Raw genomic sequence first — 46,920 nt, 5'->3', positions numbered from 1 at the left:
GGTAATTAAGGTAGTATTATAAAGGAAAATTGCGGCGAAGATAATCCATCCGATGGGGAACAATCCACTCATTGCACCATAACCAAAAGCAGCTAAGGTAGCAGGAACAGGCATATTCATAACAAAGATAGCTACAAGAATAGCAACAACAGCAGCGGTAATTGCCGCATAGGGAGCAAAGATTCCAAGGTGTTTTGTCCCATGCTTATCCGTATGCGGATGTAAAGCGAGTAAATAAAGTAAAACAATAATCGGTAGAGCTGCTAAAAAGGTTGAAAGCCAGATATTACCCGTCGGGTTATAATTTTGAAAATACTCCATTAATTATTTACGCCTCCTTTTTTTCCCCTCTTCTAGCTAAGTTAGTATTGTCGTAAGACAAGGGGCTTTGGAAAAATAATATAAATTAGGACTTAGGGTTTAGTAATTAGGTATCAACTCTGTCTGCATCTATCCTATAGCATCCCCCCTCTCAAGTTTCAGAAGTATCGGTTTTCTTCCAATAATCTGAATTTTACGTTTTCTCTTATCATGTTATTCGACGGTTACTTTGCTATCCCTTCTTCGTGAAATAAATAATTTCTAAAAATTTTAACTCTTAACATAATTGCGTCGTTTTATTGATTTAAGGATTTATATAATTACTACGCAAAGAATTTACAGAATTGCCTACTAAGTCTAATAATTTTAAGACACTGACCAAAGTAATTCGACGGATTAATGACAAATCCTTCTCACTAGTTTAATTTTTCTAAATTATTTTCTATCTTGTCTATATGCGGAATATTACGACAATATTTTTAGACTGGCATAAGTGACAATAAAAAAAAGAGAACGACCCTTAGAAATCAAGGTAGTTCTCATAAGTAATAGAATTATTTTGGATTCGAAATTTCTAATTTCTTTAGTTAGTAATTCTATCGATTAAGCTTAGGAAATCTGGGAAAGAAACAGCTGCGGCTTCGATCCCAGTTAGGCTTACCCCTTCTTTAGATAGCAACCCGGCCACAGCCCAGGCCATTGCTAAGCGGTGATCTCCATGGCTAGATGCATAACCGCCCCGCAATTGGGAGATACCTGTAATCTGCATCCCATCCGAAAGCTCCTGAATTTCGGCCCCCAGAGATCTTAAGCCTTGGACAACTGTTTGGATTCGATCGGTCTCTTTAACCCTAAGCTCTGCTGCATCGCGGATAGTGGTTACACCTTTTGCCATACTAGCAGCGACTGCCAAGATAGGAACCTCGTCAATCAGTCGTGGAATCATCTCGCCTCCGATGTCAATTCCATGAAGTTGGGCAGGTCGTACCCGTAAATTGGCACGAGGTTCTCCACACTCTTCCTTTTCATTTTCCACTTGAATATCAGCACCCATCTGCCAAAGGGCATCGAGGATGCCTGTTCGTGTTGTATTCATTCCTACATTACGGATAAGGAGTTCTCCCTTTGAGGCTAAGCTACCTAAAACTAGAAAGAAAGCCGCCGAAGAAATATCTCCGGGTACCGATACCTCTTGGCTAGATAATTTGGCTCCACCCTCGATCTTCGCTGTATTTGCTTCACTGATGACAGGGACTCCAAATCCCCGCAGCATCCTTTCCGTATGGTCCCGGGAAAGAAAGGGCTCAGTAACCGTAGTTTCTCCTCGTGCTTTTAGTCCCGCCAGAAGAATGGCGGATTTCACCTGAGCGGAGGCTACTGGGGAATGAAAATCAATGCCCTGCAAAGAGTCACCCTGAATCGTCAAGGGAGCATATTTCCCAGCTTGGCGACCCAGAATTCGAGCACCCATCTCCTGTAAAGGAAGGGTAACTCGGCCCATAGGTCTGGAACGTATGGATGAATCTCCCGTTAACGTGACACTAAATGGGCAGCCTGCTAATACGCCTAAGAAGAGGCGCATTGTGGTCCCAGAATTCCCTACATCTAAAATATCTTGGGGCTCCTGCCACTGCTCAAAGCCTTCTCCTCTAATCCAGACCTCAGTATCTCTTCGTTCCCATTCCACTCCCAGCCTTTGCAAGCATTCCAGCGTGCTTAAGCAATCTTGACCAGGCAAAAAATTTGTAATATGGGTTTCACCTTTGGCCATCCCGCCAAATAACGCAGCCCTATGGGATATTGACTTATCCCCCGGAACTTGAATTTCACCTTGTACTTTCTGCACAGGATTAATTCGTATTCCTTTTAATACATCGTTATTATACATTTTGCTACCTCCGGTTTATCCGCTAACTACCAGCCGCAATATCCCTCAACTTCATCTGTAAACTTCATCGACAGCCAAGAATCACTTGAGCACACGACCCCTGGCTGATTGAGCCCGTTCAAACACTTTAATAATTTCTTCCTCATCAGTTCGTTCAATGGCCCCACGAATCTCTCTTAGTTTATCTTCCCAAATATCCAAAGCATATAGAATCGCTGAGGAATTGCGAAGGATGATGTCCCTCCACATCTCCGGAGAACTATCCACCAGACGGGTTATCTCTCGGAAGCTCCGACCAGCTAATTCTAAAGGTTTTCCTTCGGGAAAGCCCTCTGCAGCAGCTAGGGCCAAAGCAAGAGATAATAAATGGGGCACATGGCTAACTAAGGCTACCTGATGATCATGTTCCTCATATTCCCGATAGATTACCCTTGCCCCCAGGCTATCCAGCAATTCCGAAAAGCTCACGATCATTTCCTGTGGGCATAAAGGGTGGGGGGTAAGAACATAGGGATAACCCTCAAACAAATTGGGATTAGAGGCTTCAAATCCACGCTGTTCTGATCCCGCCATCGGATGACCGCCAATAAAGTAAACAGATTCTAGGTTTTCTGTAGTTTGACATATTTCCTTTTTAATACTACCGACATCCGTGATTAGGGAACCCACAGGAATCCGTCCCTTAATTTGGTTCAACAACTCGGTGAGTAGCGCTATGGGAGTGGCAAGAATGACTAGATCCACATCCAGGGCTTCAGGAATTACCTGCCAACCTTCGCGGATCCATCCCCGCGATTTTGCTGATGCCAAGCTATCTTCATTGCAGTCAACTGCAGATACAGACCAGCCTTGACCAGACAAAGCCCCCGCCCAGGAACCGCCAATAAGCCCTAAGCCGATAATGCAAGCACGAGGATTCCTTTCTCCTGTCCAGCCTTTGGATAAAACAGGTCTTTGCTTGTTCTCCATAATTAGCGAGCTCCCTTCACCGGTCTTCCCAGTGCAGTAGATAAGCTCTCCAACTCGTCCATCATGGTAGTAAAATTGGGGATGGTCAAGGATTGTTTACCATCGGACATGGCTTTTTCCGGATGGGGATGCACCTCGATAATGAGGCCATCTGCACCGGCTGCGACCGCTGCTTTGGCCATCGCTGGAACAAGATTCCATCGTCCGGTTCCATGACTGGGGTCGACAATGACCGGAAGATGAGATAGCGCATGCAAAGCCGGGACCATGCTTAGATCTAAAGTATTCCTTGTGTAGTTCTCAAAAGTACGAATTCCGCGTTCGCAGAATATAACTTGATTGTTGCCGCCGTCCAAGATGTATTCAGCGGCCATCATCCACTCTTCCAAAGTCGCCGAAGGTCCACGTTTGAGGAGAACCGGTTTATTCGTTTTGGCTACCTCCTTGAGTAAGATGAAATTCTGCATATTACGAGCGCCAATTTGCAGGATATCTGCATAATGGGCAACTAGTTCCACATCGCGAATATCGACTACTTCCGTAACAACCTGTAGGCCGGTTTCCTCCCTAGCTAGGGCCAAGAGTTTCAACCCTTCTTCCTCCAACCCTTGAAAGGCATAGGGTGATGTGCGTGGTTTGAAGGCTCCACCTCTTAAAAAGGTTGCCCCTGCTGCCTTAACTGCATGAGCAGTCTCGATAATTTGTGATCGGCTTTCAACACTACAAGGACCAGCCATAACATGGATTTTATTCCCGCCGATTTCATGTTCCCCAACCTTAATAACCGTGTTTTCCTTCTGGAATTCACGACTTACTAGCTTATATGGTGCAAGTATTGGTACCACCTTCTCTACCCAGGGTAATGCTTCTAGATCCAAAGATTCTAGCCTTGATCGATCCCCCACAGCCCCCACAATAATCTTCTCCACTCCTTGCGAGAGGTGGATCTTAAATCCCTCTTGGCTCAAACGTTCTGAGATTTCCTGAACTTGTTCTTCAGCTGTTCCTCTTTTTAATACAATAATCATTGTTTACACTCCTCACTACCGTCCTACGTTTCTGATTATTATTACTCACTTACAATGCGAGCAAAATCTACCATTCTACACAATTTACTTTTTTATTGAAACAAATCTTGGCGAAGATTGATTGCATCCCGTAAATATACAGGCTGGATTTCTGCCTGAGTTAGAGATGTCTCTATATGCAGCAGCACTCGAAGACATCGAGGAAGTGACCCCGGAACTGGAATTTCGTTAATACAGATCATGGGCACTCGGTCCCAGCCTAACTGGCGGGCAAAGGTTGCCGGAAATGCTGCGTCAAGATCCTGCGTAAGAGTAAATATTGCACTAATGATATCTTCTGGTGCAAGAGAATTTCGTCTTACTATTTCATTGATGAGTTCATGAGTTGCTTCTCGAATGTGTTCAGGATTATTTTCTTCTACTGTAATCGCACCACGCAGACCACGTACATTTGCCAATTCAGTCACCCCCTAATACTCTATCCCTTTATTTCTTTTGCAACTGCACGATGGCCAAGGCCAACCGCCACTTCATCGAGATGTAATAATCCTACTCCAAAGAAGATGGCAACCGATAAATGCTCATCTCTTCGAGCAATTCCTACTTTTCCGCCGATATTTAAGCCCATGGCCTTGGGCATAATCTGACTCAGCGCTTCGCGCGTAGCCCCAGCCACAGCTCCTTCATCTCCATGGCTCTCTTTTATAACCCCTTCACGCTTCGCTGCCACAATACTCCTCTCAATAATTTTCTTAATCGCAGTGAGGTATTCCCCACCATAATCCACTGCCACGGTGTGTATCCCATGCCGATTGAAGCCTTCTTTTAAATGCGCCTCTTCCTCCCGGCTTTCTGACATGGCCAAGCGTAGTGCTGCCATGGCTATCTTTTTACTTTCAGCTACCATTATTATTCATTCCTTTCCCTGAAGGGATTCCATTAATTAGCTTAACCCATCTACTATAGTACTACACTGTTGGCTTCTTGACACTATCCTTAAAGAAGCCAACAGAAAAGACACCTCACGGTGCCTAATGTCAAATTCACCGTCCTACCATCCTTCCCTATGCAATTGTAGCCTAAACCGAGACGCTCTTAAATCAATAAACTGTCCTACAAAATTATGCCCTACTCCAGATGTCGTATTACATGTTAACGTTCATTATATGATGCATCAGTACTAATTTCAAGCAAAAAACTTTGGTTAGTCACCAATTCTTAATTTTTAATTCTTAAGGTCTGAATATTATGTTCAATCATCACGGTCTGATTCAGGCGTGGCTCTATCAAATCCATGTCTTTATCCATTACTTGCACGCGGACAATGGCCGAAACATTGGTCCCATCGAGCTGCAGTACTCCGGCATGTACAGGAACTTCCAGTTCTCCGCGGGCTAGGCTACCTAGCACTTTGCCATTCTGAAGCACCCGCACCGGCGCAGCGGGAACAGCCTTAAGTAATATCTTTGATGTTTGTGGGGCAATGTCTTGGATAAGATTAGGTGTTACCGTGCTCGACACTGGGGTACTCTCTAAGGACGGCGCTTCCACATTTTGAGCCACAGATATGTAATAATCCACGGGATTTTTCGCTAACTCGAGCCCCATTTGCATGGTTACTAAGAGGACAGCGGATAGAATTACCGCTCGAATAATTATTTTTTCAAACATAGGCAAGCCTGCATTAGGTTCTTTTCTCTGATACCCTCCCCTAGGCTGAGCAGTCCATGAGCGTGAACTTGTCTTTCCCCGCTTGCTTGCTCCCATAAATAATCGAAAACGACGCATAAACCTCACCTCTTAACCAGTTTATGCGTCGTCTGGAAAACTAAGACTTGTTTTAGCACTAACTAGGGTCAGGCATGTTTCCTGCCGCTCGACCCGCTCGGTAACCCATGGCAAAGGCCGCCTGAAGATTATAGCCTCCTGTTACTCCATCTACATCCACCACTTCCCCAGCCCAGTAAAGGCCCTGAATCTTTTTTGAGGCCATGGTCTTGGGATCTATCTCTTTAACATCCACCCCTCCTGCGGTGACAATAGCTGCCGCTAATGGCAAGGTTTCCTTGATGGTGAGAGGAAGTTCTTGTAGTAGCTGTACCAAACGCTTCCTTTCTTCTCGGTTAATACTATTAACCACCCGGTCTGGTGCAATCTCGACTAATTGAATAATTACTGGAATTAAGCTCTTCGGGAGAATTTCTTCGAGAGAGTTCTTGAATTGCTTATTAATATATTTTTTGAAATCTCTTTGGATCCTTTGATCTAATTGTTCTGGAGATAAAGCAGGCTTAAGGTTGATTGTTAACTGTACCTTCTGTCCGTGTGCTAAGGCCTCTCCCGCCCATCTACTTAAAGTAAGAATGATCGGTCCGGATACACCGAAATGTGTAAAAAGCATCTCGCCAAATTCAGATTTTTGTTTTTTCCCTCCGCACCACAGACTGGCTTCCACATTCCGCAAAGAAAGTCCTTGAACTTCCTTCACCCAATCTTCGTAGGTTCTTAAAGGAACAAGGGAAGGACGGGGTTGGATTACTTTATGTCCTACCTTTTGTGCCATCCGATACCCATCTCCAGTAGAACCGGTGCCCGGATAGGACCCTCCCCCAGCGCAGACAATCACAGATTTTCCTTCCATGACCTGACCATTATTTAAGCGAACTCCACGAACGACCCCCTCTTTTATGAGAATCTCGTCCACTGTTCGCTCAGTTGCCAATTCGACACCGGCATCCATGATATATTTTAGCAGAGCTTCAACAACCTGCTCAGCGTCATCAGAAATAGGAAAAACCCTTCCTCCCCGCTCAACTTTGGTTTCGACCCCATAATAAGATAAAAATTCTCTGAGCTTAATATTATCAAATTCTCGTAAAATTCCGTGGAGGAAACGGCCATTGCCGGGATAATTTTGAATAAAATCCCCGACGTTCTCAGCATTGGTCAGATTGCAACGTCCCTTTCCCGAAATAGCTATTTTCCTTCCGGGACGTTCCTTTTTCTCTAATAGCAAAACCTCAGCACCGGCTAAAGCTGCTTGCCCGGCAGCCATGAGGCCTGCAGCCCCAGCTCCGATCACAATTACACGTTCTTTGCTCATTTTACATCCTTTCACAAATCGCAATGATCATATTTTAGCATAACCTTCGCCCGAATAGAAATCAACTCACCACACAACCCACTTATCCTTGCCGCAGAAATTCTGCAAAACTTTGAGATTGGAATGCTCTTATGTTATATTAGGTCTAGTTTAAGATTTAGGGGGAATCACCATGGAGCTCGATCAAAAAACAACATTATTGATAAAAATCTCAGCAGCTGCTGCAACCAATGCCTTAGCCAGTCTGCGCTCTGCTATTACGGATGCTAAAGCCCTAGGGGTAAGCAATGAAATACTGCGTCAAACTGTTGAGTTGGCTTTAGAAATCCAACAACAACCTCTTTCCCATACTCGGCATTTAACGGATCAACTCCTGAGAGAACCCGTAAAGAAAAAGGCCGCAAGCCATGATGGAGCTTCATCTCCCCTTCACGTTCATGGGCCAAGCTGTGGATGCGGTCATCACCATCATCATAAAAATTGATTCAAGATGTAGAAAAACACGGTTTAGCCGTGTTTTTCTGTTTTAGGAGAAATGATACTATCGCTATGAGAAGAAGCGCATGCAATGCACAAGGGCGGTTCAGTGTTATCAAATACCTGCTTCCCACAACGAACACAATGCTTAGGGCTACCCTTATGAAGAAGTATTTTCCCCGTAAAGTGACGATGAGATAATTTCTTTTTAGCAAAATCTAAAGCCTTTGGGTTGCAAATGTTGACGCAACGTCGACAGCGCACACATTTATATGGCTCGTAGATTATAGATAGCTCATCCCCATCCTCTTTTTTCGTAAGAGCAGCCTGTGGACAGATCGCCACACAAACCCCGCAGCTCGTACAAGCATCCTTCACTTGTAAAGCAGGCAAGGGAATTTTGTCCTGTGAACGCGCCGACATCTGCCTAACCAACAATTCCCTAGTCCGGGGGATGGAGTATGCTTCATCGGCAGTTAGCCCAGGCAAAATGTTCTCGAGTTTCTCCCAACCCTTTTTTCTCCAGCCCTTTTTTTCCGTTGCTTTAGTTTTAGAGAGGGATGCTTGCTTTACATTGGATGAGGTAGATGCGTCTCCTACCGGCTGGTCAGGGCTGACTTTGATCAAGATCGGAGGATGATCTGGCCAATCCTCGTGAACCTCTTTGAAAATTTTGACACTTAAGGCGCAAGCCTTCTTATCCGGGCATTCCACACATTTACCTGTATGAATTGTAATCTTTCTTTCCTTGGCCAACTGTATTAAAGTAAGCCACAAATCATGATCAATAATCCCTAGACAAGATATCTCAAATCCTAAGGATGAAGCTTCTGGACAATTTAAAATGATATCTCCATCCGTTTCCTCAATGTATTGGTGGAGTAAATCAGCATTTCGGTCCACCATGCCATCACTAGGACAGACAGCCATACAGACTCCACATTCTGTGCATCTTTTACCGTCGATTTCTCGATATTCGGATATGGCTTGATGAGGACAAGCATCAATACACAAACGGCAAGGCTTAGCATAGGGTCTTTTTGTATTTAAGCAGTTTTTATGGTGATACACCATTTGACATGTGTTTAACATAGCTTACACCTCTTTGAGCTGCATAATCTATTATCCAAAGCTTTATATCACAGACAATGTTTTAATTCCACTTTAGCTATCAATCTCTCTATCTATAAAGCTCATCTAATAAGACAGGCTTTATAATAAGTATAAGCTTTTTCATAAAGAAAAGAAAGGACAGAGCATAGATGCCCTGTCCTCATTCTTTTTTGGCCTAGCTAAAGTTGTCATATTCTATCGTGTTGATAATACTGTTACTCGACAACTGAATTATTGTGCTCATCGAATCCTTTTAGAATTTCTTGCTCGACTCCAGTGAGATGAGCAAGCATAAAGTCCTTTGCTTCTTGAGAATCCTTTTTCACGATGGCATCATAGATTTTTTTGTGTTCTTGAAAAAGCAGCGCAGGGGTATACTTTCCTTCATATAACTTAGAGCGACTTGTCTTGAGCACATACTTCATAAGATCAGAGATTGTATCCATGAGTCGAATCATTATCTTATTCTTTGTTGCTCTTGTAATAGCATAATGAAAGCGATGGTCTGCAGATCCATCTGAAGACGGCGAACTTAAATCAGCTCGTAACTCATCTAAAGCTGCAGACAGCTCTTTGACATCCTCTGCCTCGGCGCGTTCGGCGGCCATTTCTACGGCCTGAACCTCAAGAATCTTGCGAATTTCCAATAGTTCTATGACAGTTACCTTTTCCATTGTAAGCATCCAAGCTAAGGGGGCAACTACCGATTCTGACCGTAGCTTTCGAACAAATGTCCCTTCACCACTGCGTACCTCGAGCAATCCCATCAGCTCTAAAGCGCTAAGCGCCTCACGAATGGAAGCACGGCTGACTTGCAAACGCTCTACTAAATCCCGTTCCGAGGGCAATCGATCACCCGGCTTAAGATCTCCCCGAGCGACTAACTCTCTAATCTGCTCGACTATTTCTTCATATATTTTGCGTGTCTTGATTGGTTTAAGCTCCAATTTCAACTCCCCTAACAATTGTCCATCTCTTAATTAAGTTTATCACGAACAACTCCCTATTGAACAGAACTATTTCTGCTAGTTGAAATAAATCACTTAATATAATCAGAAACAGGCAAATAAAAACTGATCGCCTATAAGAAAGGGATCAGCTAAAAATCAGATGACTCTATACCTCATTACTAGAGTAATATCTCAACAAACGCTCTTCAACTCCAGCTAAGTGCTCGAGCATATAGCGACGGGCATCTTCATCATTTTGCTTGGTTATGGCTTCTAAAATAAACACATGTTCTTTATATAGTCTTTCAGGCGAAACATTCTCTTCATAAAGTCGTACCCTACTGGCTTTTAAGGACTGGTGCATAGTATCCGAAATAGCATTCATAAGACGGAGAAGAATTTTGTTTTTACTGGCACGAGCTACAGCATAGTGGAAACGCATATCAGCTTCTTCCCCCAACCGACCCATCTGCATATCATCTAGCATTGCCTTAAGTGCATCGGCTAATTCACGCAAATCTTCGGGAGCCGCCCTTTTCGCTGCTAAAGCTACGGTTTGCCCTTCCAGCATTTTACGCACTTCCAGCAATTCTATTAGTATATCTTTCTCCATACTCAAGACCCATGCTAACGGGGTTACCACAGAATCCAAATTAACCTCTTTGATAAAAGTCCCTTCACCGCTACGAATTTCTACGAGGCCCATCATTTCAAGGGCACTAAGTGCTTCACGCACGGAAGCGCGACTCACATTGAAACGAACAGCTAAATCTCGCTCGGAGGGCAAACGATCACCAGATTTCAGTTCTCCCTTAATCACGAGTATTCGTATCTGTTCAATGATCTCCTCATATATTTTCTTGGTTTTTATTGGCTTTAAATCCATGTCAACCTCCTTTCTATTCCTATAGAAAGAGATGGGAAGCAGATACCTACTTCCCATGATTTATTAAGACTATTGAATTTAAATATAGCGCATTCGAACAAAATTGTCTACTATATATGCACAATTCAATTATTGAAGAAATGCAGCTGCTTCAGCGATGGTTGGAACCATTCCGGGAACCACATATGCTTGTAGACAGATAATCGCAATTACAGCGACGAGCATTGCCAAAGAGTGCTTAACCGTAAATTTAAAGAGTTCGGACTCACGCCCAACCAAACCGGTAGCAGCAGCAGCCACTGCGATGGATTGTGGCGAGATCATCTTACCGACAACACCACCGGAACTGTTAGCTGCGACAGTGAGGACAGGGTTCATACCAATTTGCTCTGCAGTAACTTGTTGCAGTTTACCAAACAGGGCATTGGCGGAAGTATCAGAACCGGTGAGGAATACACCTAACCACCCTAACACTGGGGAAAGGACAGGGAACAATGCTCCGGTAGAAGCAAAGAAGAGTCCCAAAGTATAAGAAAGACCGGAGTAGTTAGCTAGGTAAGCAAAACCAAGAACTGCAGCGATATTGATGACTGGATAAATCAATTGCTTCAGGGTATCTTTGAAGACTTTAACAGCCTTTGCGGGTTTGATTCCTAGAACGAAACAGCTGATAATTGCAGCGATCAAGATTGCAGTACCGCCAGCAGATAAAAAGTCCCATTTAAAGACAGCATCATAGACCGTTGGTTTAGCAACGATAGGAGCTGCTTTGTAAATCATGCCATCGAGGCCTGGCCAGCTGAACTTAAGCACAAGATGGAGTTTATCAAGGATTAAGCTCTTAAAGCCAGGAAGTCCCCAAATAGTAACCATTGCAGTAAGAATGACGAAGGGAGACCATGCCTTAGCTATTTGTCCACCTGTATATTTCTTAGCAACAGGTTCTTCGACATCTCTCTCATGAGGGAAACGCCAGATTTTTTTAGGTTTCCAAAATCTCAGGAAGACGGTAGTACATACTAAAGAGAACAAAGATGAGATGATGTCTGGTAGATATGCACCAAGGGTGTTAGAAGACCACCATTGGGCAACTGCGAAGGAAATCCCGGTTACGAGAATGGCAGGCATAACTTCTTTGGCAGATTTCCAACCAGCCATCAAAATAACAAGGTAAAGAGGAATAATAACAGAAATGAAAGGAAGTTGTCGACCAACGGCTTGGGAAATAACGAAGTCACCCATACCGGTAACAGCACCTGCAGCGATGATTGGAGCTCCGATAGCACCGAAGGCAACTGGAGCTGTATTAGCAATCAAGCAAAGTCCGGCAGCTTTAATAGGATCAAAGCCAAGACCGATAAGCAGCGCACCAGTGATCGCAACAGGAGCACCAAAACCAGCCGCACCTTCAAGGAAAGCTCCAAAACAGAAAGCAACGATAAGCGCTTGGAGACGGCGGTCATTCGATATGGATGCGATAGAGCTCTTAATAATTTCGAATTGTCCGGATTCTACGGTTAAATTGTATAAGTACACAGCGGTCACTACGATCCAAGCAATAGGCCAAAGCCCATAAAGCATACCATATGCTGTAGCAGAAAGAGCGAGGGTCACTGGCATTTTATATACTATAATTACGTCCACAATGGTAATGGCAAGGGCAGATAATCCTGCAACATACCCTTTCATCCCTTTTACGGCTAAAGCCCAAAATAAAAATACGATTGGAATAGAAACAGCTAGTGCAGTTAAGCCAAGGCTACCACCAAGTGCTGCGTAATCCTGAGTCCATGGCATGTGAGTTTCCACCTTTCAGAAAAATGTGTGTTTTTTTAATTTGATTTAAATTCTAAGTTTTTTAAGTGTTTTTAATTTTCTGTCTAGCCCCCTTATAGTAGTATGGTCAGGCCATAAAATTGGCCAATAAAATGCCGGATCAGTTTTTGAACGAGATGATCCGAGCACCAACTAATTGTATGTTAATTTCGCAACATTTGCAATAGAAAAACGAAAATAAGAATAAGTTCACGTATAACGTCGAAATTTAGATTATCAAGAATTCATCTATTATGCTTAGAAGCAGTAAGAAGGAAGCGTTCTCCACTTCCTTCTTACTGCTTTATTGTTTATTTTTTTTAAATATTTGTAATATTATGCATTCCAATTATGGCCCTGCCGCAATGGTAGGAATCATCCCTGGAACCACATAAGCCTGCAGGGTAACTATAATACATACCGCAACCAACAGGATCAACGAGTGCTTGAAGGTAAATCGCAAAAGCTCCGATTCCCTACCGACTAGAGATGTAGCGGCAGCGGCTACCGCAATAGATTGAGGAGAAATCATTTTACCTACAACTCCACCCGAGCTATTAGCTGCAACCGTTAATACCGGGTTGACGCCCACCTGCTCGGCTGTAACCTGTTGTAGTTTACCAAACAAGGCATTGGCGGAGGTGTCTGAACCAGTAAGGAACACAGCTACCCATCCTAAAACAGGGGACAAGACGGGGAACAAAGCCCCTGTGGAGGCAAAGAGGAGACCTAAGGTATAGGATAGACCAGAGTAATTGGCTAAATAAGCAAAACCGAGAACCGCGGCGATATTAATAACCGCAAAGATTAATTGCTTGACAGTCTTAACAAACACTCCCAAAGCTCTACTTGGGCTAACCCCGAGAATAAACATGGTGATAATCGCGGCGATCAAAATGCCAGTACCAGCAGCAGAGAACCAGTCCCATTTAAAAGCTGCTGCATAGACCGTTGGCTTAGCCACAATAGGAGTTGCCTTATACACTAAGCCATCAAGTCCTGGCCAATGCTTAATATTCAAAACAAGTCCTGCATTGGTGGCCCAGGTCTTGAAAGCAGGTGTTCCCCAGATTGCAACTATGACGGTAAGAATAGCAAAGGGAGACCAGGCTTTGATAACCTGTCCGGCAGTGAACTTCTGCTGAACAACCTTTTGCTCATTTCCTTTTTCATGAGGAAAGCGCCAAATATTTTTCGGTTTCCAGGCGCGCAGGAAGAAAGTCAAAACAATTAATGAGAACAAAGATGATATGATATCCGGCAAATAAGCTCCCAGATAGTTCGACGACCACCACTGGGCCACTGCAAAGGTTAAACCTGCAACCAAAGCTGCCGGGAGAACCTCCATAGCTCCTTTCCATCCTGACATTAAGATCACCAGATACAAAGGAATGATGATTGACAAGAAAGGAAGTTGGCGTCCAATAGCTTGGGAAATAATAAAATCTCCCATGCCAGTGACCGCACCTGCTGCAATGACCGGTGCCCCAATGGCTCCGAAAGCAACCGGTGCCGTATTGGCAATTAAGCAAATTCCAGCAGCATAAACTGGATTAAATCCCAAACCGATGAGAATGGAAGCTGTGATCGCCACCGGAGCACCGAATCCCGCTGCTCCTTCTAAAAATGCTCCGAAGCAAAAGGCCACCAATAAAGCTTGAATCCTTCGATCATTAGATATGGAGGAAATAGAACCTTTAATGACTTCAAATTGGCCCGCCTCAACAGTTAAATTGTATAAGAACACCGACGTTACAACGATCCAGGAGATAGGCCAAATTCCATAGAGAATTCCATAGAGGCTTGCAGAAAGGGCGATAGAAATGGGCATTTTGTACACGAGGACGACGACAACGATGGTGATCAGAAGCGTCAACATCCCCGCAATGTGCCCTTTCATTCGTTTAATGGCAAGCGCCCAGAGGAGAAAAAATATAGGGATAGATACAACTAAAGCAGTAAGGGCTATACTTCCTCCCAATGCAGAATAATTCTGAGTCCAAGGCATGAAATAATTCCACCTTTCTTTTTAGAGATGCATCTTTTGACGAGATATGCTCGAAGGTTATTATTAGCATTTCTTGAGAAATTATCATACCTTTCTATATAAAATCTAAACATACCATGTGGCACAACATAACACGTGGCACACCAAAAAATAAACCCAGCACTTTAGGCTGGGTTCATGGTTTATATCACTGAAAACGCAACTCCGCTTTTTTGATTTCCTCTTGAATGTGCTGACTTACTCGAAAGAATAGTCGCTCCACATCGAGTCGATGTATCTGCAAGTTCTCTGGGCTCAAAAACTCAATCTTGCGAAATTCTTGCTTGACGACAAGCGGTAACAGATCATCTAGATTTTCTATTCTTAAGGTCAAGATAACTGGTGCATAGGCAACCTCACGTTTACGCCGACCATCGGATTCATTGACGATATACAAATCAAGGCTTAGATCAATATCCTCTAAAAATATTCCTTGCAAGGGTACATTTCTTAACAAGGCCACTTCTTGCTCGCGAACTTGCTCGGCAATCTCCTCTCTGCTCTTTCCGCCGAATATAAAACGACCGCTTTTCCCTTCGCCTCGAAAATCCAAGCGGATTCTAACACGAATATGTTCGGTGAGTTCCTCATTCCCAATACGAATCTTCATTTTTCATCTCCTCGTTCAGTTCTAGATTGTTTATTCGGCAATGTTTTCAGATTCTCCTTCTCTTCTTGGTGTTAAGCACTCTTTTTCACTGAATGAAGTCTTTTGCAATGGATATACTAACAAAAATTATTAAGGGGGATAAAAATGTCTAGAACGATTCTTGCAATATTCAAGGGACCTCAGCAAACCAAAGAAGCCGTAGAAGAAATCCAAGGCGAGTCTTTAGCGAATAGCTATATTTCTGTTATAGTCCGGGCAAACTCTCTCCATCAAGGAGATTTTCACGAAGAGATTGCCAATGAGCTGGCCTTCGCTCCCGCAGAAATTAACTTCGACCGTTTTAACGCTTGGCTGGTTCAAGCTCCTCCCATGGATATCCCGAATCTTGGGGAATGCGTGGTTGCAGGCCCCTTGGCCAATGACCTTCTGCATCGTCCCCATGGGCAAGGCTTAGTTGAAGCTTTGTTAAGCTACGGATTAAATCCTGAACGGGCGCGCCATTATGAGCATGAAGTCAGAACCGGCCATTTTCTCGTCGTAATCACCACTGATCAAGAAAAAGTTAATTCCGTAGCAAATGCCCTCCAAAAGTTTGGTGGACGTGACATTGAAAAATGGAATAAGGAGCTGGACCACCCCTTACATATGCCCCATTAGTGTTTCACTTTTAGCCTATGAAATACAAGCACAATGGACCCCTAACGGGGTCCTTATTTTAGTTCTACTTCTTGACGTAATTTCTGGACTTCCAGTGGTGTTAAGGAGCGAAAATTCCCCGGTGCCATCTGCTCCTCAAGCCCAAGAGGACCAAAGCGAATCCGTTTTAAAGAAATCAAAGGATACCCGATCGCTTTGAACATCCGTCTGACTTGGCGATTCCGACCTTCATGGATGGTAATCTCATAGCAAGGGCGAAGATCTTGTCCCATCTGAACAACTTCTCGCACCCTGGCTGGAGCAGTTTTCCCGTCTTCTAAGTCAACTCCTGTTTCTAGTCGTTGCCTCGCTTGCTTAGGAATCCGCTCACGCACCTCAACCCGATAGGTCTTCTCCACCCCATAAGAGGGGTGCATTAAGCGGTGAGCCAGTTCTCCATCGTTGGTTAGAACAAGCAATCCCGACGTGTCGTAATCCAAGCGTCCTACAGGGTATACCCGCCGAGGAATTCCCTGCATCAGGTCCATGACCGTTTTTCTCCCTTGGGGATCTGTGACGCTGGTGATATAACCGGTGGGTTTGTGTAATAGATAGTAGTCATATTTCTTTGGGGGCATTTTAAGCAGGTTACCATCCACTACTATCTGATCGTCGGGACTTACCTTGGTGCCCAAGGTCCGAATGACCTCACCATTCACTTGAACCCGCCCCTGCTGGATGATCTCCTCCGCATGCCGTCGCGAAGCAAGCCCTGCCTGTGCTAAAACCTTTTGCAATCGTTCACCCGGTTCTTTCTTCTTATCTTTCAATCCAACCGCTCCTAAAATCACAACTCTAACCTTTTAATTCTTACCTAATCTTTTATAGACACCAGGACCCACCTTTGGAAAGCTCTCTTCGATCCGTTTCCAGAACTCCTCCCCTCTGGAATGGGGGAGGGCGACAACGTAATCCCCAGGTAGAGTATGTAAATCCAACCAAGCCTGCTCATCGTCAGGACTGATTAGTCGATAACCATAACGTTGGGCATAATACAGGGTCATCGGCGGAGAATCGCTTAAAATCAACACGCTCTCCTTTTTGGTATGCTCACGAATCCATTCAGCTTGAGTGAGAACTTGTTCATTCCATAGATATTTTGGCCTGTAGTTAGTATACTGGCTGGTCAAAAGCAAACAAACAATTAGCACTCCAACTCCAATGGTTGGAGCCTGTTCTCCTCCATCGAGGGCAACGCCCGCCAGCAAAGCAATCGGCAAGGCTATCGGAATAAGATAATAATCCAAGGGAATCCTCAGGCAAATCACGCCCAGATAAACACTGCAAACTACTGCCCATAAAATCATGGCAAGATGCACGTTATTCTTTAAGCTTTCCTTACGAATCATGATGACCAACCCCATCAGGGACAAAAGAGTCGGGAAACCTAATCCTCTCTTTAGATTCATAAACAGATTTTGCCCATAATTATTCTGGTCACCCATGACCTGAAAGGACATAATTCCCGATACAAATTGACTGCTCTCCCCTGCCCCCATGTGAACCCAACTATAGTATAGCACAGGAAGAATTAATGATAAGGCACTATATGTTAACATTTTTTTTATCTCCCGCAAAGGGTAAAAGCCAAGCAGTAAAGCCACGGGTAAAATCATCAGTTGGGGCAGCTTAGCCAAAATCGCTCCCGACATGAGTAGGGAAGCTCCAAGCAAACAAATAAAGGAAGGTTTCTTTCGCCAATGCATCACAGCGATTAAAGCCCAGATGCTGAACGCCTGAGCCACAGGCTCTGGCATCACTGTCCTGCCATAATAGGTGGTTAAAGGCATAATGGCATAGAAGACAGCTGCCCATAGCCCTGCGCGAAATGAGAAGGTCTGCTTGCCAAATTGGTAGACCCCAATCATAGTAAGTATAGAAAAGCAGATTGCCCATAGTCTCCCCCAAAGGTCATTCCAACCAAAGATTGTCCAGGTCCATGCCAGAAGGTAGGGCAAGAAAGGAAATTCTAATTCCACGGGCTGCGGGCCGACCCCATTATAGTTAAGCGTAGGAAAAAGGACATCAGGAAAATCTCCCAGATGTCCCAGCATATTCGTTGCCATGCTCGCCGTGTCGGCCTGGCGCCAACCCTGATCATCCAAATACGGATTCTCAATTCCTTGAAGACGTAGCAAGACCCCCACAACTAGAATGAGAACCAAAAGTCCCTTTACTCTCTGACCCATTCCACCCAACCCCATGTTTCCTTCTTCAGACGGATGATTAACGAGAAGTATCCCCCAATCGTTGCCAAGATTTTCATCTTGCTCCTCCCTTGTTTCTTTTCATAATGCAGATCAAACGGAATCTCCCTGATATCACGACAATAGTTCACCACTTTTACTAAAAGCTCCACCATGCCGGCAAAGCTACGACTTTCAATAAGTTCCTCACCATAAATCAAATAGGTGTTTTCTAAGACAGAGGCCCGATAAGCTCGGTAGCCACAGGAATAATCCTTAAGGCCCTCAACAGGGAAAAAGCGTCCCATCACTTGTCCTGCGCCCCAAGAGAGCAGCTTTCGCAGGGGATGAAGACCATATTGATTGCCACCAGGCGCGTAACGAGAAGCTACCACCAAATCAGCTCCGAGGTTGATTTGTTCCACCATGAGGGGAATGCGATCCGCAGGATGGGTGTTATCGGCATCCATCGTCAGGATGATATCGTGGTAGTAACCTTTTTCCCACACCAGGCCTTCCTTGGCTAAACTTCTCCGCAAGGTGAAGACCTGTTTAAATCCCGTCATTAAACTACCACCCAACCCCTTGTTTTCTTGATGAGATACCACACGAACCTGGGGGTAGCTGCGGGCATAGTCTTGAGCAAGCTGCAGCGTCTGGTCGGTGCTAGCATCATTGACCACAATAATCTGGGTGGGGATGTTCCGGCAAGCCTCACGTATATCATCAAGCAATATTCTAAGCGCTGCTTCTTCATTGTAAGCGGGTAAGACGACAAAAAGCATACCAAGGCCTCCTTATCCTCCTTAGTATGCTCAAGGAATCACTTAATAAAACATCTTATGGACAATCCAAAGGGAAGCAACCAATCCAGTCAGGTCAGCCAGAAGGCCCAACTTAAGGGCGTAGCGATATTTCTTAATACCTACCGAACCAAAGTAGACAGTTAAAACGAAAAATGTAGTATCAGTGCTGCCTTGTAGTGTGGAAGCCAGGCGGCCAATGAAGGAGTCCGGACCATATTGATTGATTAGCTGGGTCGCAACTCCTAAAGCACCTGAACCACTCAAAGGTCGCATTACTGCTAAGGGTATGATTGCGGTCAGCTCTGTATCTAAGCCAAAAAATATAAAGACAGGCTGCAGCAGCCGAGCTAGAATCTCTAATGCCCCTGAATCAACGAAAATACGGATGGATACTAGCATGCCCACGAGAAAGGGCAAAATGCGAATTGCCGTTCTAAAGCCTTCTTCTGCCCCTGTGACAAAGGACTCATAGACCGGAACCTTGCGAAAATAAGCCGCTAGAGGAATGATCAGCAACAAGCATGGAATTGCCCAACGGGAGATCTCGGCAATGAAACTCATGATTTTGACCTCCGTCGTATCAGATAATCGGCTATGATTGCCAAAGTCATGGCACATCCTGTAGCAACAATAGTAGGACCGATAATCTCTGTGGGATTGACGGATTGAGCTTTCATGCGTATCGCTATGATTGTCGCCGGGACCAACGTGATACAAGAGGTGTTTAAAGCGAGAAATGTTATCATGGCTGGGCTGGCTGTATCCGGATGAGGGTTTTCCTTCTGCAACTCCTGCATAGCTTTGAGACCAAACGGCGTAGCTGCATTACCTAATCCCAAAATATTAGCACTTAAATTCATGATTATTGCGCCAAGTGCCGGACTGTCCTCGCGAAGTGTCGGGAATAGCCTACGAATCGCCGGCCCAAAAAAACGGGCCAGGGCTTTTATAAAGCCCGCATCTTCTGCAAGCTTCATAAGTCCCAGCCATAAACTCATGACACCGATGAGTCCGAAAGCCGTCTCGACACCTAATTCTGCAGCTGCCATGGCCGACTCCGTAACAACATCAATCCGCCCATTGAGGGCGGCCACGATTATGCCTGTAGCAAGCATGAACAACCAGATGGCATTAACCATGTCCTCCCCCCCTTGTCTAATTTTATGACAGAGGCTGGGGGTTTAGACCTTGACACATTTATCTCTATAATTCGTAAATAACGCCTGAAATCTCTCGATTTCAGGCGTTATCTTGGATACTGTGTTTTCACAAAGGCATGCCAAATTTGGCACTGGTGCAAAATTTGACATGCTCTACTCGTCTTGGAAGCTTGTCTCAATGATCAACAATAATGATATCATCCTTGTCTAAATGATCTTGTGGCTTCTCTTTCTTCATCATGCCTGATATTTTATCCATCAAATTAGGAATTTCATCGAACAAGCGGTCAATAACTACATTGTGATCGATGGGCAGTAGTCGTATTTGGCCATGGCCGACAACTAGGAAACCAACCGGTTGAACGGATACCCCGGCACCGCTACCGCCACCGAAGGGAAATGCCGTCGGTTTATCTTTCTTATCCCCTTCATCCTTATCCCCTTCCGGAGGAACAAATTCACTACCCCCTGCCGCAAATCCACAACATACCCTGGATACCGGAATAATCACCGAACCATCAGGAGATTCAACAGGATCACCGATAATCGTATTGACATCTACCATGGCCTGAATGCTTTCCATTGCACTCTTCATCAATGCTTCAATGGGATGATTCCCCATGTTTATCCACCCCTTAAAATTAATTCAATTATATTTACAATATGGACATTTTCAGGCATTAATATGCATATATTTCACCTTAAAATTCTTCTGAGAACAACCCTCAGCAAGTCCCAGCCTACCAGCATAATATGGGCAATGCGCAAACGAAAGCTACATTGAAGATCACACTGAAAGCCCGGTTTTTTAAATTGGGGCGTTACCATAATTCGGGGTTCTTGAGTGTCTACCGTAATTTGGTTGTACATTCTTGCCAATGAATATCCTAACATCCCCCAGAAGCTGCCCGCTACTAGGGCTGTTGTCGCAGGGTTTTCATGACCATACTCTATCTTCCAATCAAAAGAAGTACAATGAATACCACGATAAAACTTCTTCTTCACCCGCTTAAATTCTATGAGTAAGGAAGGGATATTGGGAAATAGCTCGTAGAGAAAGCCTATCCGCAGATACCGAACTTTCAATGCTTGAAAGCCTACTCGTTTCTCCCCTGTGGGAGCTTTTGTTTCCTGCGTAGTTTCAATGGTTGGTCCATCCTCCCATGCCAATTGGACTGTCGGGATACTCATGTTAAATTTCCACAATCCTCGATAAGCAGAAAGTTCAATTTCAATATTGTCATTTTCTTCATAACGACGATATCGAAAGTCTAACTTTGCTTGCATCCATAGGACCACACCTAACCAGAGTAAGGCTGCAACCAAGAGTGCTAAAATCTGCACGCTAATCCCTCCGAGAATTTTCCTAACAACTTAGGATGCCCCGAAAAGGTATATTTATACTCCGATTTTGAAGGCAAATTAGATTTTTTAGGCTCTACAAAATATCTTCGGTGATTATTTTTGCCCAAGCAAAAAAGGGCAGTCACAACAGAATAGCACATAAGTGACCGCCCCTCAAATCTATTATCTCTCTCGTAAAATCAATCCTCTGTCTGTTCTAAAGTCTTCTCTTCGCAGAATCCCTCTGTGGGCTCTTCAATAAAATCCTCTGATGTCTCTTCTATAGAATCTTCTATGCAATCATCCACCAACCCCTCAGCTAGAGCAACTTCCCTCATACTCTCGAAATTCAACTGCGGCAATTCCTCAATTGATTTAAGACCAAAATGAATGAGAAATTGTTCCGTGGATCCATAAAGAATGGGGCGTCCCGGACCTTCTTTTCGACCCACGTCCTTAACCAAGCCCTTTTCCACTAATGTTGCCAGGGCTCGATCAGATTGCACCCCACGAATAAAGTCTACTTCACCTTTTGTGACCGGTTGTTTATAGGCGATGATGGCTAGCACTTCCAACGCGGCACCCGATAAACCTTGGGCGGGCTGATGATATAAGCTCTCGATAAAAGCTGACATCTCCGGTTTGGTCCCAAGCTTATACCCCCCGTTCACTTCAACAAGATTAACCCCATTGGAGGGGGATGCATAGCGTTGCTTAAGCTCATAAAGTATTTCTGCTATTTCCTTAATGCTCAACTGAAGGATTTCTGCTAAACGCTCCTTGGTCAAGGGATGATCGGCAACAAACAATAGCGCTTCGACTCCCGCAATTTCTCTTTCTCGAAACAACATCATCCTACTCCCCTTCAGTAAACTCCCACGCCTTTTCGGTTGGAAACAAAAAGATCTCCTCATTCTGCGAGCTTTGTTCACAATGAATTTTCCCGGATTTTAATAGCTCGAGCAAGGCCAAAAAGGAGACAATAATCTCCATACGCTTTGTGCCTCGAATCAACTGACTAAAACGAACACCCCGTGGTTGAAGGATGACTCGGCGCAGTACATCATCGACCATCATCTCAATGGGAATCTCGTCCGGTTCAACGGTCCTAATCTCTTCACCTTGCTCCGCCCGTTCAATGATTCGCTGAAAAGCCTGCCATAAAGCGTCAAATTGTACCCCATCAAGGGGGTCAACCACAGGGAATTGGCTACGGATCTCCTCGACATCGACCTCGCGAAAATACCTGAGACCTGAAGAAATCTGGATATCTCCTAAGGTCTCAGCAGCCTGCTTATAAGCCCGGTAAGCTAAGAGCCTTTCCACTAACTCTTGTCTGGGGTCCCCTTCTTCCTCTTCCGGGATATCCCTCACCGGCTTGGGCAACAAATACCGAGACTTAATTTGCAGTAACTGGGCAGCTAAGACTAAAAACTCGCTTGTTACCTCCATATCGAGATCTTCCATTTGCCGAACTGCTTGAATGAATTGATCGGTGATCTTGGCAATAGGAATATCATAGATATCTACTTTTTCTTGTTGAATGAGGTGGAGCAATAGATCCATCGGACCTTGAAATGCCGGTAGCTCCACATAAGGAACGGTGTTCGTGCTATGGTTTATAGAGGCTCCACCGCTCATCTTAGCCCCATCATTTGACGAACTTCTTTCATGGTTTCTCGGGTTTTGTGACGAGCTTGTTCAGCACCCTGATCTAAGACTTTTTCAACCTTACCGGGTTCCTCCCAAAAAGCACGCCGTTCGCGGAATGGGCTCAACAGCTTGTCTAAGTTTTCGGCCAACTGACGTTTACAGGCCACACAACCAATTTTCCCGCCACGACAGTTTCCTTCCACTTCTGCCACTTCGGGTGTATAGATCTGATGAAATCTATAGACCACACAGACTTCAGGGTGCCCCGGGTCATCCTTACGCAAACGAGCCGGATCGGTCACCATCTGTTGAACTTTAGTTTTTATTTCGTCTGTTGACGCTGTTAAAGAAATAGCATTATTATAGCTCTTACTCATTTTCCGCCCATCAACGCCTGGTAAAAGGGGGACTTTGCCGATGAGTGCTTTGGGCTCCGGAAATACCGTACCATAGATATGATTAAACCGCCGTGCGATTTCGCGGCAGAGTTCAACATGGGGAATCTGATCTTCCCCTACCGGTACAGTGTCTGCTTTATACACCAAGATATCCGCTGCCATCAAAAGAGGATAGCCCAAGAATCCATAGGTAGACAGATCCTTCCCTCCATCTTTCCCTAGCTGTTGCATTTGATCTTTATAGGTCGGTACGCGTTCTAACCAGGAAAGAGGGGTAATCATCGACAAAAGTAGATGAAGCTCCGCATGTTCCTGGACATGCGATTGAATGAAAATCGCTGCCTTATCCGGATCGATTCCCACGCTAAGCCAATCTAATGCTATTTCTCGATTCAATGCGCGAAAATCCAAACGATCCTCATAGCCGGTAGTCAACGCATGTTGATCCACAATACCAAAGTAACTCTCATATTCGGATTGTAGCTTGACCCAATTCTGAATCACACTAAGATGGCCAATATGCAAGCTCCCCGTAGGTCGCATGCCGCTAAAAATTCTTCCCTTCACTTATAAAACTCCTTTCAAGGATAAAATATTTTCGTTACCCAACAAAGGGCGAGAGCAAAAACAAAGCCGTGTCACGATAAAAAGCATAAAGTCCAGATACCACTGGATGAAGAACCGCGCCTAAGAAGTTTGTAAAAAGTATTATAACCAAAATAAACATTCCATAAGTCTCCAAGGTGTTCAGCACTTGACTATACTTCCCTGGAACAATCCCTCTTAAGATTGAAAAACCATCTAAAGGCGGGATGGGCAGCAAATTAAACACGCCCAGGCCTAAATTCATAACAACCACAGACATGAATAGTTGAGAGATAACGTTTGACCAAGATGAATCTTCTAGGAATGACAAGGTAATAATCCAAAGGAACATCGCTACAAAGGCAACCACAAGATTGGCCAAGGGGCCGGCCATCGATACAAGTATTCTCCCTCGTTCTCTATTTCCTTTAAAATAATGAGGTTGTGTCTGTACCGGTTTAGCCCAGCCAAAAGAATAGAGAACCGCCATCAGGGTTCCAAAGATGTCTAAATGAACAAAAGGATTCATGGTAAGTCGCCCTTGACTCCTTGGAGTCGGATCCCCCAAACGATCAGCAACCCAGGCATGGGCGTATTCGTGAAAGGCGAATCCAATAAGTAAGGCGGGTATGTTGGCAATAATCGTCGTGAAATTGAACACTGTTGTTCCCCCTTAGGTCTATTTGGAAGGGTTATGCTTATGAATCCCAGCGACAAAATTTCTTTCATCTTCCTCGCTGTTAATTTCGCCCTCTAACCAAGCAGAGCGGATGAGTCTGAGGATACGTCCAACCTCTGGTCCTTCTTTAACCCCCCAACGGAGCAACATCCCTCCATCCACCTTCTGTTTTATTAACTCTACAGCTTCATAATATCTTTGAAGCAAATCACGAAACCGCTCATCAAGCATCAATACTTCTAAAATGTCCTTCGGCAGACCTGCTAAGTAATGATCCAAATCTATCAAAGCAATCTTATCGTTTGCATAAGTAGCACCTTCCGGTGAGTCAGTTCCACCCTTTAGGGCCGAAAGTCCTGTCATGACCTCAAAAAACTTTTGCGTAAGCCCTTTGAATTCCTTGGACAAACGAAGCTTTTGTTGAACACTCTCGAACTGGGATAAGTCCATCTCGCGAAGGCAGATCAACCATTTCTTCGTCGGGGAAACTTCCTTATTTAGCACAGGATGGGTAAAATCCCATGGAAGCTCAGACTCAAACCAATCCTTAAGTACTCCCATCTGAAGCAGGGACTGCCCCATCACCCCAAATCTCAATTCCCGGAGCATATGCATCAATTCTTCTGTAAATCGTTCGCTACTTATTTTTCTTAGAACCCCCGTACTCAAAGCTGTATAAACCCCATCCCGGGTTTCTTTAGCAAGTCGGAAGCCATAGCGTCCGGCAAAACGGAGAGCGCGGAGGATACGGGTGGGATCCTCAATAAAGCTGAGGTGATGCAGAAAACGAATCTCACCCTGTTTAAGATCTCTTAGTCCTCCATAATAATCTACCAATTCACCATAACGCGTAGAATTAATGGCAATAGCCATGGCATTGATTGTAAAGTCGCGACGAAACATATCATCTCTCAGGCGGGATTCTTCAACTTGCGGTAGTGCACCTGGTGAAGCATAATCCTCACGGCGTGAGCGGGCTACATCTAGATGAGCTCCATCCGGAAATTCCAAACGTGCTGTTCCAAATTGTTCATGAAGAATCAATTGACCCTCTGGAAACTGCTGGGCAAGAGCTCGGGCGAAGGCATGTCCATCCCCTTCAATGACTAAATCTAGGTCTTGTGTGGGTACCTTGAGAAGCAGATCTCGGACAAAGCCTCCGACAACAAATACCGAATATCCTAACTCATCGCCAACCCGTTGGGCTGCCCGCAAGAGATTGAGGATTCGTCCCGGTAACTCCGAGAATAATTGCAAAATGTCTTCAGTCATAGCTAAGCTACGATTCCGAGTCAATGACATTTCTGTAGGAACCGCACACCCATGTACGATGCGCAGAATATCCGAGCGTGAAACGATTCCCGCAAGTTTTCCGTCTTCCAGAACCGGCACTCTGCCGATATCATGCAAGACCATGGTTTTTTGCACATCTTCCCAGCTGTCGTTGGCATCCACCACAATGACTTCTTTTGTCATAAAACCTTTGACCGGTGCATGTTCCAGACCGTGTTTAAGGGCTTTATCCACATCGCGACGAGAAATAATCCCGACTAACTTATCATCTTGTGCTACTGGCACTCCTGTATGCCCATATCTGAGGAGAATTTGCTCTACTTCGCTAAGCCTCATTTCAGGGGAAACTGTTTTTACCGGATAGCTCATAATGTCCTTCACCCGATCAATTCGAGGGGTTAAATGCTCCAGTTCATGCTTAAGGCGCTCTAGAATTTCTGCCACAGAAGAATTTTTTATGGTTGCCGAAGCTGCACGCGGGTGTCCAGCTCCACCAAAGGCCTGGGTGATGCGATTAACCTCTATACCTCGGCCACGGGAACGTCCTACCAGATAGACACGGTTTTCCATATAGACCACTAAAAACAAGGTCTCTGACCCTTCCATTTCCCCAACACGATGAGCCAGAAGGGCGAGTCCTCCCACATATTCCTCGCTTTTTGCCCAAGAAATATAAGCAGGCTGTCCATGAAAATCTAAGGTTTCTCCATGATCCAACAATTGATGCAGGAGTTCTTTTTGCTCTTCAATTAAAGGCTTGCGAAGATATTCTGCTACAACACCCAAATTTGCACCTTGCTCGAGGAGATAGGCAACTGCTTTGATATCACGCACAGTCGTGCTCTCAAAAAGCAAACTTCCCGTGTCCTCATAGATTCCTAAAGCAAAAAGAGTCGCTTCAAAAGCGCTGAGTCGGAGATTTAGATTATTAATTTCCTCAACGATCAAGGTTGTACAGGCGCCAATACTTTCGATATACATCCCTTCCACAAGGAGCCCCTGGTAGGGATGGTGATCATAGATTATAAGGGGGATATGATCCAGCATCCCCTCTCCCTTCAGCCCCGCAGCTCGTTGCAAGTCATGAGTATCCACAAGCACAATCTGTTGCACCTTACTCCAGTCTACATCTTTCGCACGCCAAAATAGCAGACTGTCTTTGGCTAAAGCAATAAAGTCTTGAACATAAGGATTGGATTTTCCGTCCACAACCATGACACTGTCCGGAAAAATCTTTTGGGCGGCCACCATGGAAGCCAAGGCATCAAAATCCATCTGGCGATGGCTAAGAATCACTTTCATTGTGTACTTCCTTATATTTCGTTTCTAAAAAACAATGCAGATATAAATATTAAACATAATTATATCATTTATATAGTAGCTCCAGCAAGGAAACAGCTTATGGAAATAGGAAAAAGCACCTCGCGAGCGAAGTGCTTGGCCAATTCATTATGGTAGTTAAATACTATCATTAATACCTTCAATGGCTTCGTCAATCTCAGCTTGGGTCATACCCTCTTTAATCAATCGGTAATTGATAGCATTCATCCAAAATGCTGTTTTAGTACTTATCTTTTTATAGGCTTTGCTATTTTTCTTTTCTCGTTTTTCTCGAGACTCTGCGTTAGCTTGAACGATAGAGCAAGCATAACGAGCCTTGAGACGAGTATCCTGATCCATTTCTTCAAAGGTCGTGTTCAGACACTCAATCAAGTCCTTATAATATTGGGAAAACTCATCAAACGGAATCTCTGTCTCCATATGTAAATACCCTTTTAACACCTCGAACAACTTGTCCATGTAATAACCTCCATCTTTGTATCCTGCATATATCAGCGATAGCCTCAAATATTATACCTTTGTTTACCAGAAATGACAAGATACATATTCCTACTCTAGAACTTCGAAGGTTATTTCAGACTCACTCGTAACGTTGCCCTCGGCACTCGGGGAATCATTGCCAGGCTTCAGTACCTCGACAAGGATCGGTACAGCTTCTGAATCCGCTTTCTTCGTATCCACAACCGGCTTTTGCGCGGGAGCTTGAACTTTACGGATATTGTCAAATATGGGGGTAGTCCGGCCCTGAAAAAGTTCATTTAAGATCCCTATGGATTCCTTCGGATTAATTCTCCAATAGCTTATACCTTCTTCGTCTGAGAATTGACCAGGGAGTGTTTGATTGATTACTGCATAAGTGTCTTTATTTTTAAAAGCTACCACTAAAGACCAGACCTGCCCAAGATTCAGATTCGTTTCAATAGCTTGATAGACTTTAGGTATGATAATGGGCAATTTCGGCAAATTACGTGGCATGGTGGCCTCTGCGACTATAGCTTTGATTACTTCTTGTTGACGAGAAGCTCGTGAAATATCCGCAAGTTTATCATTGCGGTAACGAGCATATTGTAAAGCCTGGGCTCCATTGAGACGTTGGCTCCCTTTTTTCAAATCTATATAGCGATCCTTATCATCTCCCGTGTCATGGTACATATCCTTTTCCACATTGATAGTAATCCCACCCAGGCTATCCACGATGTTTTTAAACCCTTGAAAATCTGTGAGAACATAGCCATCGATGGGTGTTCCGATTAACTCTTGAATATACTGTTGTGTTGAGATAGGACCTTTTCCTAATCGTGCAAGTGCATTGATTTTTTCCTTTTTCTTATTCAACATGACCTGTGTGTCACGGGGGATTGAAAGTAGAACCATCTTTTTGGCCTTCTGATCTAAACTCGCTACAATCAATGTGTCCGTGTTACTGATAATCTCACCAGGACGATTATCCATACCGACCAACAATACGGTAAAACGATCCTTTAGGTCAATATCACTCGAAGTATCGATGGGCAAGCTATTCTGGGAGAGTAATTGTTCGCTGGCATCCTGAGGTTCTGTGCCCTCACTACGTTGAATTTGCTCGGAAAGCTGACTTGAGCTCCTTTCTTGGGATGATAAGGTTTGGGTGTTGCTACCCTGAGCTTCCTGTCCAACATTAATCTGGTTACGTGAAAAAGCTAAGATAACAAAAACAATGACTATGCCTAGGCCAAAACCAATGATGGCATTGAATCCATAAACCTGAAAGGAGTGAATTATTCGCTTCCATTTTTTATTATCTCTCAACTTAGCTCACTCCATCTCCATAAAAGTTTTCTCCCCTAGCATCAATCAAATTCTTGGTCATTATTCACCAATTATCGAATCCTCTTATCGAAATTTGGGAAGTCCCTTCGCTACGCAGTATCCTTAATACCTGAGTCACATCTTTTCGGTAGCAGATTTTATCAAGTGGAATATAATACCATATATCCATAGGATTAATAAGGAGGTAGCTATGAATTCTTGTCTGTTCAATCATCGAAATTCTTATGAGCCTTATTCATATCCTTCTCAACAAAACCTTGACTATTCTAGGTATACCCATCTTCCCTCACAAGCACAGACAAGCTATCCTTGCTATCCTTATGGAAATTCCGGCTATCCGGCAAGAACACAACTCCCTTATTTCTCTCCTCAACAGATGACTTCACCTAACACAAATTCTCAGTTTTTCCTTCCCTCCCAACCTTATCACTATTACCCATATTCTTTTGAAAAATACAATCCCCCCCAAAGCTTAACCTATCTCTGGCGGGAACCTGAACTTATGATTCCTTCTCAAGGGCTGGAGACTATTCTGATTGCTATTTTAATTCTTGTCGCACTTGATATGTTATTTGTGCGCCCCCGTCGCTAGGGAGTCCACTGGTATGCTCTCGCTCAGTGAAGACCAATCTCCACAGGACCACTTACCACAGCGGTCACCCCAACGAGTTAGTATTTTTTCTTCTTGCCTAATTTCCACGACTTCACAATGATTGCTGCAGCCTTGGCAATCAAAGCTACGAGCCTTGAAGCGGTATTCTGCCATTTTCAAACCACGAAAATTAGTAGTAAGGCCCTTTTTGTTTAAAAAACGCTCCTGAGCAAGATAAGCGGCTCCTAAGGCTCCCATCACTGAAAAGTGCTCAGGCACAGTGATTTTTTGCCCTAATTCTTCTTCAAAGGCTTTGCGGATTCCTGGATTTGCGGCTACCCCACCTTGAAAGAAGATGGGACCAAGAATTTCCTTATTTTTACCTACATTATTTAGATAATTGCGCACCATGGCCTGACATAGCCCGGCCAAGATATCGGGAAGAGGGTGGCCTAATTGCTGCTTATGAATCATATCGGACTCGGCAAAAACAGAGCAACGCCCGGCAATTCGTACAGGATGTTGGGCCTGCAGCGCCAAGGCTCCGAATTCTTGGATAGGAATTCCCAAACGAGAGGCTTGTTGATCTAAGAACGACCCTGTACCAGCCGCACAAACTGTATTCATAGCAAAATCCACGACGACACCGTTGCGCAGGAGAATAATCTTGGAATCTTGTCCCCCAATTTCTAAGATGGTTTGGACTTTAGGCTGGATTCGCGATGCGGCTACGGCATGGGCAGTAATCTCGTTTTTGACTACATCGGCTCCCAGCAGCGTGGCTGCCAATTGACGGGCGCTCCCCGTGGTTCCGACACCGATGATCTCCGCAGAAGAACCCATATGTGCTCGCAGATCCTTCATCCCCTCTTGGATAGTCTGCATGGGCCTTCCTTGAGTTCGTAAATACATAGCTTCGGCGATCGTGCCATCCGGATTAATAAGTACGATATTTGTACTCACCGAACCAACATCGACACCAAGAAAATACTTATCTACCGGCAAGTTCCAACACTCCCTCATTGATCGCTGTTAAATTATGGCGTGATCGTTCTAATAAATCCACGAAGGCTTCCAGTCGAGTTTGAATTCCCGCTCTTCCTGTATGTTCATCCACAGTTAAGGTCATAATCGGTATTCCATAATCCTCTTGAATCTTCGGCAAAATCGCCGAAGCAACAATTTCCGGCATACAGCCCAGCGGCAAGAGCTGAACGATTCCCTCATAACCCTCTTGGGCATATTTCACCGTTGCTCCTATGGTTTCTCGAGCATGTCCTCCCACAAAATGATTCAGATAAGGCTTTGCTAAGGTGTAGTATGGTCTTAAAGGTCGATACCCTTGAACGAGGCCGCGAAACACATGCTCGCCAACCCATCCCGACAGATAAATCGATCGATCAACGACTGCGCCTAGATTGCCCAACTCCTTTTCTACATCCATAGATATAAACGGCTCTAAAATGGTATAGATTTCTCCTACCACAGCAATCCTTAAGGGATTTTCCTCCATGCAGTCTACGTAGTCAGCTAAGCTTTGCTGCATTACATCCTTAAGCCAATTTAAAACATCCTTTAACCCTTGATCAGTCATTGCCTGAACTAAACGTCGTTTGGTTTCTTCATATAGCCGGTCCACCTGGGTGGGGGATTGAATCCGAGGACGGAACCCATGGAACAAATCTTCGATTTGGTCCAGAACTAAACTTTTACGGTAGGCAAAAAGCATAGCTTTAACGATTCGGTTCCAAGTATTCTTTTCACCGGCAAGCTTGCGTATTCGTTCGGCGAGGCCGATCAAGCTACCATCAGGAGGTTCTAAGGTTATGACATCAAATGGATAACCCGCTTCTTGCAGAATCTGCCGTTCCATCTCTCCATAATAACCAAAGCGACAGGGTCCAACTCCTCCGGTGATGAGGGCCGTGTCAGCTCCGAGTGCTGCTGCCTGCACAAAATTCCCTAGATTCAACTTGAGCGGAAGACAGAAAGATTCAGGTGAAAGTTGGGTCCCGATGGTTAGGGTCTCTTTACTATTCAACGGCGGAACAACATAGTCCACGCTTAAATTTTCAAGTAAAGCTTGAATGACGATCCATGTGTTCCCCATATGAGGAAAGGTTACTTTCATAATCGTCCCTCCTTTCAAGCATATCGAGAAAGGCTTCGATCCGAGTAACCAAGCCAGCCTCTCCAGTGTGCTCGTCCAATGTTAGAACCAAATAGGGCTTTTGGTTCTGTCGAGCTCTGCGGGCAAGTAAATCATTAGTCATGGAATCGGTCCCGCATCCGAAACAAGATAGGTAAATCAGCCCATCAATTTCCGGATCTTCTACGTAATAGGACCCCGCCCCATAGATTTTCTTGGCATGACTCCAAAAGATCTTCTTCTGCAAATGACTTTGTTGCAACTCGATAGGGGTAGCCTCCACATTTTCGACCACTAGGACTTGGGCCTTTTCGCGAAGCCGCTGTACCAGGTTCATATTGGCGTAGGATTCATAGGTTAGATAACTGTGTCCCACTAAAGCAATTCTGGGCTTCTTTTCTAAGGAATCCGTGATATCCCCCTGATCCAAAAGCCATCCATCTTCAAAATCCGCAGTCTTCTGTCTATGGCTACGCTCTCGACTAAATCCCAAATCTTTGAGCTTCAGGGGCTCGGCTAAGGTCTCAAAACACTCCATACTTTCCTCAAAGGACCAACCCGCATTGCGCATTCTCCGGTAGGCTTTCTGCCACCGCTGAGCTTCCGCAAATCCTTCTCTAATCTGACTTTTTGTGCGCCCTATTCTTGTTCGGAAAGCCAAGAGGCTTTTCAAAACTTCTCTCTTTCCTTCACGCCAATTAACATCCAAAGTATAAATTTCCTGCTCGGGAATGGCATAGAGCACACTCTCAGGAAGCCCTAAAATCTTTGGACAAAGATAAGTATTCTCTTCCATACTTACCAAGCGAGGCAGGAAAATCCCCTCCACATCACGCAAAGCCATAAGATGTCCAACCAGTATTTTTACCGGCAGGCAAGTTTCATCCGCGGCCTTTTTAAGACCCATCTCCATAATTTCGCGATTGGTCGAAGGGGATGTGACCAATTCAATACCTAATTTATAAAAAAATCCTGCCCAGAAGGGATAATACTCGTAATACATCAACGCCCGTGGAAACCCTAATCTCACTGATCTAAATCCTCCTTATTCATCATGACCTTCCGGTTGACGAATAGCGTCCTTTGGTTTTAAAATGCTGGGTCGCTTATTCTTGATTGGTAGGGGTGATCGGACTAAAACTGTGCCTAAGGCCTTAAGGTCTAATGGCAAGAGTGGCCAAAGGTACGGTACACCGAAGGATTTGGTCCTCCACAGTAGGAAAAACAGTATCAGGGCACCTATAACAAAGCCAATAAAGTTATTTAAGGCAACCATCACTAGTAGAAAGAGGCGAGCTAAGCGGTTGGCTTGTGCAAGCTCATAGCTAGGAGTTGCAAAAGTACCTACGGTGACCACCGCGATATAAACGATAATTTCCTGCGAGAATAACCCGACCTTGATCGCCACATCCCCAATCATGAAGGTGGCAATCAAACCTAAAGCAACTGTTAAGGGACCCGGGGTATGGATAGCTGCCATGCGCACTAAGTCCACCCCAAACTCCGCTAAAAAGACCTGGGGAATAAGCCCAATCTTCCCGATTTTCTCGACACCGACGAACTGGAGCCATTCCGGTAGAATATGGGAATTCAAAGCACAAGCCAACCATAAGGGAAGAAGAAAAAGAGCAGCGAAGATGCCCATAAAGCGGACCCACCGCAAATAGGCCCCCACGATCGGCTCTTGTCGGTACTCCTCAGCATGCTGAGTGTGCGACCAAAAAGTGGCTGGAGCAATCATTACGGAGGGTGAAGTGTCTACTAAAACTACCACATGTCCTTCTAAAAGATGAACAGCCGCTACATCCGGTCTTTCCGTATACCTTACCCGAGGGTAAGGATTCCAAATCTTACTACCTAAGATAAATTCCTCAACGCTCTTTTCAGCCATGGGAATTCCATCGATCTTTATTTTTTGAATTTCTTCCGTAATCTCATTAACCAACTGTTCATTGGTTATATCTTCAATGTAAGCAACACAAACGTCAGTTTTCGAGCGTCCACCGACCTGCATGAGCTTCATTCTTAACATAGGGTCCCTGAGTCGCCGACGAATTAGTGCTGTATTAAAGATTAACGTTTCGGTAAAACCATCTCTCGCCCCTCGAGTTACTCGTTCAATATCCGGCTCGTCAGGTGATCGCGCAGGAAAGCTGCGAGCATCGACAATGATGGCTTTTTCCTGACCCTCCACGAAAAGAGCCATGGGGCCGGATAAAATAAAGTAGAGAATCTTATCCATTGTATCTACTTCAGATACTTGGAGGCCAACAATGCGGCCTTTTACAAGGGTGTGCAGCGCATTGACTACTAAATCCGCCCGCTCTAAATCGACAAGTGCATCCAAAATCATAGTGACAACTTGCGTATTAACCATGCCATTGACAGAGTAAATGGCCACTTTTTTACCAGCAATGGACATTTCTCTGAGGACAATATCAAAATTATCGGGAACCCCCAGTTCCCGATTAAGATAGTCGATGTTCTTTTGATAATTCTTACTGACTTTCACATTGCGTTCACTTGAATTGTCCAAACTATCACCCCCAGCCCACAATTATTCCCCCGCTTAGTCCTTACCTTTCTCAGATTCCAACTCGTCTTCCCCTATCCTTTAGGATTGAAGGTTATGGAAACTAAATAGCCAAAGAAGACTGCCGCCGCAATTCCTACCGCTGCGGCCTCTACTCCTCCTGAAAAAGCTCCCAGAAGACCTCTCTCTCCCACAGCTTCCATAGCACCTTTCGCTAGAGTGTAACCAAAGCCTGATAAGGGAACAGACGCCCCTGCACCTGCAAATTTCACCAGAGGTTCATAAACACCTAGCCCTCCCAAAATTGCTCCCCCGGTAACAAAGGTGACCAGGACATGAGCAGGTGTAAACGATGGTTTTGTTAAATCCATCAGCAATTGACCGACAACGCAAATCAAACCGCCGACAATAAATGCCGGAATGACCTGTTCAAACATCACTATCCCCCCTTTATGCTTCAATGACCACAGCATGACCAATGCCGGGGATCGATTCCCCTTGCAAGGACGATGTCTGACTATGCAAAGCACCACTTCCCACGAGAAGTACCCGCTTATATTCGCCAGACTTTATTTTATCCAGGATATGTCCTGCGAAAACCACAGCAGAGCATCCACAGCCACTGGCTCCGGCATGAACATCCTGCTTTTTGTCATAGATTAAGACTCCACAATCGGAGAAGTTGTTGAATGCTAAGCCATTCTTTTTCAACACCTCTTGGGAAAGATTGAGTCCGACACTACCTAAGTCCCCAGAGATAATCAAATCATAATCATCAGGGGTGCGGTTCATATCGTTCAAATGGTTAAGTATGGTGTCTGCAACGGCTGGGGCCATGGCTGCCCCCATGTTATTGGCATCCTTTTCCCCAAAATCTACAATTCTCCCAATCGTCGCAGCCGTAATCCGGGGTCCTTCACCACTCTCTCCTAATACTAGGCTACCTGCTCCCGTCACGGTCCACTGAGCACTCATAGCTCTTTGTCCCCCTTGCTCAGTAGGCATTCGATATTGTCGCTCAGCTGTATCATGATGGCTAGACACACCCACTAGGACTCGTCGGGCAAATCCACCATCGATCAACATGGTACCGACGGACATACTTAAGGCCATGGTTGAGCAGGCACCATAAAGTCCGATAAAAGGTAGTCCCATCGTTCGTGCTGCAAAATTGGCTGAAATTATCTGATTCAATAAATCACCGGCCAAAAGATAATCAATCTCATCCTTTGCCATACTCGCCCGGTTTATTGCACCCTCCAGCGCTTCCTCAAGCATTTTGCTTTCCGCGACCTCCCAGGACGAGTTCCCACTAATGTTATCCTTCCAAACACTGTTGAAGGATTTACTCAGCGGTCCTTGACCTTCCATGGGGCCTACTACAGAGTATGAGGAGAGAATCACCGACGGATTAGAAAAAACTACCGTTTGATTCCCCATACGTTTAAGCTTCATTATTTCTTCATCCCTTCGTTCTCTTTCAAGTATTATCAAAAAATCAATCTTATCTCAGGAGAAGGTTTCGGCTTAACGCAGGAAATAGACGATTATACCGATCCCTATCGATGTCGCAATTCCGTAGACCAATACCGGCCCAGCTATCGTAAATAGTTTGGCCCCGACGCCCATTACATATCCTTCGCGTTTATACTCCAATGCCGAGGAAACAATAGAATTAGCAAATCCGGTGACCGGAACGATGGAGCCGGCCCCTGCGAACTTGCCGATTTCGTCATATACACCTAACCCGGTCAATAGGGCTCCGAGAAATATAAGCAAGGCTGTCGTTGCTGTTGAAGCTTGATCCTTGGGCAATCCCACTTGAACAAAAGAATTGATGATAATCTGGCCGAATACGCAGATAAGCCCACCCACGAGAAATGCACGTATAACATTCTTACCGATCGTAGGCTTGGGGGTCATAGATTTAGACAATTGTTCGTATTCTTGGGGAGTTACTTTTAGATTAGGTGGTCTTAGATTCTGTTTAGGCAATTAAATCACTCCTATAGACCTGACGCATGAGTAACTATCCATCAGGAATTTGCTAACACTTAGTATGAATCTTAAAAAAAAAATTATGCCTTGTTACAATGATCAGCCTTCCATCGTTATGAAATTAATATTTTCCTCGCAAATCAGAAGGAAAATTATGGATACCGTCGAATTGATTCTGAGAAGACGTTTTAGGGGGGAACACAATTGCTTATTGATAAAAAAATTGAGCGCCAGACCTTGCTCTTACATTTAAGGGGTGAACTCGACATGAATACCTCTGAAAGTCTACGCCAAGCCATCGATAGCGAGATTGAACGTCGAGGAGTCCGTACGGTAATTCTTAATCTAGAAGAGATTAGTTTTATCGACAGTTCCGGTCTTGGGGTCATTCTCGGCCGCTATAAGAAACTTCTCCCCATGGGGGGTAAAATTATCATTACCCGAGTGCCGCCACACATCTATAAGATTATGGAATTATCTGGGCTCCCTCGAATTATTCAGTTTGAAGAGATGCTGGGCCAGGAAGATGGAAGGAAGGGAAAAACCGTATGAAAAGTAATCTTTTAAAACTTACGCTCTCAAGTCTTGCCGAAAACGTAGGAATAGCTCGGATGTTAATTGCTTCCGTCGGCGCTCAACTGGATCTCTCTCTCAATGATATCGAGGAACTTAAGGTCGCCGTAAGCGAAGCGGTTTCAAACGCAATTATCCATGGCTATGCCAATGACACGGACAGGCTAGTCGATTTAATCATTGAACATAATTCTGAAAGCTTAAAGATTATTGTTAAGGATGAGGGTTGCGGCATTGCTGATGTGGAGCAGGCAATGCAGCCGGCCTTTAGTACTGATCCAGAACGTATGGGCTTAGGATTTGTCTTCATGCAGTCCTTTATGGATGATCTTCAAGTGGAATCTGCCGTCAATCAAGGAACCACCGTCACAATGATTAAGCGACTTGATAAAATCCAGCCCTCCACGCATTAGGGGGGGATGAAAAATGATTCAAAGACTAACGGAAATGAATCTTCCCCGTTTCCCACTCCTATCAGATGAGGAGATGATGGATTTACTCCATCGTGCCCAAGAAGGTGATGCTGAAGCCAGAGAGCGACTCATTAATTGTAATCTCAAGCTCATTTTCAACCTTGTTCAGCGCTTCTCTCATCGGGGTTACGAGCTGGAAGACCTCTTTCAAATTGGCACCATCGGTCTAATTAAGGCAATTGACAAATTTGACTTTACTTACGGCGTAAAATTTTCGACCTATGCTGTGCCTATGATTATCGGTGAGATACGCCGTTTCTTAAGGGATGACCATCCTGTGAAGGTCCCCCGCTCTTATAAAGAGCTGGTTTATAAGGTCAATAAGTCACGGGAAATCTTAGCTGCTAGCCTCGGTCGAGAACCCACCATCGGTGAAATTTCAGAAAATATCGGAGTCGATCGTGAAGATATTGTATCTGCCCTGGAAGCTGTTCAAAGCCCTGCTTCCATACATGACACGCTCTATCAAGACGACTCCGATCCGATCTATATTCTCGACCAACTTCCCATAGATAAAGAATTAGAACCCAGTTGGTTCGAGAAGATTGCCCTCAAAGAAGTACTGGCTAAACTTCCTGAACGAGAACAGCGAGTTCTCATGATGCGTTTCTATGAAGATAAAACTCAAAGTGAGATTGCCGCACTCCTTAACTTATCTCAAGTACAAATCTCACGAATTGAACGGGCGGCACTGCATCATATTCGCCAATTTCTCCATGAACCAGATGGTTCGACAGATAGCTAACGTTTCAGAAGCCAAACACCCCTTGCAGGGTTCGCATTATTTGTTTCCCAATACCTGCCTTGGCAATTTCCTTTTCTGCTACCAAGTTCACGGAAGTCAATAACTCCTGATCCCGATATAACAATATTTCTCCTACTTTTTGGCCTGCTTTAATAGGTGCCTCCAGATCTGGGTTGAGCTTCGTCTCTGCCCAGATGTTTTTATCATTTCCTTTTTGAACCGTAATCCCTAAGGCGTTTTCAGTCACAGCCACAACCTCTTGCTCTATTCCCTTACGAACCATAATAACCCCTTGCTTTTGACCTGCAGGTGCATATTCTTTATATGTAAAATTAGCAAATCCATAATTGTAAAGCTTCATCGATTCAGTAAAGTGTCCCCGAACCGGAGGAACGCCCATGACCACAGCAATAAGACGTAATCCATCTCGTTCGACTGTCGAAGCCAGACAATATTTGGCTTCTGTAGTCCAACCCGTTTTAAAGCCATCCGCTCCTTCGTACCACCACAGTAATTTATTGGTATTCCAAAGCTTGAACTTGCCGTCCCGCAAATCATATTCTTTCATGCTGGTCAGCTTACGCACCAAGGGATACTTTAAGGCTTCGCGTCCCATGAGAGCTAGGTCATAGGCACTTGTGTAATGGCCTTCGGCTGGTAAGCCATAAGCATTCACAAAGTTAGTATGATTTGCTCCCAATGCTTTAGCCTTTTTATTCATCTCTTCAACAAAAGCTTCATGGGTACCATTGATATGTTCAGCTACTGCATAGCAGGCATCATTTGCTGATCCGACGGCTATGGCAATCATCATCTCTTCCAGAGTGAAGGTTTCTCCCGGCTCCAAGTAGATCTGAGATCCTCCTAGTGCACTGGCCCCTTCACTGGCTGTGACTTTGTCCGTTAGACTCACTCGGCCCGACTCAATCGCATCAGCAGCCACGAGTAGGGTCATCAATTTTGTTACACTAGCTGGTGGTAGCTCTTTATGGATTTCTTTCTCAAATAGAATTTGGCCAGACTTAGCATCCATGAGAATGGCGCTAGCGGCGTCCGTTTCTAACACTGCACCATAGGCCTGGGTGGGAACAATTAAGTTTCCTAGAAAAAGACCAAATGCAAAAATCCAGATTAATGCTTTACGCATTCCTTTGACCCCCTTTAAAACATGTTTGTTCTATTATCCCCAGAAAAACAAATAATATTGAAAAAAGAACGTTCCCAACACTATAGGGTAACGTTCTTTCGATGAAAACTGAATAAAATTATCTTTAACGGCGTTTAGGCGCTTTGGGCGATTTGAGTCCATGCCAATAGCAGGGATGGAGATACCCCAAAGGCTTTGGATGTATTTTATGTTTGAGAACACACCCTCGTAATACCTGGATACCCGCATTATCAGCCTGCTCCTGGAACTCTTCAGTCCAGTTGCGCTCTTGAAACCAGACGAATTGGGCTCCACATTCCCGCACTTGATTGATAATATCTGGCATCAGTTCCGCTTTCAAGCAAGGAACCACTACATCCACTTTGTCTTTTAAAGCTGCCAACTGTGGGTAAACCTTAAACCCTTCCAGCCGCTGCAAATCTTCGGCTACAGGATGGACTACACAACCAAATTGTCTCAGAATCTGCCAAGCCTTATAGGCATGCTTATGTTTTAAAAAACGATCGGCATTCCCCACCACAGCATAACGCTGACCAGTTGTAGTCTCCCCCACCAAGGAATACACTTTCTTTTCACGCATAATAGTCACCCCTTATCCTGGTACTAAAAGACTACGTGAAAAAAGCTCATCCTATGTCACTTTAATAATGGGAAACAGGCCCTATTATTCAGTCTTTCTTACGAACAGGAATCCAAACTTCACTATAGGCATAGTCTTTTTTCTGTGGGTTCATCTTGGTAAAGGAAAAAGACGGGGCATTGATCACCTCATAATTTGAAGAAGGAAGCCATTCTGAATACACTTTTGCCATGGTGCTCTGTAACGTAGAAGGAAAGGGTCCTTCATTAGGGAATATTGCCCAAGTACAGGCTGCTACCGGTACTCTTGCTAAGTTCCCACTTATTTCATCTTTAGTAGTTAAAACCCCAATGAGATGGGTTAGATCACCCTCTTCTTTTAAGAAGTTTGCATCAGCATCATAAGAAGCGTTAACAACTTCATAGGGTTCAATGTTTTTCAGAGCATGCATTTCTTTTCTTTGCTCCTCTGTAATGCTCATAGCCAGCTTTACTATCTCGTTATTAACACCTTCGAATTGCATAGGGACTCGCTTGCAGACACCTGCTAAATTAAAGGCTGGCTTTTCTTCGATTCTAAATTCCATACTGACTCCTCCTTTGACTGTTATAACGAATGAAAGTTTGGGAAAAGATTTATTGATGCCTTTTCTTATCACCTCTGAAGGCAAAAAGCCACTCCACTTTTTAAAAGCTCGGCTAAAACCATCCATGGACTGATAACCATACTTAAAAGCTACATCCGTCACTTTTTCTCCCTGTAATAAATCCTTATTTGCTTCTGCCAGTCTGCGATTTTTGATATATTCGCTTAGGGTCATTCCTGCTAGATATAGGAATACCATCCTCAAGTGATAGTCAGAAACCCTCACAGAATTAGCAATCTCCTCAAGAGATAAATCATCAACAAGATGCTCTTCAATATAGTCAATCACATGGTTAAGCTCGTTTAGCATCGTATACTATCCTCCTTTCATATGTACATAATATCTAAGCTTTCCAAAGGTTACTCGACATTTTAATGAAAGTTATATCGAATTCCCTTTGTGCGAGTATCATTAAACCCTGACCAAAGTTATGGTCAGGGTCTTTCATATTTAATGAACAATTATAATTAACAATTAAACCGACAGATTTCTCTTGTTTCCAAATCCATACTAGCTTATGTAATAGCAGAGGATGTTTTGATAAGGAAATAACACCGCCTTAGAGTATGAAAATAACGGTTTCTGTCTTCATTATTCACTTGATTACTTCATGAATGTATTCTACCAGGTCAGGCTTATTATCTTGAATCTTATAGGCCTTTAAGACATTTGTTTTCACTTGATCAAGGTTAGTATGAAGGAGACAAAGAGGTTCATTTAGCTTCACATAATCCCCGACCTTTTTCAAGAGAGTTACCCCTGCTGCATAATCAATGGGGTCTTCTTTCTTTTCCCGTCCCGCACCTAGGAGCATAGCAACAATGCCAATTTGTTCCGCATCAATATGACTTATATACCCCGCCTGGTCCGCACGAATTTCGAGATGATGCTTAGCCTGAGGTAGTATGGCCGGTTCCTCAACTGTTTGAGGATTTCCCCCTTGAATGGTGATGAGCTCTTTTAGTTTTTCGATAGCTCTACCGGAGGCAATAATCTGTTGAAGTTCGCCATAGGTAGAGTTGAAATCAGCATACTTTCCACTGGCAATAGCCATATATGTAGCAATGGTCAAGGCAACAGTGGTTTCATCCTCAGCACCCTTTCCGCTTAAAACATCGATAACCTCTCTTATCTCATTAGCGTTGCCCACTTCATGGCCAAGGGGTTGATTCATATCGGTGATAATAGCAATAGTCCTTCTATTTAAAGACTTACCGATTTGCACCATACATCCAGCCAATTTTTTAGCTTCATCGATCGATTTCATGAAAGCCCCTGAGCCTACTTTGACATCTAAGACTATGGCATCTGCCCCAGAGGCAATTTTTTTACTCATAATCGAGCTTGCTATGAGAGGAATACTATCCACTGTTCCTGTAACATCCCTTAAGGCATAAGTTAGTTTGTCAGCGGGCGTTAGGTTTGCTGTTTGTCCAACCACAGCCATCCCATGTTTGTTCACATTGGAGATAAATTCCTCTGTATTTAGAGTGGTCTTAAATCCTGGAATAGCTTCTAATTTATCGATCGTACCGCCGGTATGTCCTAACCCTCTGCCACTCATTTTGGCCACAGGAATGCCCAAGGAAGCAACTAAGGGGATGACGATAAGGCTTATCTTATCCCCCACTCCTCCAGTTGAATGCTTATCAACTTTTACACCTTGAATCCCCGATAAATCTATTATCTCTCCTGAATTTACATAAGCCATCGTTAAGTTGGTTATCTCTTCATCCATCATGCCTTGGAAGTAGATTGCCATATAAAGCGCGGCTATCTGATAATCCGGAATTTCACCTTTGACATAACCTTGCACAAAAAACTCTATTTCTTCTTGGGACAAGACTTGCCCCATTTTCTTTTTATTGATTATATCAACAACTCTCATCGTTTCGCCCCCTAATATTTATGCAATCATCTCTACAAAGCGAGTTACGATTACAGGAAAAAATATTTTACGGGACAAGTCCCTTAACTAAAGCTTGGACAAATCGTACAAACTGCTTCTCAATGCGTTGGGCAGTCTCCATAACCTCAGCATGGCTGAGACGCTGCGAAAGAATACCCGCCGCCATATTGGTGACACAGGAGATCCCTAAGACCCTCATCCCTCCATGGTTAGCCACAATGACTTCAGGAACGGTACTCATGCCCACCAGATCAGCACCGGCCGTGCGAAGGAAGCGAATTTCGGCCGGACTTTCATAGCTTGGGCCGCTCATGGCCGCATATACTCCCTCTTGGGGGAAGATGCCGACTTCCCGAGCTATAGATAAAGCTCTTTGCCGCCATTCCAGATCATAGCCCTCGCTCAAATCTGGGAAACGAGGACCAAGATTACTAAGATTCGCTCCGCGCAAGGGATTGTCTCCCATCATATTAATATGATCCTTAATTAAGATCAGATCCCCGGGTCGATACCCGGGGTTGATACCACCGGCGGCGTTAGTCACGATCAATCCGGTAACTCCCAAGGCCTGCATAACTCTGACGGGAAAGGTGACCTCTTGCATGGAATACCCTTCATAAAAGTGGAAACGTCCTTGCATGGCTACCACAGGTTTGCCTAAAACCTTCCCGAATACTAGCTGTCCTTTATGACCCTCTACAGTAGATATTGGGAAATGAGGAATCTCATGATAAGGGATAGCCACTGGATTTTCGATTAAATCTACAAAACCACCCAATCCTGAACCAAGGATAATTCCCATCTGAGGTTCAATATTTACTCTCTCCATAATACCACGTCGGGCTTCACTCAAACTGTCCATAAACTTTTGCTCACTCATAATCATAATCGCTCCTCTATTTTCATACTGATACGCTCATGTTCATTTAACTAAATACGATCATCTTTTAAGCAAATCATCCAAAAAGCTCTGGCCGTTGCGTAAAGCATCGGTCCCCAAATATGCCGCGATAGTTGCTCCCAAGTCGGCAAAGGAAGAACGGACTCCCAGATTCGTACCCGGATTGATTTGCTTCCCATACACTAGCAAGGGGACGTATTCACGAGAATGATCCGTGCTTGCTGTAGTCGGATCACAGCCATGGTCCGCCGTGATCATTAAGATATCCTCCTCGCCTAGAGCAGCGAGGACCTCCGGTAATCTGGCATCAAATTCCTGAAGAGCCTGAGCATACTTCTCTACATCATTACGATGGCCATAAAGCATATCAAAATCTACTAAATTCGTCATGATTAAACCAGATTTTCTCTGACCCATAAAGACCAGAGTCTTATCTATTCCGTCCCTATTGCTGATGCTAGGAACGTGTTCGGTTACCCCGCGGCCAGCATAAATATCTTTGATCTTCCCCACAGCCATGACCTGAAGTCCCTTTTCTTTAATTACATCCAAGAGCATCTCATGGGGTGGTTCAACCGCATAATCATGACGATGGGTTGTCCGATTAAAGTTACCTGCCGTGCCCAAAAAGGGTCGGGCGATCACTCGGCCAACTTTTAAATCTCCGTCAAGCATTTCTCTGGCTATTTCGCAAATTTTATACAACTCATCGAGAGGGATGACCTCTTCGTGGGCTGCTATCTGGAAAACGGAGTCTGCGGAAGTATAAACGATGGGTTTCCCGGTCGTAACATGCTCTTGACCTAAACGTTGAATGATCTCTGTGCCTGAAGCCACTTCATTACCGATGACTTGACGCCCGATACGCATGGCGAAGGCTTGAATAAACTCATCCGGAAAACCCTGAGGGAAGGTGGGAAAGGCCATTTCTAAGACCACACCAGCCATCTCCCAATGTCCCGTAGTGGTATCCTTACCAGGAGATCTTTCTGCCATTTTTCCATAGCATCCTGCGGGACAGGCCACCGGTGCGACCCCCTGTATAGGCTCAATATTTCCTAACCCTAAATTCTGCAGATGTGGTAAATGCAACCCACCACGGACCTTTGCCATGTTACCTAGGGTATTACTGCCCACGTCACCATACACATTGGCATCCGGCATTTCACCAATTCCTACACTATCTAAAACGATCAAAATAACTCTTTTCAAGAAGTAATTCCCCCTTGTGGCCTCGTTATGTTAATCTGCTCGTGGATGAGCTTTACGAAAAACCTCTATCAACCTTTGCCTAGAAAGATGGGTGTAAATTTGGGTAGTTGAAATATCGGCATGCCCCAACATCTCTTGCACTGATCTGAGATCAGCCCCATGATCTAAAAGATGGGTGGCAAAGCTATGCCTGAATTTGTGAGGATAGATATTCTCGGTGACGCCATGATCCAGTGCCCATTTCTTGAGAATATTCCATACCCCTTGTCGGGTAAGAGCCTTTCCCTGCAAATTAAGAAAAAGCATCTCACTTTTATTCTTAGACCTCAGTTGCTCTCGCCCTTGGTCCAAATAATCCTGTACCACTTTGAGCGCATACTCTCCTATGGGTACAATCCGTTCTTTATTACCCTTACCACGGCAGCGCAGTGTCTTCGACTCAAAGATTATATCCTTAACCCTGAGACCTACTAATTCGGAAACCCGCAACCCACAACCATAGAGTACCTCAATCATGGCAATATTACGCATTAACAACGCTTTCTTCTTCCCTTGGGCGTCTGTTCCTGTCCTTCTCTTTTTGTTTTGATTTACGCTTTGAGCAGTTAATGCTGATGCTGTTTCCATATTTTCTTCATTAAAAAAGAGTTTTTCCATGGTCCCTTCGGACAACACATGAGGCAAATGTGTCCCAAGCTTAGGAGACGATAGATATTCGGTAGGGTCGTCCTCGCGCATCTCCTCCCCCAAAAGAAAGGAAAATATCCCTCGCAGGGTTGCGAGGTGCCGAGCTAAGGTGCGAGAAGATCTTCCTAGATCCTTCTCATGCAGAAGGAAAAGAAAAAGATCATTGCCATCACAGGTTAGCAAAGTTTTTCCTCGTTCCTGAAGAAAGCCTGCGATCTTTTTTAGATCGCGGTCGTAGCTTATTCGTGTGTTTTGGGAAAGTCCTCGCTCTACATTAAGGTAAGTTAAATACTTTTTTATCCATATTTCACCCTGAGTCTCCACAAGAAATCCCTCCCAGAATAAAATTCTACAGAAGGGAAGCTTTTCCTGCGAATTATTTGATTAAATAAGCCTATCTTTTAATATCAGGAAAAAGCTGTATAACAAATTCACTCCAATTACTGCCTTCCTCTTCTACCCGCATGGGGTTGCCGCTAGGTTTTTCATCCCGATCCCCCTGAGAAGTAATCAATAGGCTGCATACAGTGACAAGCTTCGGCAACAGTACTGCAAGCAAAACAAGTAAAACTAAGACACGTGCGAGATAGAAGAAAAATTCCGGCCAACTCTTACCACGCTGCATAACTATGCCCCCCAATCCCTAAAACTTATGCGGTAGAGGATTGTCTTGATGACATAGTAACACCAGAAGATTGACATTCAAGTGTATATCGGTAGTGAACTCCTTAGCCTGAAATAAAAGATAAGGGGATGACCAAAATATTTTTTGATCATCCCACTTCGTTCAGTTTTTGTCCCCAGGCTTATTGTTCCAGTGGAACAAGTGGCTAAGCCTGAGACCGCTTATTTAACTCTTCTTTGATTTTCTCAAAGGTTTCTTGGCTGATCACATGTTCCACACGGCAAGCATCTTGGTCAGCAGTCTCTGCATCTACACCTAAGTGCATTAGAAATTTTGTCAACAAGGCATGGCGCTCATAAATTTGCGAGGCAGTTTGTTCTCCCTTACCAGTCAAGGTAATAACTCCGCCGGAATCAACTTCGATATACTTATTTTTCTTGAGAATACCCACAGCACGACTAATGCTCGGCTTCGTATAACCCAGTTCATTGGCAATATCAATGGAGCGAATATCGCCCCTTTTTTTATTCAGCACATAAATAGTCTCAAGATACATCTCACCGGATTCATGAATACTCATGGCAATAGCTCCTTCTCCTCGATCTCAAAAAAATCTTAACCAAAGCATAGTATAACCGGGAAGAAAAATCAACCATTACCAAGGGATATTAACATACACAAAAGCCGCTCACTGTGATCCGCCCCTGTCAAGGTAGACCAGGGAAATAAATAAAGAGGGTTATAGAAATAGCTACTGCAAAATTGGCGGTAGCTATTTTTTATGCGGCAAACTTTGCCTTGTACCTCAGAATACGCTTGTTCTCTGGAATTGGATATTGTGCAGGAGAATCTGTTTCAAGTGCAGCAGCCCGAACTTCCATAGGAGCACGGTTGTCGAAGCGTTCCTGAAGCCGTTCATAGTTATAGAAATGAATGTATTTGTCAATTGAAGTTCGGAGAGAAGCCTCGTCT

At 44.4% G+C, this 46,920-nt stretch carries 50 protein-coding genes; 5 read left to right on the top strand and 45 right to left on the bottom strand.

The window, feature by feature from the left end; genetic code table 11:
- The 8 genes from AAC978_RS14950 to AAC978_RS14915 all read right to left on the bottom strand — a co-directional run.
- Positions 1-321: L-lactate permease (locus AAC978_RS14950; protein ID WP_341548866.1), on the bottom strand; the 321-nt coding region annotated here is incomplete at its 3' end.
- A 583-nt stretch (positions 322-904) separates the two neighbouring features.
- Positions 905-2,209, bottom strand: coding sequence for a 3-phosphoshikimate 1-carboxyvinyltransferase (gene aroA, locus AAC978_RS14945; protein ID WP_341548865.1), 1,305 nt, complete (start codon positions 2,207-2,209; stop codon positions 905-907).
- A gap of 81 nt (positions 2,210-2,290) precedes the next feature.
- The gene (locus AAC978_RS14940; protein WP_341548864.1) at positions 2,291-3,178 is read right to left on the bottom strand and encodes a prephenate dehydrogenase; all 888 of its coding nucleotides are present in this window, start codon (positions 3,176-3,178) and stop codon (positions 2,291-2,293) included.
- 2 nt (positions 3,179-3,180) lie between these two features.
- A complete protein-coding gene (gene aroF / locus AAC978_RS14935) occupies positions 3,181-4,206 on the bottom strand; it encodes a 3-deoxy-7-phosphoheptulonate synthase (RefSeq protein WP_341548863.1) in 1,026 nt (341 codons plus the stop codon).
- Positions 4,207-4,298: 92 nt separating this feature from the next.
- Positions 4,299-4,673: a chorismate mutase gene (aroH, locus tag AAC978_RS14930; RefSeq protein ID WP_445900316.1), complete on the bottom strand. Its 375-nt coding sequence runs from the start codon at positions 4,671-4,673 to the stop codon at positions 4,299-4,301.
- Positions 4,674-4,684: 11 nt separating this feature from the next.
- On the bottom strand, positions 4,685-5,113 hold the full coding sequence (locus AAC978_RS14925) for a HutP family protein (RefSeq protein ID WP_341548861.1): 429 nt from the start codon (positions 5,111-5,113) through the stop codon (positions 4,685-4,687).
- 311 nt (positions 5,114-5,424) lie between these two features.
- Complete coding sequence (locus tag AAC978_RS14920) at positions 5,425-5,994, bottom strand: hypothetical protein (protein WP_445900315.1); 570 nt, start codon at positions 5,992-5,994, stop codon at positions 5,425-5,427.
- A 58-nt stretch (positions 5,995-6,052) separates the two neighbouring features.
- Positions 6,053-7,309, bottom strand: coding sequence for a BaiN/RdsA family NAD(P)/FAD-dependent oxidoreductase (locus AAC978_RS14915; RefSeq protein WP_341548860.1), 1,257 nt, complete (start codon positions 7,307-7,309; stop codon positions 6,053-6,055).
- Between the two features lie 172 nt (positions 7,310-7,481).
- Between AAC978_RS14915 and AAC978_RS14910 the strand changes: the two genes are divergently transcribed.
- On the top strand, positions 7,482-7,793 hold the full coding sequence (locus AAC978_RS14910) for a hypothetical protein (RefSeq protein ID WP_341548859.1): 312 nt from the start codon (positions 7,482-7,484) through the stop codon (positions 7,791-7,793).
- Between the two features lie 23 nt (positions 7,794-7,816).
- Here the strand turns inward: AAC978_RS14910 and AAC978_RS14905 are convergent, their stop codons facing one another.
- The 6 genes from AAC978_RS14905 to AAC978_RS14880 form a co-directional block, all read right to left on the bottom strand.
- On the bottom strand, positions 7,817-8,878 hold the full coding sequence (locus AAC978_RS14905; RefSeq protein WP_341548858.1) for a 4Fe-4S binding protein: 1,062 nt from the start codon (positions 8,876-8,878) through the stop codon (positions 7,817-7,819).
- Positions 8,879-9,114: 236 nt separating this feature from the next.
- Positions 9,115-9,846, bottom strand: a complete 732-nt coding sequence (locus tag AAC978_RS14900; RefSeq protein ID WP_341548857.1) for a FadR/GntR family transcriptional regulator — start codon at positions 9,844-9,846, stop codon at positions 9,115-9,117.
- A gap of 169 nt (positions 9,847-10,015) precedes the next feature.
- Positions 10,016-10,735 carry a FadR/GntR family transcriptional regulator gene (locus AAC978_RS14895; RefSeq protein ID WP_341548856.1) on the bottom strand — a complete coding sequence of 240 codons (720 nt, stop codon included), beginning with the start codon at positions 10,733-10,735 and terminating at the stop codon, positions 10,016-10,018.
- Between the two features lie 129 nt (positions 10,736-10,864).
- Positions 10,865-12,532, bottom strand: a complete 1,668-nt coding sequence (locus tag AAC978_RS14890; protein WP_341548855.1) for an L-lactate permease — start codon at positions 12,530-12,532, stop codon at positions 10,865-10,867.
- A 367-nt stretch (positions 12,533-12,899) separates the two neighbouring features.
- Positions 12,900-14,558, bottom strand: coding sequence for an L-lactate permease (locus AAC978_RS14885; RefSeq protein WP_341548854.1), 1,659 nt, complete (start codon positions 14,556-14,558; stop codon positions 12,900-12,902).
- A gap of 187 nt (positions 14,559-14,745) precedes the next feature.
- A complete protein-coding gene (locus tag AAC978_RS14880) occupies positions 14,746-15,207 on the bottom strand; it encodes a hypothetical protein (RefSeq protein WP_341548853.1) in 462 nt (153 codons plus the stop codon).
- Between the two features lie 144 nt (positions 15,208-15,351).
- Between AAC978_RS14880 and AAC978_RS14875 the strand changes: the two genes are divergently transcribed.
- Entirely contained in the window at positions 15,352-15,864 is a 513-nt protein-coding gene (locus AAC978_RS14875; RefSeq protein WP_341548852.1) for a hypothetical protein, read from the top strand.
- A gap of 53 nt (positions 15,865-15,917) precedes the next feature.
- Here AAC978_RS14875 and AAC978_RS14870 read toward each other — a convergent pair whose 3' ends face one another.
- From AAC978_RS14870 to spoVAC, 21 genes are all read right to left on the bottom strand, one after another.
- Positions 15,918-16,673: a pseudouridine synthase gene (locus tag AAC978_RS14870; RefSeq protein ID WP_341548851.1), complete on the bottom strand. Its 756-nt coding sequence runs from the start codon at positions 16,671-16,673 to the stop codon at positions 15,918-15,920.
- A 33-nt stretch (positions 16,674-16,706) separates the two neighbouring features.
- Positions 16,707-18,107 carry a glycosyltransferase family 39 protein gene (locus tag AAC978_RS14865; RefSeq protein WP_341548850.1) on the bottom strand — a complete coding sequence of 467 codons (1,401 nt, stop codon included), beginning with the start codon at positions 18,105-18,107 and terminating at the stop codon, positions 16,707-16,709.
- The gene (locus AAC978_RS14860; protein ID WP_341548849.1) at positions 18,077-18,874 is read right to left on the bottom strand and encodes a glycosyltransferase; all 798 of its coding nucleotides are present in this window, start codon (positions 18,872-18,874) and stop codon (positions 18,077-18,079) included. The genes AAC978_RS14865 and AAC978_RS14860 overlap by 31 nt, the downstream gene beginning before the upstream one ends.
- Before the next feature lie 42 nt (positions 18,875-18,916).
- Entirely contained in the window at positions 18,917-19,456 is a 540-nt protein-coding gene (locus AAC978_RS14855; protein WP_341548848.1) for a spore maturation protein, read from the bottom strand.
- Positions 19,453-20,034 (bottom strand): nucleoside recognition domain-containing protein, encoded by a 582-nt coding sequence (locus AAC978_RS14850; RefSeq protein ID WP_341548847.1) that lies wholly within the window; start codon positions 20,032-20,034, stop codon positions 19,453-19,455. The genes AAC978_RS14855 and AAC978_RS14850 overlap by 4 nt, the downstream gene beginning before the upstream one ends.
- Before the next feature lie 196 nt (positions 20,035-20,230).
- Entirely contained in the window at positions 20,231-20,677 is a 447-nt protein-coding gene (ytfJ, locus tag AAC978_RS14845; protein WP_341548846.1) for a GerW family sporulation protein, read from the bottom strand.
- A 74-nt stretch (positions 20,678-20,751) separates the two neighbouring features.
- The gene (locus AAC978_RS14840) at positions 20,752-21,399 is read right to left on the bottom strand and encodes a DUF2953 domain-containing protein (protein ID WP_341548845.1); all 648 of its coding nucleotides are present in this window, start codon (positions 21,397-21,399) and stop codon (positions 20,752-20,754) included.
- A 200-nt stretch (positions 21,400-21,599) separates the two neighbouring features.
- Positions 21,600-22,250, bottom strand: coding sequence for an SMC-Scp complex subunit ScpB (scpB, locus tag AAC978_RS14835; protein ID WP_341548868.1), 651 nt, complete (start codon positions 22,248-22,250; stop codon positions 21,600-21,602).
- Between the two features lie 4 nt (positions 22,251-22,254).
- Positions 22,255-23,040 carry a segregation and condensation protein A gene (locus AAC978_RS14830; protein ID WP_341548844.1) on the bottom strand — a complete coding sequence of 262 codons (786 nt, stop codon included), beginning with the start codon at positions 23,038-23,040 and terminating at the stop codon, positions 22,255-22,257.
- On the bottom strand, positions 23,037-24,017 hold the full coding sequence (trpS, locus tag AAC978_RS14825) for a tryptophan--tRNA ligase (protein ID WP_341548843.1): 981 nt from the start codon (positions 24,015-24,017) through the stop codon (positions 23,037-23,039). The genes AAC978_RS14830 and trpS overlap by 4 nt, the downstream gene beginning before the upstream one ends.
- A gap of 34 nt (positions 24,018-24,051) precedes the next feature.
- Entirely contained in the window at positions 24,052-24,696 is a 645-nt protein-coding gene (locus AAC978_RS14820) for a site-2 protease family protein (RefSeq protein WP_341548842.1), read from the bottom strand.
- A gap of 18 nt (positions 24,697-24,714) precedes the next feature.
- Complete coding sequence (locus tag AAC978_RS14815) at positions 24,715-27,309, bottom strand: CBS domain-containing protein (RefSeq protein ID WP_341548841.1); 2,595 nt, start codon at positions 27,307-27,309, stop codon at positions 24,715-24,717.
- A 156-nt stretch (positions 27,310-27,465) separates the two neighbouring features.
- Positions 27,466-27,807 (bottom strand): hypothetical protein, encoded by a 342-nt coding sequence (locus AAC978_RS14810; protein WP_341548840.1) that lies wholly within the window; start codon positions 27,805-27,807, stop codon positions 27,466-27,468.
- Between the two features lie 90 nt (positions 27,808-27,897).
- Positions 27,898-29,136, bottom strand: a complete 1,239-nt coding sequence (locus tag AAC978_RS14805; RefSeq protein WP_341548839.1) for an LCP family protein — start codon at positions 29,134-29,136, stop codon at positions 27,898-27,900.
- Between the two features lie 589 nt (positions 29,137-29,725).
- Positions 29,726-30,754, bottom strand: coding sequence for an acyl-CoA dehydratase activase (locus tag AAC978_RS14800; RefSeq protein WP_341548838.1), 1,029 nt, complete (start codon positions 30,752-30,754; stop codon positions 29,726-29,728).
- Positions 30,741-31,880: a 2-hydroxyacyl-CoA dehydratase gene (locus AAC978_RS14795; RefSeq protein WP_341548837.1), complete on the bottom strand. Its 1,140-nt coding sequence runs from the start codon at positions 31,878-31,880 to the stop codon at positions 30,741-30,743. The genes AAC978_RS14800 and AAC978_RS14795 overlap by 14 nt, the downstream gene beginning before the upstream one ends.
- Positions 31,822-32,928, bottom strand: coding sequence for an acyl-CoA dehydratase activase-related protein (locus AAC978_RS14790; RefSeq protein WP_341548836.1), 1,107 nt, complete (start codon positions 32,926-32,928; stop codon positions 31,822-31,824). Before AAC978_RS14790 ends, AAC978_RS14795 begins: the two co-directional genes overlap by 59 nt.
- Before the next feature lie 15 nt (positions 32,929-32,943).
- Positions 32,944-34,434 (bottom strand): spore germination protein, encoded by a 1,491-nt coding sequence (locus AAC978_RS14785; RefSeq protein WP_341548835.1) that lies wholly within the window; start codon positions 34,432-34,434, stop codon positions 32,944-32,946.
- A gap of 71 nt (positions 34,435-34,505) precedes the next feature.
- A complete protein-coding gene (gene spoVAE, locus AAC978_RS14780; RefSeq protein ID WP_341548834.1) occupies positions 34,506-34,868 on the bottom strand; it encodes a stage V sporulation protein AE in 363 nt (120 codons plus the stop codon).
- Between the two features lie 13 nt (positions 34,869-34,881).
- Positions 34,882-35,886 carry a stage V sporulation protein AD gene (gene spoVAD / locus AAC978_RS14775; protein WP_341548833.1) on the bottom strand — a complete coding sequence of 335 codons (1,005 nt, stop codon included), beginning with the start codon at positions 35,884-35,886 and terminating at the stop codon, positions 34,882-34,884.
- 72 nt (positions 35,887-35,958) lie between these two features.
- A complete protein-coding gene (gene spoVAC, locus AAC978_RS14770) occupies positions 35,959-36,426 on the bottom strand; it encodes a stage V sporulation protein AC (RefSeq protein ID WP_341548832.1) in 468 nt (155 codons plus the stop codon).
- A gap of 207 nt (positions 36,427-36,633) precedes the next feature.
- On the opposite strand from spoVAC, the gene AAC978_RS14765 reads away from it, so the two are divergent.
- Genes AAC978_RS14765 through sigF form a run of 3 tightly spaced genes read left to right on the top strand, consistent with a single transcriptional unit; the run spans position 36,634 to position 38,220 of the window.
- Positions 36,634-36,981: an STAS domain-containing protein gene (locus tag AAC978_RS14765; protein ID WP_015262783.1), complete on the top strand. Its 348-nt coding sequence runs from the start codon at positions 36,634-36,636 to the stop codon at positions 36,979-36,981.
- Entirely contained in the window at positions 36,978-37,415 is a 438-nt protein-coding gene (gene spoIIAB, locus AAC978_RS14760) for an anti-sigma F factor (protein ID WP_341548831.1), read from the top strand. The genes AAC978_RS14765 and spoIIAB overlap by 4 nt, the downstream gene beginning before the upstream one ends.
- A gap of 13 nt (positions 37,416-37,428) precedes the next feature.
- Positions 37,429-38,220 (top strand): RNA polymerase sporulation sigma factor SigF, encoded by a 792-nt coding sequence (sigF, locus tag AAC978_RS14755; RefSeq protein WP_341548830.1) that lies wholly within the window; start codon positions 37,429-37,431, stop codon positions 38,218-38,220.
- 4 nt (positions 38,221-38,224) lie between these two features.
- Here sigF and AAC978_RS14750 read toward each other — a convergent pair whose 3' ends face one another.
- The 10 genes from AAC978_RS14750 to AAC978_RS14705 all read right to left on the bottom strand — a co-directional run.
- Positions 38,225-39,367 (bottom strand): D-alanyl-D-alanine carboxypeptidase family protein, encoded by a 1,143-nt coding sequence (locus AAC978_RS14750; RefSeq protein WP_341548829.1) that lies wholly within the window; start codon positions 39,365-39,367, stop codon positions 38,225-38,227.
- A gap of 124 nt (positions 39,368-39,491) precedes the next feature.
- Positions 39,492-39,968 (bottom strand): CoA-binding protein, encoded by a 477-nt coding sequence (locus AAC978_RS14745; protein WP_341548828.1) that lies wholly within the window; start codon positions 39,966-39,968, stop codon positions 39,492-39,494.
- Positions 39,969-40,056: 88 nt separating this feature from the next.
- On the bottom strand, positions 40,057-40,923 hold the full coding sequence (locus tag AAC978_RS14740) for an AraC family transcriptional regulator (protein ID WP_341548827.1): 867 nt from the start codon (positions 40,921-40,923) through the stop codon (positions 40,057-40,059).
- A gap of 286 nt (positions 40,924-41,209) precedes the next feature.
- Positions 41,210-42,502, bottom strand: coding sequence for a pyrimidine-nucleoside phosphorylase (locus AAC978_RS14735; protein ID WP_341548826.1), 1,293 nt, complete (start codon positions 42,500-42,502; stop codon positions 41,210-41,212).
- Between the two features lie 67 nt (positions 42,503-42,569).
- Positions 42,570-43,406: a purine-nucleoside phosphorylase gene (locus AAC978_RS14730; protein WP_341548867.1), complete on the bottom strand. Its 837-nt coding sequence runs from the start codon at positions 43,404-43,406 to the stop codon at positions 42,570-42,572.
- A gap of 57 nt (positions 43,407-43,463) precedes the next feature.
- A complete protein-coding gene (locus AAC978_RS14725) occupies positions 43,464-44,636 on the bottom strand; it encodes a phosphopentomutase (protein WP_341548825.1) in 1,173 nt (390 codons plus the stop codon).
- 30 nt (positions 44,637-44,666) lie between these two features.
- Entirely contained in the window at positions 44,667-45,647 is a 981-nt protein-coding gene (gene xerD / locus AAC978_RS14720) for a site-specific tyrosine recombinase XerD (RefSeq protein WP_341548824.1), read from the bottom strand.
- A 70-nt stretch (positions 45,648-45,717) separates the two neighbouring features.
- Complete coding sequence (locus AAC978_RS14715; protein WP_341548823.1) at positions 45,718-45,948, bottom strand: hypothetical protein; 231 nt, start codon at positions 45,946-45,948, stop codon at positions 45,718-45,720.
- 205 nt (positions 45,949-46,153) lie between these two features.
- On the bottom strand, positions 46,154-46,528 hold the full coding sequence (locus tag AAC978_RS14710) for a metal-dependent transcriptional regulator (protein ID WP_341548822.1): 375 nt from the start codon (positions 46,526-46,528) through the stop codon (positions 46,154-46,156).
- Positions 46,529-46,727: 199 nt separating this feature from the next.
- On the bottom strand, positions 46,728-46,920 hold a 193-nt coding region (locus AAC978_RS14705), incomplete at its 5' end, for an IS3 family transposase (protein WP_341548821.1).

It is taken from the genome of Desulfitobacterium sp. THU1, assembly GCF_038181555.1.
GTDB lineage: Bacteria > Bacillota > Desulfitobacteriia > Desulfitobacteriales > Desulfitobacteriaceae > Desulfitobacterium.
The sequence above is the reverse complement of the archived record's forward strand: the minus strand, read 5'-3'. Positions and strand labels throughout refer to the sequence as shown.

Coding starts and splice junctions, on each gene's coding strand:
- aroA (WP_341548865.1), bottom strand. CDS start 2,209: ATGTATAATAACGATGTATTAAAAGGAATACGAATTAATCCTGTGCAG.
- AAC978_RS14940 (WP_341548864.1), bottom strand. CDS start 3,178: ATGGAGAACAAGCAAAGACCTGTTTTATCCAAAGGCTGGACAGGAGAA.
- aroF (WP_341548863.1), bottom strand. CDS start 4,206: ATGATTATTGTATTAAAAAGAGGAACAGCTGAAGAACAAGTTCAGGAA.
- AAC978_RS14925 (WP_341548861.1), bottom strand. CDS start 5,113: ATGGTAGCTGAAAGTAAAAAGATAGCCATGGCAGCACTACGCTTGGCC.
- AAC978_RS14920 (WP_445900315.1), bottom strand. CDS start 5,994: ATGCGTCGTTTTCGATTATTTATGGGAGCAAGCAAGCGGGGAAAGACA.
- AAC978_RS14915 (WP_341548860.1), bottom strand. CDS start 7,309: ATGAGCAAAGAACGTGTAATTGTGATCGGAGCTGGGGCTGCAGGCCTC.
- AAC978_RS14910 (WP_341548859.1), top strand. CDS start 7,482: ATGGAGCTCGATCAAAAAACAACATTATTGATAAAAATCTCAGCAGCT.
- AAC978_RS14905 (WP_341548858.1), bottom strand. CDS start 8,878: ATGTTAAACACATGTCAAATGGTGTATCACCATAAAAACTGCTTAAAT.
- AAC978_RS14895 (WP_341548856.1), bottom strand. CDS start 10,735: ATGGATTTAAAGCCAATAAAAACCAAGAAAATATATGAGGAGATCATT.
- AAC978_RS14890 (WP_341548855.1), bottom strand. CDS start 12,532: ATGCCATGGACTCAGGATTACGCAGCACTTGGTGGTAGCCTTGGCTTA.
- AAC978_RS14885 (WP_341548854.1), bottom strand. CDS start 14,558: ATGCCTTGGACTCAGAATTATTCTGCATTGGGAGGAAGTATAGCCCTT.
- AAC978_RS14880 (WP_341548853.1), bottom strand. CDS start 15,207: ATGAAGATTCGTATTGGGAATGAGGAACTCACCGAACATATTCGTGTT.
- AAC978_RS14875 (WP_341548852.1), top strand. CDS start 15,352: ATGTCTAGAACGATTCTTGCAATATTCAAGGGACCTCAGCAAACCAAA.
- AAC978_RS14865 (WP_341548850.1), bottom strand. CDS start 18,107: ATGGGGTTGGGTGGAATGGGTCAGAGAGTAAAGGGACTTTTGGTTCTC.
- AAC978_RS14860 (WP_341548849.1), bottom strand. CDS start 18,874: ATGCTTTTTGTCGTCTTACCCGCTTACAATGAAGAAGCAGCGCTTAGA.
- AAC978_RS14855 (WP_341548848.1), bottom strand. CDS start 19,456: ATGAGTTTCATTGCCGAGATCTCCCGTTGGGCAATTCCATGCTTGTTG.
- AAC978_RS14850 (WP_341548847.1), bottom strand. CDS start 20,034: ATGGTTAATGCCATCTGGTTGTTCATGCTTGCTACAGGCATAATCGTG.
- ytfJ (WP_341548846.1), bottom strand. CDS start 20,677: ATGGGGAATCATCCCATTGAAGCATTGATGAAGAGTGCAATGGAAAGC.
- scpB (WP_341548868.1), bottom strand. CDS start 22,250: ATGTTGTTTCGAGAAAGAGAAATTGCGGGAGTCGAAGCGCTATTGTTT.
- AAC978_RS14830 (WP_341548844.1), bottom strand. CDS start 23,040: ATGAGCGGTGGAGCCTCTATAAACCATAGCACGAACACCGTTCCTTAT.
- AAC978_RS14815 (WP_341548841.1), bottom strand. CDS start 27,309: ATGAAAGTGATTCTTAGCCATCGCCAGATGGATTTTGATGCCTTGGCT.
- AAC978_RS14810 (WP_341548840.1), bottom strand. CDS start 27,807: ATGGACAAGTTGTTCGAGGTGTTAAAAGGGTATTTACATATGGAGACA.
- AAC978_RS14795 (WP_341548837.1), bottom strand. CDS start 31,880: ATGAAAGTAACCTTTCCTCATATGGGGAACACATGGATCGTCATTCAA.
- spoVAE (WP_341548834.1), bottom strand. CDS start 34,868: ATGTTTGAACAGGTCATTCCGGCATTTATTGTCGGCGGTTTGATTTGC.
- spoVAD (WP_341548833.1), bottom strand. CDS start 35,886: ATGAAGCTTAAACGTATGGGGAATCAAACGGTAGTTTTTTCTAATCCG.
- spoIIAB (WP_341548831.1), top strand. CDS start 36,978: ATGAAAAGTAATCTTTTAAAACTTACGCTCTCAAGTCTTGCCGAAAAC.
- sigF (WP_341548830.1), top strand. CDS start 37,429: ATGATTCAAAGACTAACGGAAATGAATCTTCCCCGTTTCCCACTCCTA.
- AAC978_RS14750 (WP_341548829.1), bottom strand. CDS start 39,367: ATGCGTAAAGCATTAATCTGGATTTTTGCATTTGGTCTTTTTCTAGGA.
- AAC978_RS14745 (WP_341548828.1), bottom strand. CDS start 39,968: ATGCGTGAAAAGAAAGTGTATTCCTTGGTGGGGGAGACTACAACTGGT.
- AAC978_RS14740 (WP_341548827.1), bottom strand. CDS start 40,923: ATGCTAAACGAGCTTAACCATGTGATTGACTATATTGAAGAGCATCTT.
- AAC978_RS14735 (WP_341548826.1), bottom strand. CDS start 42,502: ATGAGAGTTGTTGATATAATCAATAAAAAGAAAATGGGGCAAGTCTTG.
- AAC978_RS14715 (WP_341548823.1), bottom strand. CDS start 45,948: ATGCAGCGTGGTAAGAGTTGGCCGGAATTTTTCTTCTATCTCGCACGT.
- AAC978_RS14710 (WP_341548822.1), bottom strand. CDS start 46,528: ATGAGTATTCATGAATCCGGTGAGATGTATCTTGAGACTATTTATGTG.